The sequence below is a fragment of the Bacillus sp. 2205SS5-2 genome (assembly GCF_037024155.1).
Taxonomy (GTDB): Bacteria; Bacillota; Bacilli; order Bacillales; family Bacillaceae_K; genus Bacillus_CI.
Genome location: NZ_JAYKTS010000016.1, coordinates 29,006 through 86,676, shown reverse-complemented (window position 1 = coordinate 86,676; position 57,671 = coordinate 29,006). Strand labels below are relative to the sequence as shown.

At 40.3% G+C, this 57,671-nt stretch carries 60 protein-coding genes (1 of these 60 cut by a window edge); 16 read left to right on the top strand and 44 right to left on the bottom strand.

Annotation, left to right across the window (positions count from 1 at the left end):
- The 9 genes from U8D43_RS12200 to U8D43_RS12160 all read right to left on the bottom strand — a co-directional run.
- Window positions 1–41: the beginning of a hypothetical protein gene (locus tag U8D43_RS12200; RefSeq protein ID WP_335871457.1), read on the bottom strand. It extends 394 nt beyond the left edge of the window; the window shows 41 of its 435 coding nt (coding positions 1–41); the start codon lies at window positions 39–41; its stop codon lies off the left edge, out of view.
- Window positions 42–299: 258 nt separating this feature from the next.
- Complete coding sequence (locus tag U8D43_RS12195) at window positions 300–914, bottom strand: thymidine kinase (protein ID WP_335871456.1); 615 nt, start codon at window positions 912–914, stop codon at window positions 300–302.
- Window positions 915–1,141: 227 nt separating this feature from the next.
- Complete coding sequence (gene rpmE, locus U8D43_RS12190) at window positions 1,142–1,342, bottom strand: 50S ribosomal protein L31 (RefSeq protein WP_335871455.1); 201 nt, start codon at window positions 1,340–1,342, stop codon at window positions 1,142–1,144.
- 190 nt (window positions 1,343–1,532) lie between these two features.
- The gene (rho, locus tag U8D43_RS12185) at window positions 1,533–2,807 is read right to left on the bottom strand and encodes a transcription termination factor Rho (protein WP_335871454.1); all 1,275 of its coding nucleotides are present in this window, start codon (window positions 2,805–2,807) and stop codon (window positions 1,533–1,535) included.
- A gap of 620 nt (window positions 2,808–3,427) precedes the next feature.
- The gene (gene glpX, locus U8D43_RS12180; protein WP_335871453.1) at window positions 3,428–4,393 is read right to left on the bottom strand and encodes a class II fructose-bisphosphatase; all 966 of its coding nucleotides are present in this window, start codon (window positions 4,391–4,393) and stop codon (window positions 3,428–3,430) included.
- Between the two features lie 105 nt (window positions 4,394–4,498).
- Window positions 4,499–5,785, bottom strand: a complete 1,287-nt coding sequence (gene murA / locus U8D43_RS12175; protein WP_335871452.1) for a UDP-N-acetylglucosamine 1-carboxyvinyltransferase — start codon at window positions 5,783–5,785, stop codon at window positions 4,499–4,501.
- A gap of 194 nt (window positions 5,786–5,979) precedes the next feature.
- A complete protein-coding gene (gene fsa, locus U8D43_RS12170) occupies window positions 5,980–6,621 on the bottom strand; it encodes a fructose-6-phosphate aldolase (protein WP_335871451.1) in 642 nt (213 codons plus the stop codon).
- 529 nt (window positions 6,622–7,150) lie between these two features.
- Window positions 7,151–8,008: a class II fructose-bisphosphate aldolase gene (locus U8D43_RS12165; protein ID WP_335871450.1), complete on the bottom strand. Its 858-nt coding sequence runs from the start codon at window positions 8,006–8,008 to the stop codon at window positions 7,151–7,153.
- A 247-nt stretch (window positions 8,009–8,255) separates the two neighbouring features.
- On the bottom strand, window positions 8,256–8,630 hold the full coding sequence (locus tag U8D43_RS12160; RefSeq protein WP_335871449.1) for a response regulator: 375 nt from the start codon (window positions 8,628–8,630) through the stop codon (window positions 8,256–8,258).
- A gap of 312 nt (window positions 8,631–8,942) precedes the next feature.
- On the opposite strand from U8D43_RS12160, the gene U8D43_RS12155 reads away from it, so the two are divergent.
- On the top strand, window positions 8,943–9,464 hold the full coding sequence (locus U8D43_RS12155) for a DUF2529 domain-containing protein (RefSeq protein ID WP_335871448.1): 522 nt from the start codon (window positions 8,943–8,945) through the stop codon (window positions 9,462–9,464).
- 61 nt (window positions 9,465–9,525) lie between these two features.
- Here the strand turns inward: U8D43_RS12155 and pyrG are convergent, their stop codons facing one another.
- The 5 genes from pyrG to U8D43_RS12130 form a co-directional block, all read right to left on the bottom strand.
- Window positions 9,526–11,127 carry a CTP synthase gene (pyrG, locus tag U8D43_RS12150; protein ID WP_335871447.1) on the bottom strand — a complete coding sequence of 534 codons (1,602 nt, stop codon included), beginning with the start codon at window positions 11,125–11,127 and terminating at the stop codon, window positions 9,526–9,528.
- Window positions 11,128–11,381: 254 nt separating this feature from the next.
- Window positions 11,382–11,900, bottom strand: coding sequence for a DNA-directed RNA polymerase subunit delta (gene rpoE / locus U8D43_RS12145; protein WP_335871446.1), 519 nt, complete (start codon window positions 11,898–11,900; stop codon window positions 11,382–11,384).
- A 143-nt stretch (window positions 11,901–12,043) separates the two neighbouring features.
- Complete coding sequence (locus U8D43_RS12140) at window positions 12,044–12,241, bottom strand: hypothetical protein (protein WP_335871445.1); 198 nt, start codon at window positions 12,239–12,241, stop codon at window positions 12,044–12,046.
- Window positions 12,242–12,387: 146 nt separating this feature from the next.
- Window positions 12,388–15,651 carry a fused isobutyryl-CoA mutase/GTPase IcmF gene (icmF, locus tag U8D43_RS12135; protein WP_335871444.1) on the bottom strand — a complete coding sequence of 1,088 codons (3,264 nt, stop codon included), beginning with the start codon at window positions 15,649–15,651 and terminating at the stop codon, window positions 12,388–12,390.
- Window positions 15,648–16,286 carry a TetR/AcrR family transcriptional regulator gene (locus tag U8D43_RS12130; protein WP_335871479.1) on the bottom strand — a complete coding sequence of 213 codons (639 nt, stop codon included), beginning with the start codon at window positions 16,284–16,286 and terminating at the stop codon, window positions 15,648–15,650. Before U8D43_RS12130 ends, icmF begins: the two co-directional genes overlap by 4 nt.
- A 60-nt stretch (window positions 16,287–16,346) precedes the next feature.
- On the opposite strand from U8D43_RS12130, the gene U8D43_RS12125 reads away from it, so the two are divergent.
- Complete coding sequence (locus U8D43_RS12125) at window positions 16,347–16,493, top strand: hypothetical protein (protein WP_335871443.1); 147 nt, start codon at window positions 16,347–16,349, stop codon at window positions 16,491–16,493.
- Between the two features lie 264 nt (window positions 16,494–16,757).
- On the opposite strand, the gene U8D43_RS12120 is transcribed toward U8D43_RS12125, so the two are convergent.
- From U8D43_RS12120 to U8D43_RS12100, 5 genes are all read right to left on the bottom strand, one after another.
- Window positions 16,758–17,897, bottom strand: a complete 1,140-nt coding sequence (locus U8D43_RS12120) for an acyl-CoA dehydrogenase (RefSeq protein WP_335871442.1) — start codon at window positions 17,895–17,897, stop codon at window positions 16,758–16,760.
- A 373-nt stretch (window positions 17,898–18,270) separates the two neighbouring features.
- Window positions 18,271–19,407 (bottom strand): acyl-CoA dehydrogenase, encoded by a 1,137-nt coding sequence (locus tag U8D43_RS12115; RefSeq protein WP_335871441.1) that lies wholly within the window; start codon window positions 19,405–19,407, stop codon window positions 18,271–18,273.
- A 53-nt stretch (window positions 19,408–19,460) separates the two neighbouring features.
- Complete coding sequence (locus U8D43_RS12110) at window positions 19,461–20,315, bottom strand: 3-hydroxybutyryl-CoA dehydrogenase (protein WP_335871440.1); 855 nt, start codon at window positions 20,313–20,315, stop codon at window positions 19,461–19,463.
- Between the two features lie 34 nt (window positions 20,316–20,349).
- Complete coding sequence (locus tag U8D43_RS12105; protein WP_335871439.1) at window positions 20,350–21,537, bottom strand: acetyl-CoA C-acetyltransferase; 1,188 nt, start codon at window positions 21,535–21,537, stop codon at window positions 20,350–20,352.
- 471 nt (window positions 21,538–22,008) lie between these two features.
- Window positions 22,009–24,129, bottom strand: coding sequence for a (Fe-S)-binding protein (locus tag U8D43_RS12100; protein ID WP_335871438.1), 2,121 nt, complete (start codon window positions 24,127–24,129; stop codon window positions 22,009–22,011).
- A 497-nt stretch (window positions 24,130–24,626) separates the two neighbouring features.
- Here U8D43_RS12100 and U8D43_RS12095 point away from each other — a divergent pair, with 497 nt between their 5' ends.
- Both U8D43_RS12095 and uvsE read left to right on the top strand, forming a co-directional pair.
- Window positions 24,627–25,811, top strand: a complete 1,185-nt coding sequence (locus U8D43_RS12095) for a phospholipase D-like domain-containing protein (protein WP_335871437.1) — start codon at window positions 24,627–24,629, stop codon at window positions 25,809–25,811.
- A gap of 84 nt (window positions 25,812–25,895) precedes the next feature.
- Window positions 25,896–26,849: a UV DNA damage repair endonuclease UvsE gene (gene uvsE, locus U8D43_RS12090; protein WP_335871478.1), complete on the top strand. Its 954-nt coding sequence runs from the start codon at window positions 25,896–25,898 to the stop codon at window positions 26,847–26,849.
- A 536-nt stretch (window positions 26,850–27,385) separates the two neighbouring features.
- Here the strand turns inward: uvsE and U8D43_RS12085 are convergent.
- The 5 genes from U8D43_RS12085 to speE form a co-directional block, all read right to left on the bottom strand.
- Window positions 27,386–27,553, bottom strand: coding sequence for a XapX domain-containing protein (locus U8D43_RS12085; protein ID WP_335871436.1), 168 nt, complete (start codon window positions 27,551–27,553; stop codon window positions 27,386–27,388).
- 333 nt (window positions 27,554–27,886) lie between these two features.
- On the bottom strand, window positions 27,887–29,557 hold the full coding sequence (gene argS / locus U8D43_RS12080) for an arginine--tRNA ligase (RefSeq protein ID WP_335871435.1): 1,671 nt from the start codon (window positions 29,555–29,557) through the stop codon (window positions 27,887–27,889).
- Entirely contained in the window at window positions 29,554–29,997 is a 444-nt protein-coding gene (locus U8D43_RS12075; RefSeq protein ID WP_335871434.1) for a YwiB family protein, read from the bottom strand. Before U8D43_RS12075 ends, argS begins: the two co-directional genes overlap by 4 nt.
- Before the next feature lie 678 nt (window positions 29,998–30,675).
- Window positions 30,676–31,548: an agmatinase gene (gene speB / locus U8D43_RS12070; protein ID WP_335871477.1), complete on the bottom strand. Its 873-nt coding sequence runs from the start codon at window positions 31,546–31,548 to the stop codon at window positions 30,676–30,678.
- Between the two features lie 18 nt (window positions 31,549–31,566).
- Window positions 31,567–32,397 carry a spermidine synthase gene (speE, locus tag U8D43_RS12065; protein ID WP_335871433.1) on the bottom strand — a complete coding sequence of 277 codons (831 nt, stop codon included), beginning with the start codon at window positions 32,395–32,397 and terminating at the stop codon, window positions 31,567–31,569.
- A 222-nt stretch (window positions 32,398–32,619) separates the two neighbouring features.
- Between speE and U8D43_RS12060 the strand changes: the two genes are divergently transcribed.
- Entirely contained in the window at window positions 32,620–34,689 is a 2,070-nt protein-coding gene (locus U8D43_RS12060) for a transglycosylase domain-containing protein (protein WP_335871432.1), read from the top strand.
- A 433-nt stretch (window positions 34,690–35,122) separates the two neighbouring features.
- Here the strand turns inward: U8D43_RS12060 and U8D43_RS12055 are convergent, their stop codons facing one another.
- Both U8D43_RS12055 and U8D43_RS12050 read right to left on the bottom strand, forming a co-directional pair.
- Complete coding sequence (locus U8D43_RS12055; RefSeq protein WP_335871431.1) at window positions 35,123–35,632, bottom strand: YwhD family protein; 510 nt, start codon at window positions 35,630–35,632, stop codon at window positions 35,123–35,125.
- A gap of 33 nt (window positions 35,633–35,665) precedes the next feature.
- On the bottom strand, window positions 35,666–36,328 hold the full coding sequence (locus U8D43_RS12050; protein WP_335871430.1) for a site-2 protease family protein: 663 nt from the start codon (window positions 36,326–36,328) through the stop codon (window positions 35,666–35,668).
- Between the two features lie 125 nt (window positions 36,329–36,453).
- On the opposite strand from U8D43_RS12050, the gene thmT reads away from it, so the two are divergent.
- Window positions 36,454–36,639, top strand: coding sequence for a 2-hydroxymuconate tautomerase (gene thmT / locus U8D43_RS12045; RefSeq protein ID WP_335871429.1), 186 nt, complete (start codon window positions 36,454–36,456; stop codon window positions 36,637–36,639).
- A 138-nt stretch (window positions 36,640–36,777) separates the two neighbouring features.
- Here the strand turns inward: thmT and U8D43_RS12040 are convergent, their stop codons facing one another.
- The 3 genes from U8D43_RS12040 to U8D43_RS12030 form a co-directional block, all read right to left on the bottom strand.
- The gene (locus U8D43_RS12040; protein WP_335871428.1) at window positions 36,778–37,278 is read right to left on the bottom strand and encodes a YwgA family protein; all 501 of its coding nucleotides are present in this window, start codon (window positions 37,276–37,278) and stop codon (window positions 36,778–36,780) included.
- Between the two features lie 132 nt (window positions 37,279–37,410).
- The gene (locus tag U8D43_RS12035) at window positions 37,411–38,718 is read right to left on the bottom strand and encodes an HD domain-containing protein (protein ID WP_335871427.1); all 1,308 of its coding nucleotides are present in this window, start codon (window positions 38,716–38,718) and stop codon (window positions 37,411–37,413) included.
- A 193-nt stretch (window positions 38,719–38,911) separates the two neighbouring features.
- Complete coding sequence (locus U8D43_RS12030; RefSeq protein ID WP_335871426.1) at window positions 38,912–39,136, bottom strand: YuzB family protein; 225 nt, start codon at window positions 39,134–39,136, stop codon at window positions 38,912–38,914.
- A 320-nt stretch (window positions 39,137–39,456) separates the two neighbouring features.
- Here U8D43_RS12030 and U8D43_RS12025 point away from each other — a divergent pair, with 320 nt between their 5' ends.
- Window positions 39,457–40,206, top strand: a complete 750-nt coding sequence (locus U8D43_RS12025) for an RsfA family transcriptional regulator (RefSeq protein WP_442893600.1) — start codon at window positions 39,457–39,459, stop codon at window positions 40,204–40,206.
- Between the two features lie 418 nt (window positions 40,207–40,624).
- On the top strand, window positions 40,625–41,260 hold the full coding sequence (locus tag U8D43_RS12020; protein WP_335871424.1) for a Bax inhibitor-1/YccA family protein: 636 nt from the start codon (window positions 40,625–40,627) through the stop codon (window positions 41,258–41,260).
- 366 nt (window positions 41,261–41,626) lie between these two features.
- Here U8D43_RS12020 and lipL read toward each other — a convergent pair whose 3' ends face one another.
- On the bottom strand, window positions 41,627–42,475 hold the full coding sequence (gene lipL / locus U8D43_RS12015) for an octanoyl-[GcvH]:protein N-octanoyltransferase (protein ID WP_335871423.1): 849 nt from the start codon (window positions 42,473–42,475) through the stop codon (window positions 41,627–41,629).
- Between the two features lie 448 nt (window positions 42,476–42,923).
- Window positions 42,924–43,898, bottom strand: coding sequence for a phosphate acetyltransferase (pta, locus tag U8D43_RS12010; RefSeq protein ID WP_335871422.1), 975 nt, complete (start codon window positions 43,896–43,898; stop codon window positions 42,924–42,926).
- A 269-nt stretch (window positions 43,899–44,167) separates the two neighbouring features.
- On the opposite strand from pta, the gene hemQ reads away from it, so the two are divergent.
- The 3 genes from hemQ to gerQ all read left to right on the top strand — a co-directional run bounded on the left by hemQ (window position 44,168) and on the right by gerQ (window position 46,319).
- Window positions 44,168–44,914, top strand: a complete 747-nt coding sequence (gene hemQ, locus U8D43_RS12005; protein ID WP_335871421.1) for a hydrogen peroxide-dependent heme synthase — start codon at window positions 44,168–44,170, stop codon at window positions 44,912–44,914.
- Between the two features lie 545 nt (window positions 44,915–45,459).
- Window positions 45,460–45,882, top strand: coding sequence for a cell wall hydrolase (locus tag U8D43_RS12000; RefSeq protein ID WP_335871420.1), 423 nt, complete (start codon window positions 45,460–45,462; stop codon window positions 45,880–45,882).
- A 20-nt stretch (window positions 45,883–45,902) separates the two neighbouring features.
- Window positions 45,903–46,319, top strand: coding sequence for a spore coat protein GerQ (gerQ, locus tag U8D43_RS11995; RefSeq protein WP_335871419.1), 417 nt, complete (start codon window positions 45,903–45,905; stop codon window positions 46,317–46,319).
- A gap of 115 nt (window positions 46,320–46,434) precedes the next feature.
- Here the strand turns inward: gerQ and U8D43_RS11990 are convergent, their stop codons facing one another.
- The 6 genes from U8D43_RS11990 to U8D43_RS11960 all read right to left on the bottom strand — a co-directional run bounded on the left by U8D43_RS11990 (window position 46,435) and on the right by U8D43_RS11960 (window position 50,602).
- Window positions 46,435–46,941, bottom strand: a complete 507-nt coding sequence (locus U8D43_RS11990; RefSeq protein WP_335871418.1) for an SMI1/KNR4 family protein — start codon at window positions 46,939–46,941, stop codon at window positions 46,435–46,437.
- 290 nt (window positions 46,942–47,231) lie between these two features.
- The gene (locus tag U8D43_RS11985; RefSeq protein WP_335871417.1) at window positions 47,232–47,603 is read right to left on the bottom strand and encodes a DUF423 domain-containing protein; all 372 of its coding nucleotides are present in this window, start codon (window positions 47,601–47,603) and stop codon (window positions 47,232–47,234) included.
- A gap of 27 nt (window positions 47,604–47,630) precedes the next feature.
- Complete coding sequence (locus U8D43_RS11980; protein WP_335871416.1) at window positions 47,631–47,909, bottom strand: YwdI family protein; 279 nt, start codon at window positions 47,907–47,909, stop codon at window positions 47,631–47,633.
- 12 nt (window positions 47,910–47,921) lie between these two features.
- The gene (locus U8D43_RS11975; protein WP_335871415.1) at window positions 47,922–48,968 is read right to left on the bottom strand and encodes a potassium channel family protein; all 1,047 of its coding nucleotides are present in this window, start codon (window positions 48,966–48,968) and stop codon (window positions 47,922–47,924) included.
- A 204-nt stretch (window positions 48,969–49,172) separates the two neighbouring features.
- The gene (locus U8D43_RS11965; RefSeq protein ID WP_335871413.1) at window positions 49,173–49,841 is read right to left on the bottom strand and encodes a uracil-DNA glycosylase; all 669 of its coding nucleotides are present in this window, start codon (window positions 49,839–49,841) and stop codon (window positions 49,173–49,175) included.
- Between the two features lie 11 nt (window positions 49,842–49,852).
- Window positions 49,853–50,602 carry a DUF4230 domain-containing protein gene (locus U8D43_RS11960; RefSeq protein WP_335871412.1) on the bottom strand — a complete coding sequence of 250 codons (750 nt, stop codon included), beginning with the start codon at window positions 50,600–50,602 and terminating at the stop codon, window positions 49,853–49,855.
- Window positions 50,603–50,725: 123 nt separating this feature from the next.
- Between U8D43_RS11960 and U8D43_RS11955 the strand changes: the two genes are divergently transcribed.
- The 3 genes from U8D43_RS11955 to U8D43_RS11945 all read left to right on the top strand — a co-directional run bounded on the left by U8D43_RS11955 (window position 50,726) and on the right by U8D43_RS11945 (window position 53,133).
- On the top strand, window positions 50,726–52,162 hold the full coding sequence (locus tag U8D43_RS11955; protein WP_335871411.1) for a phospholipase D family protein: 1,437 nt from the start codon (window positions 50,726–50,728) through the stop codon (window positions 52,160–52,162).
- A gap of 76 nt (window positions 52,163–52,238) precedes the next feature.
- On the top strand, window positions 52,239–52,592 hold the full coding sequence (locus U8D43_RS11950; protein ID WP_335871410.1) for a YflT domain-containing protein: 354 nt from the start codon (window positions 52,239–52,241) through the stop codon (window positions 52,590–52,592).
- Window positions 52,593–52,785: 193 nt separating this feature from the next.
- Entirely contained in the window at window positions 52,786–53,133 is a 348-nt protein-coding gene (locus U8D43_RS11945; RefSeq protein WP_335871409.1) for a YojF family protein, read from the top strand.
- A gap of 183 nt (window positions 53,134–53,316) precedes the next feature.
- Here the strand turns inward: U8D43_RS11945 and U8D43_RS11940 are convergent, their stop codons facing one another.
- Genes U8D43_RS11940 through U8D43_RS11925 form a run of 4 tightly spaced genes read right to left on the bottom strand, consistent with a single transcriptional unit; the run spans window position 53,317 to window position 53,853 of the window.
- Window positions 53,317–53,499 (bottom strand): hypothetical protein, encoded by a 183-nt coding sequence (locus U8D43_RS11940; RefSeq protein ID WP_335871408.1) that lies wholly within the window; start codon window positions 53,497–53,499, stop codon window positions 53,317–53,319.
- Window positions 53,450–53,617, bottom strand: a complete 168-nt coding sequence (locus U8D43_RS11935) for a hypothetical protein (RefSeq protein WP_335871406.1) — start codon at window positions 53,615–53,617, stop codon at window positions 53,450–53,452. Before U8D43_RS11935 ends, U8D43_RS11940 begins: the two co-directional genes overlap by 50 nt.
- Window positions 53,568–53,735 carry a hypothetical protein gene (locus U8D43_RS11930; protein WP_335871407.1) on the bottom strand — a complete coding sequence of 56 codons (168 nt, stop codon included), beginning with the start codon at window positions 53,733–53,735 and terminating at the stop codon, window positions 53,568–53,570. The genes U8D43_RS11935 and U8D43_RS11930 overlap by 50 nt, the downstream gene beginning before the upstream one ends.
- On the bottom strand, window positions 53,686–53,853 hold the full coding sequence (locus U8D43_RS11925) for a hypothetical protein (RefSeq protein ID WP_335871406.1): 168 nt from the start codon (window positions 53,851–53,853) through the stop codon (window positions 53,686–53,688). Before U8D43_RS11925 ends, U8D43_RS11930 begins: the two co-directional genes overlap by 50 nt.
- 180 nt (window positions 53,854–54,033) lie before the next feature.
- Between U8D43_RS11925 and bshB2 the strand changes: the two genes are divergently transcribed.
- Entirely contained in the window at window positions 54,034–54,717 is a 684-nt protein-coding gene (bshB2, locus tag U8D43_RS11920) for a bacillithiol biosynthesis deacetylase BshB2 (protein WP_335871405.1), read from the top strand.
- Window positions 54,718–55,532: 815 nt separating this feature from the next.
- On the opposite strand, the gene U8D43_RS11915 is transcribed toward bshB2, so the two are convergent.
- Both U8D43_RS11915 and U8D43_RS11910 read right to left on the bottom strand, forming a co-directional pair.
- Window positions 55,533–56,159 (bottom strand): hypothetical protein, encoded by a 627-nt coding sequence (locus U8D43_RS11915; RefSeq protein ID WP_335871404.1) that lies wholly within the window; start codon window positions 56,157–56,159, stop codon window positions 55,533–55,535.
- Window positions 56,102–56,515, bottom strand: coding sequence for a hypothetical protein (locus tag U8D43_RS11910; RefSeq protein WP_335871403.1), 414 nt, complete (start codon window positions 56,513–56,515; stop codon window positions 56,102–56,104). The genes U8D43_RS11915 and U8D43_RS11910 overlap by 58 nt, the downstream gene beginning before the upstream one ends.
- A gap of 230 nt (window positions 56,516–56,745) precedes the next feature.
- Between U8D43_RS11910 and U8D43_RS11905 the strand changes: the two genes are divergently transcribed.
- Window positions 56,746–56,901, top strand: coding sequence for a hypothetical protein (locus U8D43_RS11905; RefSeq protein WP_335871402.1), 156 nt, complete (start codon window positions 56,746–56,748; stop codon window positions 56,899–56,901).
- A 269-nt stretch (window positions 56,902–57,170) separates the two neighbouring features.
- Here the strand turns inward: U8D43_RS11905 and U8D43_RS11900 are convergent.
- Window positions 57,171–57,671 (bottom strand): transposase (locus U8D43_RS11900; protein ID WP_335871401.1); only part of this gene is annotated, 501 nt, incomplete at its 5' end.

Genomic DNA, 57,671 nt, shown 5'->3' with positions numbered 1-57,671 from the left:
ACTAACAACATGGTAAAAATAGAAAGCGGTAGTTTCCACATAATCTTCAACCTCCTCTCCCTATGTTCTCCTAACCATAGGGAGATATGCGAAGTTAGATTAAGAATGAAGAGTGGGGTACATATAGATAAAAACGATCTTATTCAAACTAATTTGAATCATCTCTGCAAAAAAACTGTATACACTCTACTGCAACCAATACCTCCCCAAATGTGGCATATATCCCAAAAAACAAACAATTTTCAAAATAACTCTTCTTCAATGAATAAATCAAAAAAAATAACCCAGCTAGAGCTGGATTAAAGATTGTCTAATGATTGTTGGGCATGCACACTAACACCCACTGGCACTTCATGATGATGGCGGCATCTTGGCTCATAAGCTTCTGATGCACCGACCAAAATAATCGGGTCATCATAGCAAGCTGGATTGCCTTCTATTAAACGCTGCGTTCGGCTTGCAGGAGAGCCACAGACAGAACAAACAGCTTGTAATTTGGTCACTTGTTCAGCAACGGCCATTAGTTTCGGCATGGGACCGAATGGTTCTCCGCGGAAATCTTGATCAAGACCCGCTATTATCACACGATGACCGCTGTTCGCTAATTTTTCGACAACTTGTACAATCTCTTTATCAAAGAATTGAACTTCGTCAATGGCGACAACGTCTACCTCCGCTGTAACAAGTCCTTCGATATCCAAAGATTTCTCTACTGATTTGGCAATAACAGATGTACCATTATGTGAGACAACAGATTCTTCACTATAACGATTGTCTATTCTAGGTTTAAAAACCATAATTGATTGCTTCGCAAATTGAGTTCTCCTCACCCGGCGAATTAGTTCTTCTGACTTCCCAGAAAACATGCTACCGCAAATGACTTCTACCCAACCTGTTTGCTTCATGAGATACATGAAACGGCCTCCCCTTCCTCGTTCAAGTCTAGCTATCAGGGCGACGACTTCTACTGCGCATAGTAGAAGCATCTATGTAAGCAGGTTACCCTGTTCTATGGCGAACAATCCAACTAATGACAGAAAAAAAGAGGCACAGCCTAAATTAGACTGCCTCTTTTTCACTGAACCTATTGTAATAAAAAACAGGCAAGGACTTATGCTGCTTGCCTGTTTTCAGATACGTATTACTTGATTCCGTATTTTTTGTTGAAACGATCAACACGTCCATCCGCTGTAGCGAATTTTTGACGTCCTGTGTAGAATGGATGACATTCTGAACATACCTCAACGCGAAGCTCGTCTTTAACAGAACCAGTTTCGAATTCGTTACCGCATGCACAAGTTACATTGATCTTTTTGTAATTTGGATGAATTCCAGTTTTCATTCTTTTCATCTCCTCCCGCCCTGAATCATTCGAAACAGAGTTATATATTCCCATGCAGTCAGAGAAAACTGCATTACATTAAAAACACACTGACATCATTATAGCAAGTGAAGTTTTTAATTGCAACCGATGTTTACTAAAGTTTGCTGGAAATTTTTTTAGCTATTATTTCATTTTGATTAAACTACCGTTATGTTCGTTTTCCTGAAGAATGCATTTCTTCATGTAGCTTTGTAAAGAATTCTAGGTTTGTTTTTGAGTGACGCAGTTTACGTAGGAAACGTTCCACAAAATCTGGCGAGTCTGTCATCGATTTACGAATTGCCCATAGCTTATCAAGATGGTCCGGTTGAATTAACAGCTCTTCTTTTCGTGTACCTGAACGTCTAATATCGATAGCAGGGAAAATACGTCGCTCTGCAAGAGAACGGTCTAAATGAAGCTCCATATTTCCAGTACCTTTGAATTCTTCATAAATGACATCATCCATTCGAGAGCCCGTGTCCACTAATGCTGTCGCTAGGATGGTTAAGCTACCACCCTCTTCGATATTACGGGCAGCACCGAAAAATCGTTTTGGGCGATGAAATGCCGCTGGGTCAATCCCCCCTGATAGCGTACGACCGCTTGGAGGAATGACTAGATTATACGCTCGAGCTAAACGGGTAATGCTATCCATTAAGATGACAACGTCACGTTTATGCTCCACAAGACGCATTGCGCGTTCTAAGACCAATTCTGCTACTTTAATATGGTTCTCTGGCACAGCATCGAACGTAGAACTCACGACATCAGCATCTACCGAGCGTTCAATGTCGGTTACTTCTTCTGGACGTTCATCAATAAGTAAAACAATGAGTTCCGCTTCAGGATGATTGGTTGTAATGCTATTCGCAATCTCCTTAATTAGCATGGTTTTACCTGCCTTTGGAGGGGCAACGATAAGACCACGTTGACCAAATCCTACTGGGGCCATAATATCCATAATTCTTGTTGATAAATTGGTTGGGTTTGTTTCAAGGGTAATATGGCGATCAGGGTACAGTGCCGTTAAGCCTGGAAAATGAACGCGTTCTTTAGCTGATTCTGGATCATCACCATTGACCGCTTCTACATGTAATAATCCGAAATAGCGCTCATTCTCTTTCGGTGGACGCACTTTACCGGATACTTTGTCTCCATTTCGAAGATCGAAACGACGGATTTGAGAAGCAGAAATGTAGATATCTTCAGAGCTTGGGGAATAGTTAATTGGGCGAAGAAATCCAAAGCCTTCGGATTGAATGATTTCGAGAACGCCTTCCATGAAGAAATAGCCCTCTCGCTCAGCGCGAACTTTTAAAATAGCAAAAATTAATTCCTTTTTCGATAGCTTACTGTAGTAGGAGATACGAAATTCTTTCGCAAGCTCATACAATTCTTTTAATTTCATGTTTTCTAAACGTGAAATAGTTAATTCATTCATGTTGACACCACACCTTATTTTTTTAAAAGAATTCTCTCATCGGGTTGAGGACTTATTATCGTCACACTTGAGTTCATCGTGATCAACTCTTACGATTACAAAAAAGTGAAGCCCCTGAATAATGAAGTTTCAAATTAATGAATGGTTCGTTAGTAATGGCGAATAATAAAGGATGTTTTCGCAAAGTTTGTTGCTATTCGAAGCAATATTCATTCCGTTAAAAGACCGTATACGGCACATCTCTCCGTATGCTTTCGAAAGAAATAAATACCACAATGGAGTATTCCAGCGAAAATTAAATTAAATAGCAATTATATATTATAGGAACTATATATACGAAAAGAGCCTTATATAAAAGAAGAAAGACGAGAAGTAGTTTTTTCTATCATTTAATTGAAGGATGAAAGTAATTTCTATTTTAACCTTTATGCTAGGACTTAATCAATCCTAAAATAAATAAAGGCGCAAGCGTCAGAAAAAAGAGCGAAGCATGAAAGAGGTCCCGGTATTCAGTTTTCAAACCATTATTGCTAAATCGAGACGAAAAAAGGTAAAACCGCCGCTGACCTCATCAGAAAGTTGAATAAACAGCGACGATTAAAACATTCATTCGGAACTCACTAAGGTTTTATTACTAAATTTGGCTTTTTGTTTAAGCTGTGTCGACCATCGACGAAGCGAACCGTTCCTGACTTGGCACGCATAACAACAGAATGAGTCAGACTATGCGAACCTTTTAGTTGGACACCACGTAACAATTCACCGTCAGTTACTCCGGTTGCAGCAAAGATGGCGTCATCTCCTCGAACAAGATCTTCCATTCTTAACACACGATCCACATCAAGTCCCATGGAAATACAACGTTTTGCCTCTGCTTCATCTTGAGGCAGAAGCTTCCCTTGAATTTCTCCTCCAAGACATTTGAGAGCGACTGCAGCTAATACTCCTTCCGGGGCGCCACCAGAACCGAACAAAATATCAACACCCGTATGATCAAAAGCTGTATTAATGGCTCCTGCTACATCACCATCGTTAATTAGTTTAATTCTCGCTCCCGCTTCTCTTAATTGGCGGATAATCTCCTCATGTCTCGGACGATATAATACGGTAGCGACAACGTCTTCTATGTCTTTGTTTTTTGCTTTTGCGACAGCCTTTAAGTTATCAATTACTGAAGCATTTATATCTATAGCCCCAACCGCTTCAGGTCCCACTGCAATTTTATCCATGTACATATCAGGAGCATGCAATAGATTGCCATGATCGGCTACTGCTAGTACTGCCAGTGCATTCCAACCGCCAGAAGCGACGATATTAGTTCCTTCTAATGGATCAACAGCTACATCCACTCTTGGTCCATAGCCTGTCCCTAATTTTTCCCCAATAAACAGCATTGGAGCCTCGTCCATTTCTCCTTCACCGATTACGACAGTTCCCTTCATCGGTACTGTATCGAATACATCTCGCATTGCTGAAGTGGCTGCATCATCTGCTTCATCTTTTTTACCTCTTCCCATCCATCTAGCAGAAGCAAGCGCTGCTCCTTCTGTTACTCGTACTAATTCCATTGATAAACTTCTTTCCATAATAAAATTCCCCCTGTAATACAATGCCCTATATTTTTTATTAGTATAACACATTAAAGAGGATTATTGTAACACATTTGACGGAAATGGGTGAAGTTCACTATTTTATGAGTTTTCCATTTGTTCTTGTTCTTCGAATGAGAGCTTTTCTCTCCAAACAGTCGCACCTAAACCTTCGAGTTTATCGACTAAATCACTATAACCACGATCAATATGCTCTAGGCCAGTAACTTCTGTGACACCCTCCGCCATCAGACCAGCTACCACGAGAGACGCTCCTGCACGTAAATCACTTGCTTTTACTTTTGCCCCCTGAAGCTGAACAGGACCATTTACAATCGCTGATCGACCTTCTACTTTTATATTGGCGTTCATTCTTCTTAGTTCGTCAATATGTTTAAAACGAGCTGAGTAAATCGTATCTGTTACAATTGCTGACCCTTTAGCTCTCGTTAATAGTGAAGTAAAAGGCTGCTGTAAGTCAGTAGCAAAACCAGGATAAACCAGGGTTTTAACATCTACCGATTTGAGATTTTCCGCTTTTCCAATAAAAATTTGATCATCACCGGTATCTACAGGAACGCCCATTTCACGAAGTTTGGCTGTAACGGATTCCATATGATATGGAATGACATTATCGATTAAGATGCCTTCTCCGATCGCGGCTGCTAGAATCATAAAAGTTCCGGCTTCAATTCGATCTGGAATAATTGTGTGACGGCATCCACTTAGCTTTTCAACACCGTCAATGCGAATCACATCTGTTCCAGCGCCTTTAATTTTTGCTCCCATATTGGTCAGAAGTGTCGCAACATCAATGATTTCAGGTTCTTTAGCTGCATTCTCAATGATGGTTTGACCCTTTGCCCGAACGGCCGCTAACATGATATTGATCGTCGCTCCCACACTGACAACATCCAAATAAATTCTTGCTCCTCGAAGCTCTTTAGCACGAAGATAGATGGCACCTTGCTCGTTCGTAACCTCTGCTCCTAAAGCTTCAAAACCTTTGATATGTTGATCAATTGGACGAGGGCCTAAATGGCAACCTCCTGGAAGTCCGATGACAGCTTTATTAAATTTACCGAGCATCGCTCCCATTAAATAGTAGGAAGCTCGTAGTTTTTTTACTTTCCCACTAGGTAAGGGCATAGAGATCATATCGTCTGTATTCACGGTCATCGTTCCCTCTTCTAACGATACGCTCCCTCCTATTTCTTCAAGCAATGCTTTAAGCATCTGCACATCTGAAATATCAGGCAAACCTTCGATTGTTACTGGAGAGTCGGCTAAAATCGTGGCCGGAATTAGGGCTACTGCACTATTTTTAGCACCACTAATTTTCACGGCACCTTTAAGCGGGTAGCCTCCTGCAATTTTTAGCTTTTCCATAATTGACTCCCTTCCTTTTTCTATGGTGAATTATGTCTTTCTTATACATAGACGAATCCAACAAAATAGCCATCGAAACATATTACTAGGAATAAATTACCTGTAAATCTATCTGGTATTTCTACGTATTCCCTATTGTGTACATAAAGTAATTAATTCAAAATCAGATTACGAATGTCTTAAAATTAAGATTATTAACGATTATTCCAATCATTAAGAAATGCTTCAATTCCTTTATCTGTCAACGGGTGGCTAAAGAGCTGGTTCAATACCTTAAATGGAATAGTGGCGATGTGAGCACCTCTTAAAGCTGCCGCAGTAACATGCTGCGGGTGGCGAATCGATGCCGCAATAATTTCTGTATCCAAATCATGAATGGCAAAAATTTCAGCAATTTCAGAAACTAAATCTAATCCGTCTTGACCAATATCATCTAATCGGCCTAAAAAAGGTGAAACATAAGTTGCGCCGGCACGGGCAGCCAGTAAAGCTTGATTGGCACTAAACACTAAAGTGACATTCGTTTTTATTCCCTCTTTATTAAAGACTGACACAGCTTTTAAGCCATCCGGTGTCATCGGTACTTTAACTGTGATATTCGAAGAGATTTTGGCAAGCTCTCTACCTTCTTTGAGCATTCCTTCCGCATCTAAAGCAATGACTTCTGCCGAAACGGACCCAGGTACTAACGTTGTAATTTCCTTCAGGCGATCATGAAAAGATACATCTTTTTCTTTCGCTACAAGCGATGGATTTGTTGTAACCCCTGATAAAATCCCCCACTCAAACGCTTCTTTAATTTCGTTCATATTTGCTGTATCAATAAAAAATTTCATAGAAAAATCTCTCCCATTCCTTTTATTCACTACTATTTCACTTACATATACTTTACCATTTCATCACAAAACGACACAATTTTCAATCATTTAGAAATGCACGGAAACCGCCTTAATATAAGGCGGTTTCTTTTCTTGGTGTATATAGGTTTATATTTCAAATGTTTTTTGTTTTGGCTAGCTACGGAGCAGGTAACTGATCTGGGTCAAATAACGCTCCACTTCGAAGGTCTGGACCTTCTACGTGAACCAACATTTGCCCGTCGCTGCTGTGCGACCCGCCTCCGCTTTTCTTGTCCAGCTGCGGCGGGTAGCAGCTCTGGGTCAAATAACGCTCCACTTCGAAGGTCTGGACCTTCTACGTGAACCAACATTTGCCCGTCGCTGCTGTGCGACCCGCCTCCGCTTTTCTTGTCCAGCTGCAGTGGCTTGGGACTCGGGCATTTGCCAGACCACTACGTGAAGCAGGCTTCACTCCGTGTTCTGCCAGATGCCTGCCGTCCCAGACCAGCCACTTCCGCTTTTCTTGTTACGCTCTGCCTGATGATCCGAATTCTTTCATTTTTCCTGCTACTGTTGTTTTGATTGCTTCGCGTGCAGGTCCCATGTATTTACGTGGATCGTATTCTTCTGGGCTTGCAGCTAGTGCTTCGCGTACTGCTTTTGCAGAAGAGATTTGATTTTCAGTGTTTACGTTGATTTTTGCCGTTCCGAAAGAGATGGACTTTTGGATGTCTGCAGTTGGAATTCCAGTACCACCGTGTAGTACTAGTGGAACGCCTGTTGCTGCACCGATTTCTTCCATTTCTTTGAACCCTAGGTTTGGTTCACCTTTGTAAGGACCGTGTACAGATCCTAATGCTGGTGCAAGTGTATCAATACCTGTGCGATTGACAAGTTCTTGACACTCAGTTGGGTCAGCGTAGATAACACCTTCAGCGATAATGTCATCTTCTTGTCCACCAACAGTTCCTAGTTCAGCTTCTACAGAAACACCTTTTGAGTGAGCATATTCTACAACTTTAGAAGTTGTTTCGATATTCTCTTCAAATGGGTGATGAGAAGCATCGATCATGACAGAAGTGAAACCTGCATCGATTGCTTCTTTACATTTATCATAACTTGAACCGTGGTCAAGGTGAATTGCCACTGGTACTGTAATATTTAAATCTTCCATAAGACCTTCTACCATTTTTACTACCGTTTTAAAACCACTCATGTAACGAGCTGCACCTTCAGAAACTCCAAGAATTACCGGAGATTTTTCTTGCTCAGCTGCTTGTAAAATTGCTTGAGTAAATTCAAGATTGTTTAAGTTAAATTGTCCTACAGCGTAGCCTTCCTCTTTTGCTTTTTTTAGCATTTCGGTCATTGAAACTAAAGGCATAATATTTTCCTCCTTAGTATTATCAAGAATAAAACAGCGGAAAGGATTTGTTATGTAATTTCCCTACAGTTTGCTTCTTGAAAGGAATTCAATAGTATGATACCAAATTCACAAGTGTTTTACCAATGACTTTAACTAGATGACAAAAAATGTACAATTTTATATTTTAAGAAATTTTCTACTTTTCCCCGCTCCGCTTGAATGAAAGCGCTTATCTGACTCATTCACAATTTAGAAATATTTTGCCCTATTTAGACGGTGATGTCACATGCTGTTTTACTGCTTGGCGAATCTCATCAATATCAAACGGTTTGGCAAAATGAGTAATTGCACCCAAATCTTTCGCTTCTTGAATCATGTCCAATTCTCCGTAAGCCGTCATGATGATTACACGAATGTTCTCATATTTTTTCTTCATTCGTTTTAAAATTTCAATACCGTCCATCCCTGGTATTTTCATGTCTAATAAGACAAGATCAGGGAAATCTTTGTCTACAATATCAAGAGCTTGAACACCATTCGCAGCTTGAAAAGTTTGATATCCTTCTTTCTGAAGCACTTCATTCAGTAGAATACGGATTCCAAATTGATCATCCACGATGAGGATTTTTTCTTTCATCATCTCACCTCTATCTCTATTTTTACTACATCATACCCTTTTATTAAGCTTCCCAACAATATGATACATCCATCAACTTGCTTGACCCACTCCATAAGTGGTTTATGTTTCCTAACGTAGGATTTACCACTTTATTGATTCAATGCTAGAAAGAAGATAGTCATAGCTAACCTATTAGGTAGAACCCTGCAGAAATCACCTCAGGGTACACTTCTCTTTTCCTTCCGTAAAATCCTTCTTTTTTGCGCACATCCTTGTTAAAAATTATAATAGAGAATAAAGCAAAAATCGTTACGAATAAATAGGAGTGAAATCATGATTAAAATGTTTACCACCCAATTAAATGGTCTCTTCAATCGAATATCTTCAAAAGAAGAATTTGCGCTTGAAGACGGAGCTAGATTGCTTGCCCAAGGAGCCATAGGAGAAGGAAAGATTTATGTAAAAGCATTTGCCGAACTAGAGGCCGTCACATTGGAAGCCACAAAAGGAGCAGAACCTTTAACAGGTGCGTTTCCGGTAAAGGATCTTCATGAAATTACTTCGGCTGATAGAGTTTTGCTCTTCTCTAGACTATCTACTGACAAAGAAGCCGTAGAATTTGCGAAAAAGCTCAACGAAAAGAATATTGAGTTTGTAGCGGTTTCCGGCGTCGTAGATTCCGAGGAATCACTACAAGATCTCGCCACCATTTATATTGATACAAAATTAACGAAAGGGATGCTACCTGACGAAAATGGGAACCGGGTAGTTTTTCCTGGAAGCATGGCCGGTTTATTTGTTTATTTCGCCATTAAAATGGCACTTGATGAAATGCTACAAGAGTATCAAGATTAGCGCATATCCTCTTAGGGTGAAAGAAAAACCGATCTCATGCTGTAGAGATCGGTTTTTCTCATTATTTATTTTTACGCATACTTGCATTCACAAAGTCACGGAATAGTGGTTGTGGTCTTGTTGGGCGTGATGTGAATTCAGGATGAAATTGTGATGCAACAAACCATGGATGATCCGCTAATTCAATAATTTCAACAAGGCGGCCGTCTGGACTTGTACCAGAGAAAATAAAGCCGGCTTTTTCCATTTTTTCACGATAATAATTATTAAACTCAAAACGGTGACGATGGCGTTCATAAATAACCTCTTCGCCGTAAGCCTCTTGAGCTTTAGACCCACGTGTTAACTTACAAGGATATAACCCCAGGCGTAAAGTCCCACCTAAATCCTCAATATCTTTCTGCTCTGGCAGCAAGTCGATGACCGGATGTGGCGTTTCAGGATTTAACTCCGCCGAGTGAGCCCCGTCTAATCCAAGAACATTACGAGCGTATTCAACAGACGCTAGTTGCATTCCTAAGCAAATCCCAAGAAACGGAATTTTATGTTCACGAGCATATTGGGTCGCAATAATTTTCCCCTCCACTCCTCGATCACCAAAACCGCCTGGAATCAAGACTCCATCAACACCTGCAAGTTTCTCTTCTACATTATCAGCTGTCATTAATTCTGAATTGAGCCATTTCACTTGAACATCGGTGTCAAAGTTATAGCCTGCGTGCTTCAGTGCCTCTACTACAGAAATGTACGCATCTTGTAATTCTACGTATTTTCCTATGAGTGCAATCGTCGTTTTGCTTGAGAGGTTTCGAACCTTGTCAACTAACTCTTTCCATTCGGTCATGTCTGGTTCATTTGTTTGAAGCTGAAGATGATCACAAGCGATTTGGTCTAGGTGTTGGGCTTGGAGCGCAAGTGGCACAGCGTATAAGGTATCCGCATCACCCGCTTCAATTACCGCATTTGTATCGATATCACAAAAAAGAGCAATTTTATCTTTCATATCTTGAGAAATCGGCATTTCTGTACGGAGGACGATTACATTTGGTTGAATTCCAAGGCTACGAAGCTCTTTGACGCTATGTTGTGTCGGCTTTGTTTTCATTTCGCCAGCTGCCCTAATATAGGGGACTAATGTACAATGAACATACATGACGCCTTCACGACCAACATCACTCTTAATTTGTCGAATGGCTTCTAGGAATGGAAGTGATTCGATATCACCTACCGTTCCACCGATTTCTGTGATGACGACATCTGCATTTGTTTCTCGACCTGCGCGGTATACACGTTCTTTAATTTCGTTTGTGATGTGTGGAATTACTTGAACGGTTCCACCTAAATAATCACCGCGACGCTCTTTTTTAAGTACCGTTGAATAGATTTTACCAGTCGTAACAGAGCTATATTTTGTTAGGTTAATATCAACAAAACGCTCATAATGTCCTAAATCTAGATCCGTCTCCGCACCATCATCAGTTACGAATACTTCACCATGTTGGTAGGGACTCATTGTTCCTGGGTCAACGTTAATATACGGATCAAATTTTTGAATCGTTACTTTTAATCCGCGGTTTTTTAGCAATCGTCCTAAGGATGCCGCTGTGATTCCTTTACCAAGTGAAGAAACAACCCCACCTGTTACAAATATATATTTTGTCATGTTCTTTCCCCTTTCAAATATAAACCTACATTCTTTTGTAGAGTAAGTAACTATTATTATCCACTTCAATCGGTTGTTAATTCACTTTTATGACTTCCGGTAAATTAAACCGTCATCATGCAGGTGCTACTTGCTTTAAAACAAAAAAAGCGCCCCTTAATTCAATAAGGGAGCGCTGCTCGATTATATGCCGTCCTTTTTTAAGGAGCCCAAAAGTAATACTACAATCGGAAGCGAAAGATGTCAAGAATAGATTATTCTTCTTCCTCGTCTTCATCTTCGGAGAAATCTTCGTCGCCTTCGATAATAGCGTCGCCTTCAAATTCCTCTTCTTCTTCATCGTCGTCATCTTCAAAGTCATCATCGCTATCATCTTCAAGAAGATCTTCTTCTTCAAAATCATCTAATTCGTCGAAATCTAAATCTTCTTCTTCAACTTCATCGAAATCATCTTCTACGACAGCTTTCGCTTTTTTCTTACGCGTTTTAATGGTTGGAACAGTCTCCTCTTCGATTTGATCGACTGGATACCAAGCTCGAAGTCCCCATTTATTATCGCCAATGGCTAGAAAACGACCATCAAAGTTCAAATCGGTATAAAACTGAGCTAAAAGATCGCCCATATTTTTGGTCTTCAAACCTTTCAAGTCCGTATAAGCCTTTAATAATTCGTTAAACGGAATCGCTTGTTTTTTTTCTTTTAAGATTTCAAAAGCTAATTCAATAAAAGAAGTTTGTTTTAATTCTTCTTTTGATAAACTCTGAAGGTTCATCTCCGCACTTCCTTTCGCTATTTCATACTCTATTTATAGAGTAAAAAGGGCATAAAACACCAATTTAGTTAAAACATATAATTCATTATAAACAAATCCAGTGAGTTTATGCTAGATTAATCTACCGTTCTTTCATTTTTCTTTTATATTTGAACGTGGATTTTCTTTTTTAGCCCTTTTTCTACTTTTTTTTTCCCCTTTTTCCACTCACGTGAAGCAAAAGAGAAGAAAAATATAGATAATAATAAAAATGGAATGGCTCCTAAAGAATGATTATAAAGATATAAACTAATATAAATAAAGACCAAAGTTGCTATAATAAATACAATGATTCGCTTCACTACATCACTTCCTATGGCTTTTGTCCCACTTATTTACATACTATTATAGAAGAAATAATAGCTCTCAAATATTAAGTATATGTTAAATCGTCCATAAGAAGCAAAAAGCCTTCTCAACGGAAGACTTTTTGCATTTGTCCTAACCTCTACATGTTTCTACGGTATTGACCGCCGACTTCGTAAAGGGCTTGAGTGATTTGTCCTAGTGAGGCGACTTTTACGGTTTCCATTAGTTGTTCAAAAATATTCCCACCATCCACCGCTACTTGCTTTAGGGATTGCAAAGCCTCGTCTGCATCGTTTAGATTATTTTCTTGGAAGCTTTTTAACTGTTGAATTTGCGCTTCTTTCTCCGCTTTTGTTGCCCGAGCAATTTCCATTGTATTCATTTCTTCTACAGAAGGTGGATTCGGATTTAAATACGTATTCACTCCGATAATCGGTAATTCCCCTGAATGTTTTTGCATTTCATAATGCATTGACTCTTCTTGAATTTTTCCGCGTTGATATTGGGTTTCCATGGCACCGAGGACACCGCCACGGTCATTAATTTTTTCAAATTCAGTTAAGACTGCCGTTTCGACTAAGTCCGTTAGTTCATCTATGATAAATGCTCCTTGAAGTGGGTTTTCATTTTTTGATAAACCAAGTTCTTTTGAAATAATCATTTGAATAGCCATTGCTCTTCGTACGGACTCTTCCGTTGGCGTCGTAATCGCCTCGTCATACGCATTAGTATGGAGGGAATTACAGTTATCCTGTAGCGCCATCAGCGCTTGCAATGTCGTGCGAATGTCATTGAAGTCAATTTCCTGCGCGTGTAAAGAACGTCCTGAAGTTTGAATATGATACTTCAGCTTTTGACTCCGTTCATTGGCACCATATTTGTCTCGCATTACCGTTGCCCAAATGCGACGGGCCACTCGACCGATGACCGAATACTCAGGATCCAAGCCATTGGAGAAAAAGAAAGACAGATTTGGTGCAAAATCATCAATATTCATGCCCCGACTTAAGTAATATTCCACATACGTAAAACCGTTTGCTAGCGTGAAGGCTAATTGCGAAATTGGATTGGCACCCGCTTCAGCAATATGATAGCCCGATATCGAGACCGAATAATAGTTTCGGACTTGATGATCGATGAAATATTGTTGAATATCCCCCATCATCCGGAGCGCAAATTCAGTAGAGAAAATACAGGTGTTCTGCCCTTGATCTTCTTTTAGAATATCCGCTTGTACCGTTCCACGGACAACCTTCAACGTTTCTACTTTAATCGCTTCAGCTTCTTGTTCTGTTAAGCTTCGTCCTAGCTCTTCTTGCTTCTTATTCCATTGTTGCTCAACTGCCGTGTTCATGAACATGGCTAAGATTATCGGAGCGGGACCGTTGATGGTCATTGACACCGACGTTGACGGATGACATAAATCAAAGCCGTCATACAGCTTTTTCATATCGTCAAGGGTACAAATACTGACACCACTTTCGCCTACTTTTCCATAAATATCAGGACGATAAGCTGGATCTTCTCCATAGAGTGTCACGGAATCAAATGCGGTACTTAAGCGTTTGGCGTCATCATCTTTTGATAAGTAGTGGAAACGACGATTCGTTCTCTCGGGTGTTCCTTCTCCTGCGAACTGTCGTTTCGGATCTTCCCCTTTTCGTTTAAACGGAAATACTCCTGCTGTGTAAGGAAAAAAGCCTGGTGCATTTTCTCGATAAACCCAGCGAAGAATTTCGCCTTTATCCTTGTATTTCGGGAGAGCAACCTTCGGGATGGACAGACCAGATAGACTCTTCGTTTTAAGCTCGGTGATGATTTCTTTATCGCGAATCTTTGTCACAAATTCATCCTGCTGATATCGATGAAATGTTTCTTCCCAAGAGTCAAGAATCTTCTTCGATTGGAGGCTAAGTTTCCCCTCTATTTCTTCCTTTAATGCTTGAAGCGATATGACTAACTCACTTTTTTGGTCTTTATTTTTCAATAAAGCTTCGGTTCCTTCTAACTGAAACAATTGACGTGCATAGTCCACTTGTTCTTCACTACGTTGATGGTAGTGCTTGACGGTATCCGCAATTTCGCGCAAATAATAGCGACGATCTGGTGGGATAATCACGTTTTGTTTTTCAACTTCTGCATCGGTTGAAAAGCTACTAGACCAATCCTTCTGAAGCTTCTGGTTTATTTTTTGAACGAGAGCAGCAAATACTGCGTTCGTTCCCGGGTCATGGAATTGACTCGCAATCGTGCCGTACACTGGCATTGTTTCTAAATCTTCATGAAATAAGCCGTGACTACGTTGGTATTGCTTTTGCACTTGTTTCTTCGCATCTTCTGAGCCTTTTCGCTCAAATTTATTGATCACAATTAAATCCGCAAAATCAATCATATCTATTTTTTCGAGCTGAGAAGGTGCGCCAAATTCACTCGTCATGATGTACATTGAGACGTCTGAGATTTCACTAATTTCCGCATCTCCTTGACCAATTCCGCTCGTTTCGATGATAACCAGATCAAAGCCAGCTGCTTTCACCACATTGATTCCATCACGAATCGCAAGTGAAAGCTCAGATTTCGATCCTCTCGTCGCAAGTGAACGCATATAGACGCGATCACTAAAAATGGCATTCATGCGAATTCGATCCCCTAACAGTGCTCCACCCGTTTTTTGTTTCGTCGGATCAATCGATAACACCGCTACTTTTTTATCCGGTAGCTCATTTAAAAAGCGACGAATAAGCTCATCGGTTAAGGAGCTTTTACCTGCGCCACCCGTTCCGGTAATACCTAGTACGGGAATCTTTTTAGCAAGAGCTTGCACTTCCTCAAGTACTTTTTCCGTCGTAGCCGCCTGTCCTTTTTGGTCAACACCCAGTTCAGCTAAGGAAATCAGCTTACTGATAGCTGTGATTTCTCCTTCTTTCAGCTTATCAATCTCCACATGAACATCTTCTCCAATAGTGGAAAAGTCACATTCTTCCATCATCGAGTTAATCATGCCCTGAAGACCCATTATTCTTCCATCTTCCGGTGAAAAAATACGCGCAATACCGTACGAGTGAAGTTCGTCTATTTCACGCGGTAGAATAACTCCGCCACCACCTCCATATATGCGAATATGACTGGCGCCTCTCTCCTTTAATAGATCGTACATATATTTAAAATATTCGACATGTCCCCCTTGATAGGACGAAACAGAGATCCCTTGAACGTCTTCTTGAACCGCAGCGTTAACCACTTCCTCCACTGAGCGATTATGACCAAGATGAATGACTTCCGCTCCACTCGCTTGCAGAATGCGTCTCATAATATTAATCGAGGCATCGTGACCATCAAATAAACTAGATGCTGTTACAAAACGGACGGCGTGTTTCGGTTTATAGATTTCAACTGTATTCATCTTTCTCCCCCTGTCTTTGACTGAATCCCTGATAATAATAAGTTGGTTTGAATCTCGATATACTCATCTAATGTGAAGCGTTTATGCAATGCCCAGCGACGAAATGCCCACATTTGTCCTTGAACAAAAATATTTTGTGCCAGCATATGCACTTCTTTTTCATCAAAAGTAAACAACTCACGCTCAATACATTTCTGAACCAACTCTTCAAACATCCCCACCATTTCAAGTTCCTTTTTCAATACGTATGGAAGTGCATCTTTAGAAAGCGATTTCACTTCTTGGTACATTACTAACACTTCATCTTGTAATTCATCCATAACGCGAAAGTAATGAGCAATCCCGATTTTAAGATTCTCAATCGTCCCGGCATTCACATTCATTTCCTCTAGCTTTTTCTTCACACCTTCATAAATGTTGTCACACACTAAGTACAACACATCTTCCTTTTGACCAATATATTCATATAAAGTTCCAATACTGAAACCGGCTGCTTTTGCAATCTCCCTCGTCGTCGTCCGATGAAACCCTTTCTCCTTAAAAAGCGTCACCGCTCCCCGTATCATTTCATCTCGCCGTTTCTGCACGAGTCGTTGATCCTTAACCGAAGCATGAATCTCTCTTTTCGACCTCAACACCAACCACCCCCTTATCAATCCAAAAGCGAAAGTGGCTCGCTCTGAGGCGATAGGCAAATGGAAAACTCGGAGGTGATGCCTGCATCACTGGAGAGTTATCCATTTGACCCCGAGCCTCAAGCCACTGTAGCTAGACGCATCCAAAAGCGGAGGCGGGTCGCTCAGCAGCGACGGGCAAATGTTAGACCGTGGAGAAGGTCCTGACCTTCGTAACGGGCTGTTATTTGTCCCACAGCTGCTACCCGCCGTAGCTAGACGCATCCAAAAGCGAAAGTCGCTGCTCTGAGCCACATAGAAAAGCGTAGCCGGGCTTTAATGTCTCACACTAAAACCGCCACGCCCCCGCAACTACTTCCGAATTCCCGCCTCGTCATCCCCCGAATCGAAAGCGAGAACTTTCTTTATCCATCTATTCAGGTCCTATTGCTTGGTAAAACGATTATCGTAAACCCCTTTGCTTACCGTTACTTATTTCGTTACCATCCGTGAAATAACGAGGCGCTGAATTTCTTGTGTACCTTCATAGATTTGCGTGATTTTCGCGTCACGCATATACCGCTCAACCGGATAATCTTTCGTATATCCATAGCCGCCGTAGATTTGCACCGCTTCTGTTGTTACCTTCATCGCCGTGTCGCCTGCCATTAATTTACTCATCGCTGATTCTTTTCCGTATGGAAGACCTTTTGATTCTAACCACGCGGCTTGATAAGTTAATAATCTTGAAGCTTCAATGCCAGTTGCCATATCTGCTAACTTAAAAGAGATTCCTTGGTTTCTTGAAATTGGTTTACCAAACTGTTCCCGTTCTTTTGCGTAAGAAATAGAAGCATCTAGGGCTCCTTGAGCAATTCCGACGGCTTGAGCGGCGATCCCGTTCCGACCACCATCAAGGGTCATCATCGCGATTTTGAATCCTTCGCCTTCTTGACCAAGCAGATTTTCTTTTGGTACTTTACAATCCTCAAAGACAATTTCCGTTGTTGGTGAAGAACGAATACCTAATTTCTTCTCTTTCTTGCCTACAGAAAATCCTGCGAAGTCCTTTTCAACGATGAATGCACTCGTTCCACGTTGTCTTTCTGATGGATCAGTTAAAGCAAACACCACATAGGTATCGGCAATTCCTCCATTAGTAATGAAGATTTTACTGCCATTTAAAATGTATTGATCGCCATCTAATCGAGCTGTTGTTTTCATACCTCCTGCATCTGATCCAGAACCCGGCTCAGTTAAGCCATACGCTCCAATTTTTTCACCTTGAGCCATTGGTCGTAAGTATTTTTGTTTTTGCTCTTCTGATCCGAACTTATAAATAGGCCATCCTGCCAATGAAGTATGAGCTGACAAGGTTACCCCGGTTGATGCACATACTCTAGAAAGCTCTTCTACTGCGATACAATAGGCTAAATAATCACTACCGATTCCACCATATTCTTCTGGCCAAGGAATTCCGGTCAAGCCTAATTCAGCCATTTTATCGAAAATTTCCCGATCAAATCGTTCTTCTTCATCGCGTTCTGCGGCCGTTGGAGCAACCTCATTCATGGCAAAATTTCGCACCATTTTTCTGATCATTTCATGTTCTTCTGATAAGCGGAAATCCATTTTTACTCCTCCTGAATGTATGTCTATTCACATCTTTTTTTAAGGCTCTTTTCGTATACATTGTGGCTATTTCCTCTTATTTTTGATTAAATCTTCCTTTTCACTGTTGATTCCCCTCAAAAATAGACGAAATCATGCCCGAAACAAAGCTATTTCATTGATGACAAACTGATTCGAAAAGCCACAAACTTTGCGAAAACAGCCTTTTTTAAAACAAGTCAGTTTTCGCAGCAGTATATACCGTTTAAAAAATCAATTTCGGTGCATCTTTCCCTATTTAACAGAAACGAATTCACGGGAAGAATGTAGGGCTCGAGCGAATAGTGAATGAGATAGCAACAAGATAGATGAAAAGAACCTAAGGTAAAATCTCTTACTTTAGTAAATGCTTACTTAAAACAAGTCGTTGAATTTCACTTGTTCCTTCGTAAATTTCGGTTACTTTTGCGTCACGGAACAAACGCTCAACCGGATATTCTTCTGAATAGCCATATCCACCAAACACTTGAACGGCTTCGATCGTCGCATCCACCGCTGTTTTCGAAGCAAATAACTTAGCCATAGATGCTTCTTTCCCACATGGCAAATCATTGGCGCGAAGATTGGCTGCTCGGTAAACAAGAAGCTTAGATCCTTCAATGGCGGTGGCCATATCAGCTAATTTAAAGCCTACTCCTTGCTGCGCCGCTATAGGTTTACCAAACTGTTTGCGCTCATTTGCATAATTCACACTATGTTCTAACGCTGCTTCAGCAATCCCTAATGCTTGAGCTGCAATGCCAATTCGTCCAACATCTAGGTTTGCCATCGCAATTTTAAAGCCTTCACCTTCTTGACCAAGCAGGTTTTCAGCCGATATTTTCATATTTTCAAAGGTTATCTGAACAGTTCTCGATCCATGTAAACCCATTTTCTTCTCATCTTTGCCTATAAGAAGTCCTTCTGTATCCTTTTCAACGATAAAAGCTGACACTCCTTTGCTTCCTCGAGTAGGATCGGTTGTGGCAAAAACAATATATGTATCAGCTACTCCACCATTGGTAATAAACACTTTACTGCCGTTTAGAATATAGGAATCCCCTTGCTTAACCGCCTTTGTTTTTAAGCTTCCTGCATCTGACCCAGCTCCTGGTTCCGTTAGACAAAAGGCGCCAAGGTATTCTCCTGAAGCAAGTTTCGGGACATATTTTTGCTTTTGTTCTTCATTTCCGAAGTACAGAATAGGATTCGTTCCAACGGATGTGTGAACCGATAAAATCACCCCGACGGTTGCACTAACCTTTGATAACTCGTGAATCGCTAAAATGTAAGACGTAAAGTCCATTTCTGAGCCGCCGTACTTTTCAGGAATCGTAATCCCCATTAAGCCGAGATCCGCCATTTCTTTCAATAACTCTCTTGGAAATTCTCCTTGCTCCATGCTTTCTACATAAGAAGCAACTTCCGTTTGGGCAAAATCACGAACCATTTTTCTCATCATTTCCTGTTCTTCTGTCCAGCGTAATTCCATCTGTTCTCCCCCTCTGTTCGTTCACGTATCCTCCAGCGGTCGTCTCTAAATTCTTAAGACTCGTAGCTGTAAAAACCTCTGCCTGTTTTCTTGCCGAGCCAGCCTGCTTTTACATATTTACGTAGAAGTGGACATGGACGATATTTATCATCCCCAAAACCCTCGTGAAGCGTTTCCATAATATAGAGACAAGTATCTAAACCGATAAAATCAGCTAGCGTTAATGGTCCCATTGGGTGGTTCATTCCAAGCTTCATCACTTCATCAATCGCTTCTTCCGTCGCCACACCTTCGTATAAGGTGAAAATCGCTTCATTAATCATCGGCATTAGAATTCGATTGGAAACAAACCCTGGAAAGTCATTCACTTCTACAGGTACTTTCTTCAATGCTTTAGTCATGTCTTCAACAGACTGATAGACTTCATCCGCCGTCGCCAGACCCCGAATAATCTCAACAAGCTTCATCACTGGCACTGGATTCATAAAGTGCATACCAATCACTTTTTCTGGACGCTTCGTCGCTGCGGCGATTTCAGTAATCGGTAGCGAAGACGTATTCGTGGCTAAAATCGCATCCTCTTTCGCAATAGTGTCTAATTGGGCAAAGATTTGCGTTTTGATTTCCATATTTTCCACCGCTGCCTCGATGACAATGTCCACTTCACTTGCGTCCTCCAACGAAGTTGACGCATGCAATCTAGATAGCACCTCGGTTTTCTCAGCCTCTGATAAACGACCCTTCTCCACCGAACGGGAAAGGTTTTTCGAAATAACGCCAAGGCCCTTAGCTACAAATTCCTCTTTTAGGTCGTTTAATTTCACTTCAAACCCTGCTTGAGCACATACTTGCGCTATGCCAGAACCCATTTGTCCTGCTCCGATTACCATTACATTTTTTATATTCATACCTATCTCCCCCTTTGTGCTGACCTTGCATTTCTTACGCTTTTGGTACCTCGATCATAATCGCATCTCCTTGCCCCGTTCCTGAACAAATAGACGCAATTCCAATTCCACCACCCCTACGCTTTAATTCATAAGCTAAGGTTAAAATAATCCGTGCTCCACTTGCTCCAATTGGATGACCAAGTGCAACGGCTCCACCATTCACATTGACTTTTTCTTGATCTAAATTTGCAATCTTCCCACTTGTTAACGCAACCGCAGCAAAGGCTTCGTTAATTTCAAATAGATCAATTTCTCCTAGTGACTTCCCTGTTTTTTCTAGAAGCTTATTGATGACTAGGCCAGGTGTCTCCGGGAAATCTTGTGCTTCAACTGCTACCGTTGTATGCCCAATAATCGAAGCCAGTGGCGTTTTTCCTTCTTGTTGTGCTCGTTCTTCGCTCATTAAAACAAGAGCCGCCGCTCCGTCATTCACGCCAGGCGCATTTCCTGCCGTAATCGAACCATCCGCGTCAAAAACAGAATTTAATTTTGCCAGACGTGCAATTGAGGTATCTTTTCGAGGCGCCTCATCATGCTCCACAATAATTGGATCTCCCTTACGCTGAGGCACTTCAATTTTGACGATTTCTTCAGCGAATACTCCATTTTCCATTGCTTCGATCGCCCGTTGGTGACTTCTATACGCCCATTCATCTTGTTGCTCACGTGTAATATTATGTTTCGTCGCTGTCCGATTGCCATAGGTCCCCATATGAACGCCTTCAAAACAACACATTAACCCGTCATGTAGCATTAAGTCTTTCACTTGATTATCGCCCATCCGGAATCCCCAGCGTGCTTTCGGAAGAGCATATGGCGCATTGGACATGGATTCCATTCCTCCTGCGACAATGACTTCCTCGTCCCCAGCACGAATAATTTGATCTCCTATCGTGACACTTCTCATTCCCGAAGCGCACACTTTATTAATCGTTTCCGTTTGGACTTCCCATGGCAAGCCTGCATGACGAGCTGCTTGTCGAGATGGAATCTGCCCTTGTCCTCCTTGAAGAACGGACCCTAAAATCACTTCATCTACTTGCTGTCCTTCTACTCCCGAGCGCATAAGTGCTTCTTTCACAACAAACCCGCCCAATTCTGATGCGGTAAAAGAACTTAAATTCCCCCCAAGCTTGCCAAAAGGTGTTCTTGCCCCGTCAATAATGACTGTTTTCGCCATAATAAAATTCCTCCCCCTATTATTCGTAAACGCTTACATAAATTGAAACCTTAATGTTCAGAGATGTATGTCTCCTCTCTTTGAGCTCCTGACTGAACGCTCGCTCAATCGAATGAGTTAAAGAGAGGGACCTCTGTCCCAATCTACAAATTTAATTTCCATCCTCTTCTATTATAGAAAAGATTAGGAGAAATATAAATTCATTTGCTTAGATTTTTTAAAATATTTTGAATTATACAGCGAAAATGAAGAATATGTCGTTGCCCGCTAGAATCGGAGTTGCAGGTGTTCATTCAGGCAACAGCGAATATCAAAGGTTCACTTCGTATACCTTGTGTTGCTCTTGATACGCAAAGGATAAATCAAGCATGAATTTTGAAAATAGCTACTAGTGAATAGGTGAAAAGATTACGCTTCGAAGAGAAAAACGTAATCCAATCATCTTTGTGACAGCTTCTATTTAAAAATTATTTAGGATACGAGCTTCGTTTCACCAGGTGTTCCACAAACCGCTTTTTCTAACAACTCCGCTACATCATAGGTCGCTACGGTTTCTTCAACTTCCTTCGCCTTCGTTCCATCTGAAAGCATGGTTAAGCAATATGGACAACCGGAAGAAATCACCGATGGTTTCACCTCTAGTGCTTGTTCGGTCCGGGCAACATTCACGCGGTGACCTGTATCTTCTTCCATCCACATTAAGCCTCCACCCGCTCCACAGCACATGCCTTTTTCACGGTTTCGTTCCATTTCTAGCAGCGTAACCCCTTTAATGGATTGAAGAATCTCCCGTGGTGGTGAGTAGACTTCGTTGTATCTGCCCAAATAACAAGAATCGTGGAAGGTGATTTTTTCATTGACTTCGTATTGTGGCTTCAATCGGCCTTCTTTAACAAGATCCGCTAGAAGCTCGGTATGATGGTACACTTCCGCTTCGAATCCAAAATCCGGATACTCATTTTTAAAGATATTGTATGCGTGTGGGTCAATCGTCACAATTTTCTTGACTTCATTTTTCTCGAACTCTGCAATATTTCCGGTCGCAAGCTCTTGGAATAAAAATTCATTTCCAAGACGTCTCGGTGTGTCTCCAGAGTTTTTCTCTTTATTTCCTAAAATCGCAAATTTCACGCCTGCTTCATTCATTAATTTAGCAAACGCCAGCGCGATTTTTTGACTGCGGTTATCAAAGGCACCCATGGAGCCGACCCAGAATAAGTATTCAAAGTCTTCTCCTGCTTTTTTCAATTCTTTCACCGTCGGAATCGCAACATCTTCACGTGCTTCACGCCAGTTCTCTTTTTCTTTACGGTTTAGTCCCCATGGATTTCCTTGGCGCTCAATGTTTTGCATCGCACGCTGCGCATCGGCATCCATTTTCCCTTCTGTTAACACAAGATAACGACGAAGGTCGATGATTTTATCGACATGCTCATTCATAACTGGGCATTGATCTTCACAGTTACGACACGTCGTACAGGCCCAAATTTCTTCTTCCGTGATGACATCGCCAATTAAGCTTGGGCTATAAGCAAGTCCCGCCGCCGCTTCTTCTGCTGCTTGAGTCGCACTTGCTAGTGCAATTTGGTTTCCTTTTGTGTTAGAAAACGCAAAAGTCGGTACCCAAGGTTGTTTTGACGTAACTGCCGCCCCGTGATTGGTTAAATGATCACGCAGCTTCACAATCAAGTCCATCGGCGAAAGCATCTTCCCTGTTCCGGTCGCTGGACACATATTCGTACAACGTCCACATTCCACACAGGCATAGAAATCAATCATTTGATGTTGTGTAAATTCTTCGATCTTTCCAACACCAAACGTCTCTTGAGATTCATCTTCAAAGTCGATTTTGCTTAATTTTCCTGGATTATCTAAACGATTGAAGTAAACATTCGCTGGTCCAGCAATTAAATGAGCATGCTTAGACTGTGGAACATATACTAAAAAGGCTAATAAGAATAATAAATGAATCCACCATGAGATATAGAAAATTACAATAGAAGCTGTCTCACCGATCCACCCTGAAGCTGCCGCAACTGCCGATGCAATCGGTTCTGTCCACGAAAGCTCTTCTCCGTGCCAAATTAGGCCCATTCCATTTCCAACAAGAACCGATAGCATTAATCCACCGATGAAAATTAAGACAAGCCCACTCTTAAACCCACGCTTTAAACGAACTAGTTTTTCAACATAGCGACGATAAAAGGCCCAAATAACCGCCACTAAAATGGTTAAGGTAACGATTTCTTGGAAAAACGTGAAGCCTGAATATAACGGTCCAAGTGGCAAATGGGAGCCAGGCGCCAATCCCTTCCAAATAAAATCGATTGCTCCAAATTGAACAAGAATAAATCCATAGAAAAACATTACATGAATCGTTCCACTTTTCTTATCCTTCAATAACTTCTTCTGACCAAACACATTGACCATAATTTTATTGAAGCGTTCTTTAAAATTTTGGTCAAACTCTACTTTTTTACCTAATTTAATGAACTGAATTCTCGTTCTGACCACATATACAAATAAACTAAGAGCGTAAGCGGTTACAAGAATGAACGCAATCCAGTTTGCAATTAATAATCCTGTGCCCATGTATTCTTCCTCCCCCTTTGTTGTCTACACTTTTGAAAACCATTTTAATTTTCAGAATGTTCCTTAGTTCCATTATATAATGAATGAGCATTCAGTCAATGGTTTTTGTCGTTTCTTTTCCACATTTCTTCCCCTTAAATGTGCGTATTCTCATACAATTCACCATTTTTCTTCATATCCCTGCTAAATCGAATATTATTTTTTTTCATAATTCAAGCAATTATCGTTTGAATTTAAATTTTTCATTTTAATAAAGCCTTGCTAATCAGAGGTATTAATTACCGCTCCAACTGATTTAGTCAATTATCCACAGGAAGCTTAAACAGGACCATAAGTTGGGAAATAAGATGCACTGATGACCTAAATTGTTGCACTTACCACCTTTTTTGTTGCATTCCACCCTTTTCTCTCTGTTTGCGTCCAACTTGAACGGGAAGTTTTTAAGTATAGGGGTTCAGGGACATACTAACAATACTGATGGTGAAAGAGGGAATTTTATGTGGTGGCTAATCATAATAACCGCCCTGCTCATTTGGGTCGTGGCAGATTTATCTTTAGGAAAGTATTTTTTTAAAAAAAAACTGACTACGCGTGAGTATCCGGAGCGGCAGAGTCAGATCGAGTTTTATTCCAGCGGTCCGCAACTTTTCCAGCAAATGTTTGTTGATTTTCAGCAGGCACAAAAGAGTATACATGTCTTGTTTTATGCTGTGGAAGATGATTCATTTGGACTCGAATTTCTTGCGTCTTTAGAGGACAAGGCACGCCAAGGATTAACCATTCGATTGGTTATGGATCGACTTGGTAGCCTAAAAATAAAAAAATCGCTCGTCCAGCGCCTAGAAAAGAATGGTGTTCATGTCCAATTTTCTCTTAAGCCACGACTACCGTTTTTACTCTTTTCCATTCAACAACGTAATCACCGGAAAGTGACAGTGATTGACGGAAAAATTGGATATTTGGGGGGCTACAACGTTGGATTACAATATGTTGACCAGGGTAAAAAACATCTTTCACCGTGGCGAGACTATCATCTTCGCATCAAAGGCGAGGGGGTTCAAGATCTTCAGCGTGAGTTTTTATTTGAGTGGAATGATTCCACCTTATTTGAAGATTCGTCGCTTTTCCCGCCGCTACCTAAAGAAAAAATGGCGCATCAATTCTATCCAAGCGAAGGGGTAAAGCTTGAGGATTTATTTTATGACCTTATCGAAAAAGCAGAGCAGACGCTCATTATCTGCACGCCCTATTTCATCCCAACTCCCAAGCTGGAGCAAGCCCTTATCAGAGCCTTAGAACGCAGGGTTGAGCTTCGGATTCTCGTTCCACAAGAGGCAGATCATGTCTTAGTGAAAGAAGCCTCTTTTAAGCATTTTCGAAAAATCATTCCACTCGGGGCAAAAGTTTTTCAATATAAGGATGGCTTCTTTCACGGGAAGGTCTTTGTTGTTGATAAGAAAATTGCTGATGTCGGGACAGCAAACTTTGATAAACGTAGCTTGTTTTTGAATTTTGAGTTGAATAACATAATATCGGACCTAGGGCTTATCGAACAGATTGTCCGCACCATCGAAACCGACGTTGAAAAGTCTCATCACTTAACAGCGCAGGAATTAAAGCAAGTAGGTATTCAGGTGCGCATAAAAGAATTTTTTGCTAGCATCTTCTCTTATTTTTTATAGAAATAGTCTATTCAAGCAAGCTTGATTCTGAACAATGACGAATTCTTGTTTGACATCTACATGAAAAAGGGGAAATACATTCACATGAAAATACGATTCGGTTTTGTTGCCAACGCACTAGAACTTTGGGATGCTAGCCCTTCAAAGACAGTCACCTTCAAACGATATCAGCAGCTTGGCGAAAAGGAAGGCCAGGAGAAATTATTAGAAGTGACCTCTCTTAATCTTCAACATACGAAACGAATTCTCTACTATTTAGCGGCACATGAGATCCCGCTTTACCGCTTTTCTAGTTCGCTTGTCCCACTGGCCACACATCCTGAAGTAGCGTGGGATTTTATTACCCCTTTTCGAGAAGAGTGGGCAGAGCTTGGTCGACTTGTCCGCCAATTTTCCATTCGCCCGAGTTTTCATCCTAATCAGTTCACTTTATTCACCAGTTCGCGTCAACAGGTCACCGACAACGCTGTTGGTGGTATGCAGTTTCACTATGACATGCTAAAAGCCATGAGCATTGAAGAACAGGCAGTGGTTAATATTCACATCGGCGGCAGTTACGGAGATAAGAATGGTACTCTCGTTCGCTTTTATGATAATCTTCAATTGTTACCAAAAGAAGTGAAAGATGTGATGACGCTTGAAAACGATGATAAAACCTATAATGTCGAGGAAACATTGACGGTGTGTCAAGAAGAAAACATTCCGATGGTGCTCGATATTCACCATCACGTAGCGAACCCAACCGCCGGCCCAATCGAAGATTACATAGCCGATATCTTTGCTACTTGGCAGCACCGCAAGTTAATTCCCAAGGTTCATATCTCCTCTCCGAAATCAGATAACGCCTTTCGTGCACACGCTGATTATGTAGACGCCCGGTTTATTGAAGGATTTTTTGCGGCACTAAGAAAGTTCGATACCGACGTTGATTTTATGATTGAAGCGAAAAGCAAGGATTTGGCGATGCGGCAGTTAATTGAGGATCTTTCATCTATTCGAGGGGTCAAGCGGATTGGCGGCGGGACCCTCATGATGTAAGGCTTCTTTCGTTACGCTTGTGGCGATTGAGCCTAAAATAGTGGGATTCCCCAGCTTGTCAAAGACTACACCGGCAAGACATGAAAAAAATGTTCAAAGTTCAGCTAGTTCTGATTAATTGACCATTGAAATAACTACTTTTGAAGAATCAGGCCCGTATATTCCTAATGTATGTCTACTTTAAACGCTTTTTTGTGAATTTTTTTGCTCCTCGCACGAAGATAGTACAGGCAGTAGGGCTTCTTCGAGGTAATTCTTATTTTTTGTAGGAATCACCATTTTCCTGTTTGGATAAGAGCACAAAAGCATACAGGCAAGGGTCATATTCCTATTCGTATCAGTTAATTATCTGTGATATAGCTTTGATTCGGGCATCATTTCGTCTGTTTATGATAGAAATCAACAATGAAATGGAGGATTTAGTCAAAAATCAGATGAAATAGCCACAATGTATACGAAAAGAACCTTGCGAAAAAAAGACAAACATAAAGAGTACCTTGATTCAAAGGTACTCTTTTGTCATGCCGTTATAATGGCTAATTCATCAAGGTTAAAATGTACTCATAGGCTTTAAATCCAAGATAAATCCCGACAATCCCCATTATTCCTGCGAGTGCAGGTGGGGCAGGAATCGGTAATTTTAGTAAAGCAAATACAAATCCGACGATAAAGCCGGTTAAAATGGCAAGTAAGACAACTTTCATATTGTTCCCTCCATCAGTTTTATAGGTTTAGCCTTTCCCTATTCCCTTACTATTATGAAAGAAAACAAAATGAGTCCCCTCCGCCGTTCTTCTTAACTGACTGTTTTCGCAAAGATTGTGGCTTTTGTTATACTTTGTTGCTATTGGCACAAAGAAAAAACAGGAAGTAAGTTTTTTTCGAGTAATTTCTTATTTTTTATCTAGAAGTGGAAAAGTTTTCATTAGGAAAAGAGCACGAAGTCATACAACTCAAGGGATATATTCCCATTCGAAAAGTCACAATTTAAACTAAAATAAACCCGAGAGAATCTTCAATCTCTCGGGTTGAGACATTTACATTTTTTCTGGAGCAGATACGCCAATCAATGCTAATGAATTTTGCAGCGTAATTTGAACTGTGCGAACTAACGCTAAACGAGCTTGTGTAAGCTCAGGGTTGCTATCATCTAAAACCTTGGCTGCATTATAGAAGCTATGGAAAGTTGAAGCCAATTCATTCACGTACGTCGCAATTCGATGCGGGGTACGGTTCAACGCTGAATCTGCCACAACAATTGGGAAATCACCTATTTTTTTCAGTAGATCAATTTCTTTTTCCTCTTTGATGAGAGAGAAATCGGCGCTTCCATCAATCGTCTTCCCTTGTTCACTTGCTTGACGCAGGATTGAAGAAATTCGTGCGTGTGCATATTGTGCATAATATACGGGATTTTCGTTTGATTGTGACACGGCTAAATCAAGATCAAAATCCATATGCGTATCGCCACTTCTCATCGCAAAGAAATAACGAACCGCATCGAGGCCAACTTCATCAACTAGTTCACGCATCGTAACTGCTTTACCCGTCCGTTTACTCATTTTCATCTTTTCACCATTTTTATAAAGGTGCACAAGTTGAATCACTTCTACTTCTAGCTTTTCCGGATTGAATCCAAGTGCCTCCACCGCTGCTTTCATGCGAGGAATGTAGCCATGATGGTCTGCACCCCATATGTTGATTAACACATCATGATCACGATCAAATTTATCTTGATGATACGAAATATCTGGTGTTAAGTAAGTGTAGGTGCCATCATTTTTAATCAGAACACGGTTTTTATCATCGCCAAATGACATTGAGTTGAACCAGGTTGCCCCTTCTTCCTCATAGACATGCCCATTTTCTTTTAACGTTTTTAAGGCATTGTCGATTTTCCCATTTTCGTAAAGGGATGTTTCTGAATACCAAACATCGAACGGAACTCGGAAGCTTTCTAAATCTTGTTTCAGCTTAGCCATTTCGAATTTTAACCCGTAAGCCCGGAAGAAATCAAAACGTTCTTTTTCATCGACTTGTACATATTTTTCTCCAAATTCACTTGCGAGCTCTTTTCCGATTCCAATTATATCGGCTCCTTGATAGCCGTCTTCTGGCATATCCTTTTCTAGTCCTAAAGCTTGGAAATAGCGAGCTTCTACAGAAAGTGCTAGATTATTTATTTGATTTCCGGCGTCGTTAATATAATATTCCCGAGTCACCTTATACCCCGCCTTGGCTAGAACATTTGATAAGGAATCACCCACCGCAGCCCCGCGTGCGTGACCGAGGTGTAAATCTCCTGTAGGATTAGCGGAAACAAACTCGACGTTCACTTTCTCGCCTTTTCCAGCTTGGGATTCTCCGTACTTTTCTTTTTGTTCTAAAATCGTTGGAATCAGCTCCGTTAAATAGCTGTTATTCATATGAAAATTAATAAATCCTGGGCCGGCGATATCAATCTTTTCAATTGACGCTTTTGTTTTATCAAAGTTGGCAACAATCTCATCCGCAATCATTCTTGGGGCCTTTTTGGCAACACGCGCGAGCTGCATCGCCATATTTGTAGAATAATCTCCGTGGGTCTTTTCCTTCGGTGTTTCTAGAATGACACTCGGAATTTGTTCTTCTGCGGCAAGTCCTGCTTTTAAGACCGCTTCTTTGATTTCAAGCTTTAACTTCTCTTGGACTACTTCGACGATATTCATGCTTCAACATCCTCCTTATATGTAAGTTTCATTTTATATGTGCCAACCACGGTTCCTTGCATGGATAAATCATATGTTAACAGAATTTCTCCATTTGAATCACTCTGTTGTTTATGGCGTAGATTTCTTGTTTTTGTTTCCAATAGAAAGGTTCCATGCGGACTTTCATATGATCCATTCATCGCTGATTCTCGCTGAAATGCTAAGCGCATCTTGACCGCTCCACCTCGCAAAATCAAGCCGGTGTCTTCTTTTATTTTAACAATCGTTCTGACTGTACCTTCTTCTAATACTTCCTCATATTTTAAAAAGGAGGCGCCTCCTTTTTGATAGTATCGGCCAAAAGTAGTGAAGGAGATGGACTCTTTTTCACCTTCTTGAGTGATATCTGTCGTCAGGTGAATTTTGACAGGGGTGTAATCCTGATCACGTTCTGTCAATGGATTCACTTCCTTTTCAGTATTTGTCTTTATAACTAATTAAGTATAAGAAGGTTTAAGCAAAAAAGCAATGATTCACCCAGAAGAATTGCTTTTAGACTTTCTATCTAGGCTCTTTGGATTAAAAAGGGAATATTAAGGTGCCTCTAAATTATTTATCTTGCCGCAAATAAATCAGTTTAAAAACTTTATTGGAATATAAATGGCTGTTTTCATGGGAGATGGTGACGGTTTGGTTCGTCAACATGGAGGTCCTCATTTACATGGTCGCTAAAGTCTAATAATAGTGGTCTCCCCTATTTCGCTGTTGATTTCCATCAGAATTAGATGAAAAGATGCCTAGAAACAAAGCTAAATCATCCATTGGTACTAATAGCGACAACCATTGCAAAAACAGCCTCTATCCTAAAACCGTATTCAATATAAAAGGCTGTTTTCGCAAAGATTGTGGCTTTCGAATAGGAATAGATTCCCTGATTTGTATGACTTCGTACTTTTTTCCTAATGAAAAATTATCTATTTCTAGATAAAAAATAAGAAATCCGTCTAAAAAATCTTACTGCCTGTTTTTTCTTTATGCCGATAGCAACAAAGTCTACGAAAAGAGCCATATCAAAAAAAACCCTTAGAAGTGTACCTCGCCACTTCTAAGGGGAATGGGATATTCGCTTCAACGGTCTATTTCATCCAACCTAAGAGCATTTCACGAATCAGCTTACTCGCTGTATTCGCTGTTTGTTCCGAGTTATCATAAATTGGGGCAACTTCCACTAAATCACAGCCGACAACCTTAACATTTGAACGAGCAATAGAATGAATCGATGCTAGTAGCTCTTTGGTTGTAATCCCACCGCAATCGACTGTTCCCGTTCCTGGTGCGTGTGCCGGATCGAGTACATCGATATCAATCGTCACATACACCGGACGTCCTGCTAAGGTTGGGAGGATTTCTTTTAACGGCTGATGCACATCAAATTTGGAGATATGCATGCCGTTTTCTTTTGCCCATTGAAATTCTTCCTTCATTCCCGAACGAATGCCGAAAGAGTACACATTTTTCGGCCCGATATGCTCGGCGATTTTCCGAATGGGCGTGGAGTGCGAAAGCGATTCACCTTCATACTCTTCACGCAAATCAGTGTGGGCATCCATATGGATAATCGCAAGATCTGGATATTTCTTAGCCATTGCTTTCATCACAGGCCAAGACACTAAATGTTCCCCGCCCATGCCGAATGGGATTTTCCCGTCGCTTAGAAGGTGATCCACATAATCTTCAATCATTTCGATGCTTCGCTGTGGATTGCCAAATGGAAGCGGGATATCCCCTGCGTCGAAATACTTCACTTCTTCTAGTTCGCGATCTAAGTACACACTGTATTCTTCTAGTCCAATCGATACCTCGCGAATACGAGTCGGACCGAAGCGAGAACCCGGTCGATAGCTAACCGTCCAGTCCATTGGCATACCGTAAAGTACGACCGCACTTTCGTCATAGGATGGATGACTTTTAATAAATACATTACCTGAATAAGCTTCATCAAAACGCATCAATGAGCACCCTCTTTTCTATTCTGTTAAATCTTTTACAAATTTCGGAAGTACAAAAGCAGCTTTATGAAGCTCTTTTGTGTAATATTTAGTATCGATTTCATGGAATCGATCTTCTTGAACTTCTAGAGGATTATGTTTTTTCGATCCTACTGTAAATGTCCATAAGCCACTTGGATACGTTGGGATGTTTGCGATATAAAGATTTGTAATTGGAAAAATTTCTTTTACATCACGTTGGACAGTACGGATTAGATCTGCTTTAAACCAAGGATTGTCCGTTTGCGCAACAAAGATCCCGTCTTCTTTTAGGGCCTTGGAGATACCTGCGTAAAATCCTTTGGAAAATAAGTTTACCGCTGGTCCCACCGGTTCAGTCGAGTCCACCATAATAACGTCGTAGATATTTTCACTTTGGGCGATATGCATGAAGCCATCGTCAACTTTCACTTCTACGCGCTCGTTCTCTAATTCACCTGCGATTTCTGGCAAGTATTGTTTGGAGTACTCGATTACTTTCCCGTCGATTTCGACAAGAACTGCTTTTTTCACGCTCGGATGCTTCAGCACTTCACGAATAACGCCTCCGTCTCCACCGCCAACAACAAGAACTGTTTCTGGGTTGGGATGTGTAAATAGCGGTACATGCGCGACCATTTCATGATAAACGAACTCGTCTTTTTGTGAGGTCATGACCATCCCATCAAGGAATAACATATTTCCCCATTCTGCTGTTTCTGCCATTTCTAATTTCTGAAAGTCGGTTTGTTCTGTATGTAATGTGCGATTAATTTTCATCGTAATTCCGAAGTTTTCTGTCTGTTTTTCTGTAAACCAAAATCCACCCATTTTTCATCTTCCTTTCTTAATTCCATCTCATCTATTCTTGTGTTTGCAAAGGCATCATTTTTATCCTTCCCCAACTACTTAAATACAAACATCAGAAAAAGTATAATCGAATCTAGCAAAATTACAAGGAAAATTTTCTGCTGGATTTGGTTTAAAACCTCTCTAATAGCTTCATACTAATAGTAAGATGCTACTCTACTATTCATAGAAAGAGTGAAATGAATGGAGCTAATGACGAACGAAAGGTTTCAACGAACACTTAAGTATGTAAGAGCCGCCCTTTTGATTGGCATGATTTTGGCGATTTTCCTACTTTCTTTATTTCTTGGTGTCTTATTATACGCCAAAATAAAAGGCCCACCACCTTTAGCTGTTCCTCAATCGACTCTCTATTATTCTGCTGATGAGGTGATTATTGGAGAGAGTAATAGTGGTGAGAAGCGCTATTGGGTCACACTCGATGACATCTCGCCTGCTCTGATTCAATCTACCCTCGCCGTAGAGGACAAAAGCTTTTATGATCATAATGGCTTTGATTTCAAACGAATTGCCGGCGCAGTATTAGCTGATGTTAAAGCGATGGCTAAAGTCCAAGGAGCTAGCACGATTACGCAACAGTACGCTCGAAATTTATATTTAAGCCATGATAAAACATGGCAACGAAAATTTAACGAAGCATTTTTTACAATCCGGATGGAAATGAATTATAGTAAAGCCGATATACTTGAAGGCTATTTAAACACGATTTATTACGGTCACGGTGCCTATGGAATCGAAGCTGCGAGTCAGTTCTATTTCGGTAAAAGCGCCAAAGAGCTTTCATTGGCTCAGTCAGCAATGCTTGCCGGAATTCCGAAAGCACCCGGTCATTACTCGCCAATCATAAACGAAGCAAAAGCAAAAGATAGACAAGCGATTGTATTATCCGAATTAGAGCGAGATGAAAAGATTACGCTGGCTGAGAAACAAGAAGCAAAACAGGAGGCGCTTGAGTACATCGGAAGGCATGAGCATTCTGTAAATGAAATTGCGGGTAGTTTTCAAGAAAGAGTCAAAAACATCCTCAAAAACCAGCTCAATATTGATGAAGCGGCACTTGAGTTGGGCGGATTAAGTATTTATACAACCTTAAATACGAAGCATCAAGAAGTTGCTGAAAAAGCGGTCAAGGATCATATGCCTGATACGGGACTTCAGGTCGGCTTCACATCGATTAATCCGAAAAATGGCTATGTGACCGCCATGGTAGGTGGTTTGGATTTTGAAGAAAGTCCGTTTAACCGAGCCGTCCAAGCCCAGCGCCAACCTGGTTCAACGATTAAGCCATTACTGTATTATGCAGCCTTAGAAACAGGGTTTACGCCCTCGACGACGATGAGAAGTGAATTAACCACCTTCAAATTCGACGATGGGCAAAGTGAATACACTCCTCATAATTATGACAATCGGTACGCTGATGGTTCAATCACCTTACCACAAGCCATTGGACTAAGTGATAATGTATTTGCAGTTAAAACCCATATGTTTATCGGAGAAGAGGCACTCGTTGATACGGCAAAAAAATTCGGACTAACCTCAGAAATCAAACCGAAACCTTCTGCAGCTCTCGGAACGTACGAAGCGTCGGTAATTGAGATGGTTAACGCCTATGCGTTATTAGCCAACGGTGGAAAAGAAATTCATCCCGTGTTCATTACAAAAGTAGTCTCTGCAGACGGAAAAATAATTTACGAGCACAAGCAGAAAAAAGAACAACTGCTGAACCCAGATTTAGCCTTTGTCCTCACCCATATGATGGAAGGTACCTTTGACCCTAAGTTAAATGAAGATTATGCTCGTGTAACCGGTAGTACGGTGCTAGATGAGATCACGCGTACCTACTCCGGTAAATCCGGAACAACTAATTGGGATAACTGGATGATCGGGTCCTCCCCTCAATTAACAGCAGGCGTCTGGACGGGGTATGATGACGGTAGCAGACTCACTAAAACCGAAGATAAGTATCCCGCTAAATATGTGTGGGCACAATTTATGGAAGAAGCGTTAAAAGAGGAACCTGTGAAAGAATTCAAACCAACGGGCAATGTGGTCGGCGTAATGATCGACCCTCATAACGGAAAACTCGCGACCGAGGATTGCCCGGTCGCCCGCGAAACATATTATGTAATAGGTACTGAGCCAGAAGAGTATTGTTATGACCATATTGAATCACCAACTGAACCTAAAGAGAAGAAAGACAAGAAAAAAGAAGGAAAATCCTTATTTGACCGATTTGTCGATTTCTTCTCGTAGAATTTCGACAGATGAAATCCTTTCCTACTGAAAACTTCTTCACTTCTAGATAAAAAGTAAGAAATCAGTTTTTTTGTTGCACTACCACTATAAAACAGTAAGAAACCTCGGGCGTGTGCACTGCCCGAGGTTTTTTCCGTTGAAGCATGGCCCGTCCCTCTTTTTCATACGATAGGAGGGGCTTTTGTTACGTCTAGTGGATTTTTTGTTGCACTAGCTCTCTTTTATGTTGCACAAATCAGTTTTTTTGTTGCACTGCACATAAAAAAGAAAAAACCTCAGGCTTGTGCGGAACCCGAGGTTTTTTCATGTCCTAGCTTTACATCTGTGCTGATGTGTTTTTAGTTTACTTTGTTTCCCTTCGTTGAGCAAGATGTGAACGAAGCTTTCAAAAAAATGTCATAGTTTGTTCACGTTATTGTAAAAATATAGGTTATTTTTCTAACCCTTTTTTTAATTCATCATTTGAAGCGTTCCACATATCCTCATTGTGACTTCTTAAGAATTCAGCTAATACTACTTTTGAACTTTCATCCATCTCGTCGACCATGATTTTACGCTTCAATGATTTGTCCATTTTATTCACATGATCTGGTAGAAATTTATAACCACGTCTTTTTTCACGGTTCACAACCATCTCGCAAGCCGTCACTCCTGCATAATACGGTCCCTCTTGCTTTCGATCAATCGTGACCCAGACTAACCAATACGCTTTTCCTCCTGCAGAATCATCGCGGTTGGTTGTGAACTTAATCCCCTTTTCAGCCACACTGCGGGCATGCATCGCCCCTACATCGATGACAGCTTCTTTTTCTTCTACATCAATAATCACGGGCGAAATATTGTCCAAGGTTAACGACCCTACCCCATACCCGCCATGTCCATCGGTCGGATCGTTTTTAATAATATTAAAGCCCACTTTTTTCTTTTTATTCTCTTCCATTTGTACATCCTCCTTTTCTTTAACTTTAATTCACTAAAAAAAACTACTATAAAACAAAATAAAAGCGTTATTGACAGTGGAGATTCCTATTTCTAAAAATGGCCAAATCGTATATTGGTCTAATGGTGTAATGACCATGATCAAGAAAATCACGATTCCATATTGTTCGTATTTAACTAGAGTTGGCCGAACTCTAGGCGAAACAAGATCTTCAATAATGCGGTAGCCATCTAGTGGAGGGAATGGCAATAAATTAAACACGAATAATAATATATTCAAGTAGCCCATTGTGTTAAAAAGATCAACTAAGAACGACATAATCTCTGAGCTTCCTCCAAAATTCACTAGGAGAAACAAGATTCCATATGAGATAAACGCAATAATAAAGTTGCTAAGCGGGCCAGCTGCGGTCACCAAAATACTATGTAAACGTGGTCGTCTCAAATTAAAACGATTGACCGGAACCGGACGTGCCCACCCAAATCCAGCGATTAAAATTAAAATCGTCCCAAATGGATCTAAATGTTGAATCGGATTGAGTGTTACCCTCCCCTTTTTTGCGGCGGTATCATCCCCAAATTTCAATGCTGTATAAGCATGAGCAAACTCATGAACCGTAAACGCTACAATCAGCGCGATAACGATAAATGGTAGCTCCTCTAACGAAAAACGTAATATGCTTTCTAAAAAGTCCAAGTCCTTCTACTCCTTCTAAGAAAATAATTATGTACGGTTGCTTGAATTCATTTGCTGAAAAAAATAGACTAGTAAAGAACAACTAATTTGATTGTACCAAATTTTGTACGCTGGAGGAATGAATCATGCCTTACGTTACGGTAAAAATGCTTGAAGGGCGCTCTGATGAACAAAAAAAAGCACTCGTTGAGAAGGTGACAAATGCTGTTAGCGAAACAACAGGTGCTCCTGAGGAAAAGATCGTCGTGTTTATTGAGGAAATGTCGAAGCAACATTATGCCGTTGGTGGCAAACGCTTAAGCGATGAGTAAGAGGATAAAACTAAAGGTGGCTTGAACGTCTTTTGTTATTTGATGGACCTCTAGCTGCTGGTGCTTGTTTTAGCCCCAAAATTCATTTTAGAAAAGGCTGACTTCCAACGAAAGTCAGCCTTTTCCTATCAAATCCAATTATTGAATTGTTTTCAACCCTTCAATATACGCATAGGCTTCATCAATTTCTTCCATCGTATATTTTTGCTTGCTCTTTAAAGTAAAAACTTTTTCCGCCACTTCCTCTTTGACAAGCTCGTCAAAATACAAAACAGTCGATACAAGCTCTAAAAAGCGAGAAGGCTCATCATTCATCTTCGATAGGCAAAGATCTAAATTCGGCATGTCCTGCTCATACAGAGTTAGAAAGTCCTTCCCCTCTTCTGTTACCGTGTATCGATATTGAAAGTAACCGCCCTTTTTCTCTTTCACTTCTTGAATAAAACCCATATCACAAAGCTCTTCTACTCTCTGTGTTAATTCCTCTGAATACGGTCCGAAAAAATGAAACTGAAACTTTTCTTGAAACGGAAAAGTCAGTTTTTTCGAAATATATATCATTTTTTGTAGCTTTTTGCGCCCGACTACTTCTCCAGAAGCCAGCAAAGCCCCAACGATTTTAGCATGATCTTTTAGCACATTGTTCATCTCCTACTTCTATACTTCTCAAGGATTAAGGCTGTTTTGGCAACAGGATATACTCCAGTTTACTAATAGGTATCGCAGCATCGTCTCGTAATTTTTCCAGACCGAAATCACACCGAAAAGAGACTAATTAAAAGATAAATCTAATATCTCCCGAATTTGTTTTTTGAGTTCGGGATGAGTTGAATCATCTGTTAGGAAATCTCCAGGAAAATAGAGTTTATGGTCGGTTCGCCTCTTCCCTGAAATTCCGCTCACAATGTGAGACTGTCTGGACAATTCTTTTAGCTCATTAGCTGGTGTTAATAGGTGAATTGGCAGACGTTCTTCCTCTTCGCCTGGACGATAAAAATCATATGGAAGATCCGACGATGAATCCATGACTAAGTAATAGTCAGGATCAATTCCAGCTTGTTGAAACAGCTTTTCTAGCTCTTTTGTTTTCTTGTACTCTTTAGCTGGATCGTATTCTACATATTTAAACAAGTTTCGATTCATAAATCGACAGGAAAGGTCTCGCAAAATAGCATCCTCTTCCTCCTGCCACATTTGGAAATAATAAAGAATAATGGCTTCATCTAAACGAATATAATCTTCAACCTCCACTTTTTCTTGAAACAACGAATAGAAATGAGTAGGATTTTGTTGAAACGTGTAACCATTTTCATATAGCCACTTCGCTCGATGTAGGATCTTCGTCAACACGACTTCAGCACTTCGCGTTACAGGGTGAAAATACACTTGCCAATACATTTGATAACGACTCATAATATAGTCCTCAACGGCATGCATTCCGCTTTGTTTAATCACGACTTGATCTTCACGAGGACGCATCACACGTAGTATGCGTTCCATATCAAAATGCCCATAGCTTACACCTGTAAAATAGGCATCTCGTTGCAAATAATCCATGCGATCAGCATCAATTTGACTAGAAATTAAACTGACGACTATTTTATTTTCTGAGGTTTTTTCGATAACTTCAGCGACTTTCTTGGGGAACTGCTCGTCCACACGTCGAAGACAAGAATTTACTTCCGTATCGCCCAAAATGATTCGTTGCGTGAAATGTTCATGATCTAGTTCAAACACTTTTTCAAAGGAATGAGAAAAGGGTCCATGGCCTAAATCATGAAGAAGAGCAGCACAAAGGGACAATAAACGATGATCTTCATTCCATTCGCGACGTCCTACAAACACGTCATCAATGATTCTACGAACAATTTCGTACACCCCTAACGAGTGATTAAAGCGACTATGCTCTGCTCCGTGAAAGGTAAGATAGGTCGTACCAAGCTGCTTAATCCGACGCAGTCTTTGAAACTCCCTCGTGCCAATTAGATCCCAGATCACGCGGTCACGAACATGGATATACCGATGAACAGGGTCTTTAAATACTTTTTCTTCATCTAATTTTTGCTTTGCGTACTCCATCGCTACCCCTCTTCCTATTTATCTTGCTTCTATTATAGCGATTTTATCTTTAACAATCATCTCGACCATGGCAATTCTATTTTCATTCTTTTCGACAAGTTGCAGAGAAATACCCTGACAAAAAATCACCTTCTCCTAAGAATTAATAAGAGAAGGCGACCGTATGATTTTTGTGTTCGTATAGAGAAAAAATTTATTTTTTTAACTTTTTTTTCACTTTTTCCATTAATTCTTCTTCTGTCAAAGCCGCAAGTGGGCGATTATTTACAAAAGCAAAAGTCTTTTTACGACCAGGGCCGCAATATGATTGGCATCCGACTTCTACAGATGCACAAGAATCAATCCCTTTTAACTTTGGTACTAATGTCTTTAAATTAACGGCTTGGCAGTCATCGCAAACTCGGAATTCGTTTGTCATATGACAACAACCCTTTCTATATAAAATGAAACTTCTAATTAACGGAATGTTTTCGTCTCTTTGAAATAACTAGTTCAATTAGTCGGATTTACAATCAAAAAAATCCGTATAAATTTCAATGAAATCTATCTCTTCACTTAGCAAATTGTACAGTTTATCGAAACTCATTGCAAGTTCCATCTTATGGCGTTTTTTTATTATGCCTAATAGGCTTAAATACAACCAAACTACTAGAATAAAAAAAATTTGACATATTGGTATGAAAAACTCTTCATCTGGTCAACCTAATAGTAGTAAACATGAAAGGAATGGGAGATGAGATGATGAAAACTAGACAAGATGCTTGGTCTGAAGAAGATGATTTATTACTAGCTGAAACGGTTCTACGACATGTACGAGAAGGAAGCACACAATTAAATGCCTTTGAAGAGGTTGGAGATAAACTAAATCGCACCTCCGCAGCCTGTGGATTTCGCTGGAATGCTGTCGTTCGCCATCAATACGAAAAAGCTCTTCAACTAGCAAAAAAGCAACGCAAACAACGTCAACGCATCCTAGGAAAAGATCAAGGTGGCAAGAAAAAATTACTCTATCAACCACCAACTCCATCATTTGAAGAACTAGAAGCCATTGAAATGGAAGCAAGTTCAGAAATGTCACCTGACTACCTAAACTTCACCACAGAACAAGAAGCTTCTCAAGAAGTAGAAGAACAAGTAAAAGTAACAAAAACAACAAAGCCCGCACCCGAAATCAAAGGAGATATGTCATTAGAAAAAGTCATTCTCTTTCTACAAAACCTCGGCTCTTCCAATTATCAATCTGATATATTGAAAAGCGAGAATCAAAGATTAAAACACGAAATTGCCGAACTCAGACGCCAAAATAACGAACTACAAAAGAAAGTAACCAGCCTAGAAAAAAACACCGTCACCATGCAAGAAGACTACGAAACCCTTATGCAAATCATGAACCGAGCTCGTAAACTCGTATTATTCGAAGAAGAAGAACGTCTAACCCCAACCTTCAAAATGGACAGAAACGGAAACCTCGAAAAAATGGCAGAGTAAAACAAAAAGCGGAAGTGGCTGCCCAGGGACGACAGGCAAATGTCCAAAAATCACAAACAACTTTATTCATAATCAAGCAGGCTAAGGCTCCCTCCATTGGCCTTTTCTATAAAAAAAGAAGCTGACCTCATTTTGGTCAGCTTCTTTTGTTTTGAAGAAACTGTTTTCGCAATGATTGTTGTTTTCCAACCAGTCAATAAATGGTGATATGGCATTGCTTGGGGAATCGTTTCTTCCATTTTTAATGGAATCAACAGTAAAATGGAGGATCTCATCTGAAATTAGATTAAATAGCCACAATGTATACGAAAAGAACCATACAAAAAGAGTCTTTGAAGAATATTTTTTCATCCTCATGAATCTTTTTTTCAAAGTATTCGTATGAATAACAAATAAACTTTTAGAGGAGAAATGATTGATGTATCAAGAAACCCTTCCCGCATCCCTATCCGCTGTTTTAAGAGCCTTCTCTGTTTCGTTGGCATTTGCCCTATTAGGGATGATAGCCGGAATATTCGTACCACCTGTTTTGTTTCTGCCGCTTATATTTGTTGAGTTAGGCATGTTAATTTTTGCGTTTTTCTTAAGAAGAAAAAAAGCCATCTCGTATACGTTCTTATATTCATTTACTTTTATATCAGGAATCACGACTTATCCCGTTATCGCTTATTACTTGCAAAGCATGGGCGCTGACCTCGTTTTACTTGGAATTGGAACTACCTTTGTTGTGTTCACAGGACTTGCGATTTTTGCCTCGACAACGAAGCGTGATCTTTCTTATTTAGGCGGGATTTTATTCGCAGCTCTATTAGCTTTAGTTGCGATAAGTGTTTTCAATATTTTCATCCCTATAAACGATACAGCTATGCTTGCGTTTTCATTTATTGGTGTTTTAGTTTTTAGTGGCTATGTTTTATACGACTTTAACCGGATGAAACAGCATGGAGTGTCTATGGAAGAAGTACCATTAATGGCGTTAAATTTATACTTGGATTTTGTTAACTTACTACTAAATATTCTCCGCATCTTTAATATTTTATCTACGAAAGATTGATTCTAGTTTCCCGAAATAGTCGCTGATGAAAGTGACAAAGACTCTGTTATGTGAACGAACATTTCATATACATTGTTGCAAGGAAATCTATAATTTTTCGTGAAACTTTGATTTTTTTAGAGATTACAAATTTGCCTGAACGGGAAAGCAATAAATTTTGCGAAAACAGCTGTTTTGAAGAAAAAAACGAAGTAACAAGCGACTTATTTATTCGCAATTGGTGGATTCCTTGGACTAATTATTGAACTAAGAAAGCGGCATTCACACTAGACAGCGGGGACAACTGCTTGAAAAAACGTCTAGAGTTAATTCTCTAGACGTTTTTCTTTACTCTTTTTTGGGAAAACTATTTCGACAATTGTCAGATTATTTTTCCGTTAACACTTTTTCATTCCGATCAATGACCCGGTTATAATATTGTTCATACAAAGCGACTTCTTCCCCTTGCAGGCTAGTAGAGATCAAGTTAGAGCTGTGATTTTTCAACGACTGTAAGAAGCGTAGCATGACGTCTTGCACACTTAAATCGGTTACTAACAACTCCGATAACGAAGCCATAACTTCCGGACGAATAGTAGGATAATCAAATTTAGTGGACGCCTGTTTTAACCCCTCTTCATAAAAGCGACCAATCAAGTGAGCACGTTCGCTTCCACTTCCAGTTACACATAAATAAATCTGCACCGCTACTCCGTTTCGAATTCGACGCTGTGAGATTCCGGCGAACTTCTTTCCACCGATGCTCAAATCATAGCTTCCTGGGCAATACGAACCAACGATTTCTTTTGCTTCAATCTCCACTGGAAAGTCGTTAAACATTTCTAAAATCAACTGAAGCATCGCCTCGTACCCTCTATTAATATCAATTCCCTTTTCTGTATCTGGAAATATCAATGAGAGATTAAGAACCCCTTCGTCTAGCACAACGGCCAAACCGCCTGAATTTCTGACAATATACTGGTAACCAGCTTCCTGTAAGACCGATAGTCCATCCGCTAAATAAGGAATTCTCGTATCAGTAATCCCTAGAACCACTGTATTATGATGAACCCATGCCCTTGCAGTTGGACTTGAGTTCCCAGTCCCAACGGATGTGCTAAGCGTATCGTCCATGGCAAACGATTGAAGGGCACCAAACATGGGACCTAAACTGCTCTGGTCAATGATTCGCCATTGAGGTTGCTGCAAAAGTGTAGCTTGATTTTTAATCGACATTGTTGCTGACTCCTTGTAATCCCGGCATTTTTGTTTCATCATTATAGCATATTTCTGAATGACTCTTTATTGGTTCACTGTGACTATTGACTTTCTCTTTCAAAAAATCCTCCATTTTGTCCCCCAAGAAATACAGGAATCGTATCTGTTTCACTCTATCTATACTGCTAATACAGTCATCATTAAGAAATAAGTAATTGTCATAGAGCTAGTCCCGAAACCCTATTAGAGTGTATTCTTTTTTCCATTTCAGAAGGAGCTTTTCGCATACATTGTTGTATTTTCTTTACTTGTTGAGGGATCCTTTAAGTTGCTGTTAAGTTCCATCAAAAACAAACGAAAAAATCCACGAAACAAAGTGATAACATAATTTATCAACTGACAAACCTTACGAAAACAGCGTTTCTAAAAGAAAAGAAGCTCATCTAGATGAGCTTCTTTTTCTGAATTATTGCAATGCTTGAGCGGCGGTAATCATCGCTAGTTTGTAAACGTCCTCTTGGTTACAGCCACGAGACAAATCATTGACTGGCGCGTTCAAACCTTGAAGGATTGGTCCTACTGCTTCAAAATTCCCTAAACGTTGAGCAATTTTGTATCCAATATTCCCTGCTTCGAGACTAGGGAAGATAAATACGTTGGCATCTCCTTGGATTGGAGAGTCCGGTGCTTTTTTCTGTGCAACCGACGGAACGAACGCAGCGTCAAATTGAAACTCTCCGTCTAAGATCAGCTGTGGTTCACGTTCTTTCGCAATGTGAACGGCATCCATTACTTTTTCCGTTTCCGGTGACTTAGCTGAGCCTTTTGTTGAGAAACTTAACATGGCGACACGCGGATCCATATTGAACATTTCGGCTGTTTTCGCACTCTCAAGAGCAATTTCTGCCAAGTCTTGTGCATCCGGCGAAATGTTAATGGCACAATCTGCAAATACGTACTTTTCATCGTTACGAACCATAATGAACACACCCGATGTTTTTCGAACGCCTTCTTTGGTTTTAATAATTTGAAGCGCCGGACGTACCGTTTCCGCTGTTGAGTGTGCGGCCCCACTTACAAGACCGTCTGCTAAGTTAGTGTAGACTAACATTGTTCCAAAATAATTTTCATCTTGGAGAATTTTACGGGCATCTTCTTCAGTTGCTTTTCCTTTTCGACGTTCAACAAAGGCAGCCACAAGCTCATCCATGCGAGCATAGCTAGCTGGGTCGTAAATTTCACAACCTTCAAGCTTAAGATTTAAATTTTCCGCTTTTGTCTCGACATCCTCTTTGTTTCCGATAATAATAGGCGTTAAAAGTCCATCTGCCGCTAACCGTCCCGCAGCCGTTAAAATACGCTCATCTAGTCCTTCTGGGAAAACAATTTTAAAGTTCTTTCCCTTGATATTTTCTTTAATTGAAGTAAACAAATCACTCATTGCAGCGTCCTCCTTAAGTTTCATTACTTTTAGAATACTCTTCTAGGCTATGATTTCAAGAAAAAGAGAGTTTGTTAGCGTTTTCACAATAAAAGTTTTTGTTTTCTGATTATTAACTCTTGCCTTATGTATCTCTTCATTAGTGTTTCCGCTTCTTTATTCTCTATGCAATGGGGGTTTTCCCTCTTTGGATTGTTTGTACACATGGAATATGGATAAAATATGATATAGTAAGAACTGAGTCGATTTTTTATTAGGAGTGATTAATAATGAGTGAACCAGCACAAACACTAGATGGTTGGTATTCCCTACATGATTTCCGTTCAATGGATTGGACGACTTGGAAAATGCTTTCAAGTGATGAGCGTGAATCTGCAATGTATGAATTCCTACAATTTTTAACTAAACTCAACGGCACGAAGGAAGGTAGCCATGCCCTCTATACCATAGTTGGGCAAAAAGCCGATTTCATGCTCATGATTCTTCGTCCTACAATGGAAGAATTAAATGAGCTAGAAACAGAATTTAATAAACTGACGATATCTGAGTATACGGTCCCAGCTTTCTCTTATGTTTCTGTTGTGGAATTGAGCAACTACTTACCATCTGATGAGGATCCATATGAGAATGCGCATGTTCGTTCTCGCCTTTATCCAGAATTACCGAAAGCAAAGCATATTTGCTTCTATCCAATGGACAAGCGTCGCCAGGGAGATGATAACTGGTATATGCTTCCAATGGAAGATCGTCGGAGCATGATGAGAAGTCACGGGATGATTGGTCGTCAATACGCTGGAAAAGTTAAACAAGTAATTACGGGTTCTGTCGGATTCGACGATTACGAATGGGGAGTCACCCTGTTTGCCGATGATGTACTTCAATTCAAAAAATTAGTTTACGAAATGCGTTTTGATGAAGTCAGCGCTCGCTTCGGAGAATTCGGAGCATTCTTCGTCGGAAACCTATTAGAAGAAAACCAAATTCACTCATACCTACATGTGAACTCCAAAGCGTAATCGCGCGGGTTGCGGCGTATGAAATTGTACCCTTCGTATGAAATATAGGAAACACGGAGAGCTTGCGATTCGATGTTGACTTATTGGAAGGAGAAGGGGGAAAGTTCACTAGCCGCTGCGCGATGAAGCTAGACGGACCAAAGCGTAATCGCGCGGGCTGCGGCGTATGAACTTGTACCCTTCGTATGAAATATAGGAAACACGGAGAGCTTGCGATTCGATGTTGACTTATTGGAAGGAGAAGGGGGAAAGTTCACTAGCCGCTGCATGGTTTTCACTGTCATTAAAATGAGATTTCTCACTAAACCTCACTTTGAAATAATTGTAAAAAAGCTTCCGCTTGCCGGAGGCTTTTTTTGTTTTCTTCTCATATTACCCATTTCTTCATCATATGAATGAACTAGTGATGGAAGGCTAAAAATGTTGATCACCGCCCGTTAGATTCCCGCTACTGTGGATGCTTATAGCTTGATTTGTTCAAACACAAACATTGAAGCTTGCCTTCAATTAGTCATCTTGAATCTGCTAGTAAGTGAGGTGAAAGTATGGGCGTTATACCTTATAACGAAGCTGACGTGAAAATACTGGCCCGTTTAATGCGCGCAGAAGCTGAAGGAGATGGACAGCTCGGCATGCTCATGGTAGGGAATGTAGGTGTTAACCGTGTTCGAGGAGACTGTCTAGATTTTAAAAACATTAAGAGCATCCGAAATATGGTGTATCAAAGTCCTGGAGGGTTTGAAGCTACACAAAAAGGCTATTTTTATCAAGCTCCTAGGCAAAAGGAGATCGATTTAGCTAGAAAGGCCCTCAAGGGTGGGCGATATCATCCTGCAAGTAATTCCTTATGGTTTTTCCGTCCAGAGGGAAACTGTCCTGATCAATGGTATAACCAATGGAATACCGGGCGCTACAAATCTCACTGTTTCTTTAAACCGACACAAGAAGACTGTAAAACAGTTTATTAATTGTAAAGGGGGAAAATATCTTGAATCAAGGTCAATATTACGGCTATAATCCACAAGCTTATTATCCAGGCTACAATCAGCCGCAGTACGGGGGAAATCAAGGAGGGATGCAAGTACCACCACCGACCAATGCACCCTCCCCTTCGCAAAATTTGCCTGGTCAATTACCTGTAGAAGAATCCTATATTGAAAATATTTTACGTTTAAACAAAGGAAAAGTCGCTACTATTTATATGACGTTTGAAAACAATAAAGAGTGGAACGCAAAAGTTTTCAAGGGCATCATTGAAACGGCTGGTCGAGACCACATCATCATTAGTGACCCCCAAACGGGAAAACGTTACTTATTACCGATGATTTATCTAGATTATATTACGTTTGATGAAGAAATTGACTACTTCCCTGGTACAGCACCCGTAGCTTATTCCCCTCGGTGATGGAAAGAAATAGCTGGGAAATCGGTTTCCAGTTTTGCCTTCCTTTAAAAATTGGTTACGAATAATCCCATTTTAAAAAGCGATTCTCCGATAAAGAGAATCGCTTTTCATGTTGTTACTTCCTGAAAAATCTAGAAAAAAATCCTTGTTTAGGTTCAACCATGATTTCCTCTTCCCAGTTTGTTAAACCATCAAAAAAAGTCTCGAAATTAGGAGCCAATTCAACAATCTGTTCATCATCAATATCGATAAATATGATAGGAGGCTCTTCTCTTCTCCGTCTGTAATCCATGGCAATCCATGTGTGTCCATCTCCCGATATTAACACAAGGTCGTTCGGTAAACCCCATTCCTTGATTAAATACCCACTCTCTAATATGCCTCCCTTCTCACCAATCCCTAAAATATGGTCGACATTCACATGATCTTCGGCCCAAGAAGTAGGAACACTCGATGGATGAGCGTCAAATTTGATGTAACCCCCATTTTGTTCTTTCAAAATATTAATGAATGATTTCGGAAGCTGAAGGTTTAATGATTCTTCTGCGTTCTTTATCATAGCATCTGTTAATGGTTCCAAGCGAAAATAATCGTTGTCCTCTTGCCAAATATTATTCTTCATTGCATTACTCCTTGAAAATATCATTTCCGCTTAATTTCGTGCATCCAATGACCTTTTTTAACCGTACTTTCAATCTATTAACCTATTCGATTTCAAATACTAGTGGACATTTGACTAGTTATCCAGCACTTCTCTTTGCTTTTGCACGACTTTCCGGAGTTTATGTACGTCTTCCCCACCGATATGCACCGCTTTTTCCTTTTATGCACATTTCAGCGATTATGCACCGCTACTCTTTGCTTTTGCACGACTTTCCCTGTTAAACCCATTTCAACAATGGCGAGTCCTACCTAAAATAGTTTCACTGCTGCGATCATTAACAACACCCATGCAGCTAGGAAAGCGACGCCGCCAAGAGGAGTTATCGCCCCTAAGACACTGATTTTAGTGAGGCTTAGAACGAATAAGCTACCGGAAAATAGAAGGATGCCGGCGAACATTAGCCAGCCGGACCATGATAAAAGTCCGCTTGCTGGGAATTGACCCAAGAGCACAGCTATTACAAGCAAGCCGATACTATGAAACATTTGATATTGTACAGCCGTTTGCCAAGTGTCAATGTATTTTGGTTCTAGTTTTCCTTCTAATGCATGAGCACCGAATGCACCAAATGCTACGGATAAAAAGGCATTAATTGCCCCGATTATAATAAATAGTTTCATTTTTTTACCTCTTCATTCCTTAAATTTTTAAAAATCAAAAAGAGAATCCCCATTCGCTCCATCGTCCGTTTTGAGTTTTGTGGTTTCTGTGACAACAACCGATTCGGATGAAGGCTGGGGTGTTGGCGAATTTCCTACCGTTTTTTGAAAGGCGACCGGACTCAATTCCGATTCAGATTCCTCTTCTAAGAGTACTTCGCATAGTGCTTTAATAACATGGAGGTGTTCACGAACTTGTGCCCCTCTTTTGGCTTTTTCTATTTCTTTTTCCATTCTTAATAGAATAGATTGGTGGCTAATATTCAAGCTAGCCCTCCTTTAGGATGGATTTACGATTCTTTCAAATCGGCTCAGATCGTCTTCAGATCCGAATACGACGACTTTATCGTTTGGTATTAATTTTACATCCGAAGCTGGATTGGTCATTAATTCTGATCCCCGCATAATTGCGACAATCGTAATTCCGTAAGTGTTCCGGACGGCTGATTCTGCCAAGGTTTTATTGATCAATTCACAGCCCTCGAGAATTAATAGTTCTTCTATGGCATACTCTTTCGTCCCAGAATGTAGCATCATATCTACATATTGTACACTTAACGGCTTTAACATAGACATCACCATTTGATTGCCGCCTAGGGAAGATGGGTTAATGACTTTGTCTGCTCCCGCTCGCGAAAGTTTATCCATTGACGAGCTTTTTTCTGCTCTTGCAACGATTTGAATATCTGGATTAAGTCCTTTAGCGGTTAAAGTCACGAACACATTATCGGCGTCGCTCGGAAAGGTCGAAATCAATCCAGCTGCTTTTTTAATTCCAGCATGTATAAGCAGATCATCATCAGTAGCATCCCCGACCAGATAAATCTCATGTGAATCCATGATGGCATCTAACCGGTCAGCGTCTTGATCGATATAGACGGCTTGGATTTCTTTTTTACGCATATGGGCTAAAACTTGCTCGCCCACTCTGCCGACTCCACACACGATAATATGGTTTTCAAGCTGTTTAATCTTGGTTTTCATTCTTTTTAGCCTCACAGTTTGGGAAAATTCCCCTTCAAGCAATAAAGTAGCAATTGATCCCATTGCATATGTCACAACACCAATCGCGATGGGAATAATCACTAACGCAAAGATTTTCCCCTGGAATGTTTGCGGGATCTGATCGCCATATCCGACCGTCAACACCGTCACCATCGTTAACCAAAGCGAATCGAAAAAGGATAGCTGTTCAAAATACATAAACCCGACGGAACCGATTAAGATAATTCCATTCATGATCAGAAAGCTATTTCCTAAGTGACGATATCGCTTCCGACGAATCATCGTTTTTTTCTCTTTATCAATGAGTCTTTTCTTTAACATTGGAAGGCTCCTCACAATCGGCCTTTATTTTTGCAGAAACTTCAAGCATGGTTGTCCGGATACTTTTCGAACATATTGTGAGGGAAGAACCTTCGTTTTAAAGCCATATGCCTTGCACCCTCTCGGACTTTTTTGATCCCATGTGACAAAAAAATACTGACATTGAAAACAATTCACTTTATTCGATTCTTTCATCCTCATCACCTACTTCGTCAAATCCCACTGTATTTCGGTTTTTCCTTGTTTCTTTAAGAGGCGATTGGTTTTAGAAAATGGTTGACTGCCAAAAAAACCTCGATACGCGGATAACGGACTAGGATGGGGTGCTTCGATTACAAAATGCCTGCTTTCATCAATCAGACGTTTTTTCATTTGGGAAGGTTTCCCCCACAGAATAAAGATAATCGGGTCTTCCCGGTTACTTAATAATGATATGATCTTGTCCGTCAGGGTTTCCCAACCTTTCATTTTATGAGAGTGAGCTTGACCCTTCCGCACCGTTAGCACGGTATTCATCATTAAAATCCCTTGCTCTGCCCAGGGCACTAGATAACCATCTTTAGGAGCCTGAGCCCCGACGTCTGTTTCTAGCTCTTTAAACAGATTGCGAAGAGACGGGGGATGAACCACTCCAGGTTTCACCGAAAAGCTCAATCCATGGGCTTGGTTCGGTCCGTGATAAGGATCTTGTCCGAGAATCACGACTTGAACATCTTGAAAAGAAGTCAGCTGAAAAGCTCGAAAAATATCCTTCTGTTCAGGATAAATTGTATAGTTTTCGTATTCTTCTTTTAAGAAACTTTGTAGGTCTTGATAATATTCTTGCTGAAACTCTTGTTGAAGTAAGGGTCCCCAGTCATTTTTCACTTCCACACTATCCCCCCCTATTCTACTTCAAATGAAGTTTTTACGGTATAGTCCAGTCTCTGAAAAAATTGCGTTAAGGATTTTTCTGCATTTTTCTCGGCAGCCACGAGCACACCTTGTGCAATCGCCTCTTCTTCAATAATTTTCTTCGCTTCTGAGGCAAGCTCAAACCCTTCCTCCCAATCGACTTCATTCCGGAAGACACCTTCGACTGAGTAGGTTTGGATCTTCTCTGTATCGATGCTGACATCTTGAAGCAACTCAGCATGTGGCAGTGTGATTTCGATGACTTTCTTTGCTTCGTCTATTTTAACATCCTGGTCTTGAATTTGTGTCAAATCGACTCCGGCAAGTACGGAGCCTGGCACAACAAGAAGAACCTTGCGCTTTGTTCCTGGAAAGTCAGCCGAGATTTCTTGTCCGAATAATTCATTATTTTCCTCTTCGATAACCGCTTTTACAAACGCCTGTGCCGTTGCTAGTGAATGTAACTCTTGAATTTCTTCTATGAAACTACCTGTTTCCGTTACTGTGTTGCTTCCTGAAAACCAGTAAATAATTCCTGCTCCTAACCCACCTAAAATAAGAATCATGCTGGTAAAAAACAGGAGCACTCTTTTCTTCCAAATTATCCAGAGAACGCCGCTCGTTTTTCTCATCAACGGAGGATTCATACTACTGGTAGCACTTTGTTCTCCCGCAGTTGCCTTTAATTCGTGTAATAATACTTCAATTTCTTTTATCTTTTCTGCTTGTCGATTATTCATAGCTCTCTCCCTCATCCGAAACATAACTCTATTACATTATAAGGAAAAGTGTCGAGAGATGGAATATAAGTATGCATTAAAGGGTATTTAATAGCTTACTACTGATATATGGAGGAGCAAATTATGAAAATAGCAAAAAATAGATGGGTTTGGTTTGTGTTCGTAACCAGTATTACTGTGCTTCTCGGCATTGTCGTTTACGTCCATACGACAAAAGCTCTTCCTGATGGCCTTTCCTATAAAGGCGATATTCATTATGTGGAGGATGTCGATTTTTTGTACGATTTAAGCTATGTGGATTCTACTGAACAACCTCAGCATGAGCTTCGTATTTTCAAAAGAATTAATGAGATGATTTTAGAAGCAGAAGAATTCGTAGTTATTGACTTATTTTTATTTAATAGTTATTACGATACAAAGAGTGACTTTCCACCAATTAGTGGCGAGTTAACCAACTCAATATTAACGGCAATGGAAAAGAAACCTGATCTCAAAGTGTTTTTTATTACCGATCCAATTAACCATGCTTACGGCTCTCACCACTCTGAAGAGCTTGAATTGTTAGAGGATTACGGTGTTGAAGTTATTTATACGGATTTAGTGAAATTACGAGATTCCAACCCCATTTATTCAAGTATATGGAGAACAGCATTTCAGTGGTTTCAATTTTACGAAAAAGGCGATGGCTGGTTGCCGAACCCGATGTCCAAGGATGCACCCGACATCACCTTTGGCTCGTATCTAGAAATGCTCAACATTAAAGCCAATCATCGCAAAATAGTAGCAACAGATCAATCAGCAATGATTTCATCAGCAAACCCTCATGATGAGAGCGGATATCATTCTAACATTGCGTTTGAGGTAGAAGGATCGATTATTTCTGATGTGATAGAAAGTGAACAAGCCGTGGCTACTTTTTCTGAAGGTATTGATCTTCCCGCAGTAGAAAAATCCAAAGAAACAGATGGTCCGATTGCGATCCGATTAGTTACCGAAGGAAAAATCCAGAAACAGCTTATTGAAGAACTCGATGCTGCTGAAACGGGAGATGAAGTATTTATTGGCATCTTCTACTTAGCCGACCGCGACGTGCTTGAAGCGATTATGAGGGCCGCAGACAAAGAAATCCCTGTTCATATCGTCATGGATTCAAATCAAAATGCCTTTGGTCAGGAAAAAACAGGCTTACCAAATATTCCTGTCTCAAAAGAGCTTCATGATTACAGTGACCTCATTGATATTCGCTGGTATAACACCGACATTGAGCAATACCACACGAAAATGACCTATATCAAAAAAGATGCAGAATCTGTTATTATCGGCGGGTCAGCAAATTATACCGGACGAAATTTAAATGATTTTAACTTAGAAAGTGATTTATGGATACAAGCTCCTAATGATTCGGAAGTTATTAAGGAGGTTCAAGATTATTTCGACCGTATCCTCTCCAATGAAGATGCCAAATATACCCTTACGTATGAAGAGAAGAAGCAAAGCCTACCAGTTTTTAAATATATGGTCTATCGCTTGCAAAAGTTTTTCTATTTTACTACCTACTAGATTTCAGCTGAAATGTTTACTCCCATGTGAAGCGGGTAAATAGTTAGTGTAAACAAAATTTCAAGGAGGAATTACTTTGTATAGAGTAGAAATCGTTGAAAATGGATTACAAGCACAAGAATTGATTTCTGGTTTTGAGATGGAAGGATATACGAAAGAGAATATTTACTTATTTGCACATGATACAAAACGATCAGAGCACTTAACTGAAGCAACAAATACAGAAGACATCGGAATCAAAGAACAAGGAATTTTTGAAACAATGGGCAATTACTTCCGTTCTCGTGGAGATGAATTACGCTCTAAAATGCGCTCAGTCGGTCTTTCCCAAGCCGAAGCAGAAAAATTTGAAGAAGAACTTGATAAGGGCAAACTTGTCATCGTAGCCTCGAAAGAAACAAGCGATATTGCCGGAACTAGAAATTACTAAGTCTGTAAAATTCAGAAGCAAACGCTAACATCTTGGGAGTTGCATCCCCCCCTTCGTTATTTGAAGGGGGTTTTTCATGTGCAAGCACAAAACTCGTTCCCTGTGTCCCCAAGTCAACTTTTCGCTTTTCAGAATCACTTTTAGTAAAATAGAAAAGAAGGATACGATTCTTCGTTAAGAAGGAGGAAAGATTATGAAGCCAATTATTGCTACTGAAGTGCAAGAGGCGATCAACACTTTTGCCACTCAGGACGTTTATATTCATATGGAAACCACTAATGGTGCATACGCGAGTCATTTTGATGAGGATTTTTTCTCGGCTGGTGCCTATATTCGAAATGCCAAGTGTACGTATGAACATGGTAAAGTCGCTGGAGAGGGTCCATTTCGTGTCGGCCTTAAGCTGGAAATAGGCTGGATTTACGCAGAAGGCTTAACACATTTCGAAATCGATGAGCAAAACCGACTGTTGATGGCTGGACACGGTCATGATGGAAAACTTGCGGTTGCCCTACAGATTAGCGCGACACCTTTCACCTAAAAAAGGCCCAAAGCGCCCGTATACCGGCTTGCGCTGGACACCAAAATCACATCAAATTTCATACTTTCTTACCTTTTTAATAGGCTATTCTCGTATACATTGTGGCTATTTCATCATATTTTTAATTAATCTTCCATTTCACTGTTGATTTCCATCAAAAATAAACGGATCTAGCTGCAGTGGCTAGCAGCTATGGGACAAATAACACCCAACTCCAAAGGTCAGGACCTTCTCCGTTGGATAACATTTGCCCGCCGCTGCTGGGCGAGCCACTTCCGCTTTTCCTGATCTAGCTACAGTGGCTTGCGGCTCGGGGTCAAATGAATAACCCTCCAGTGATGCAGGCATCACCTCCGAGTTCTTCATTTGCCTGACGCCGCAGGGCAGCCACTTTCGCTTTTCGTGATCCAGCTGCAGTGGCTTGCGGCTCGGGGTCAAATGGATAACCCTCCAGTGATGCAGGCATCACCTCCGAGTTCTTCATTTGCCTGACGCCGCAGGGCAGCCACTTCCGCTTTTCGTGATCCAGCTGCAGTGGCTTGCGGCTCGGGGTCAAATGAATAACCCTCCAGTGATGCAGGCATCACCTCCGAGTTCTTCATTTGCCTGACGCCGCAGGGCAGCCACTTTCGCTTTTCGTGATCCAGCTGCAGTGGCTTGCGGCTCGGGGTCAAATGGATAACCCTCCAGTGATGCAGGCATCACCTCCGAGTTCTTCATTTGCCTGACGCCGCAGGGCAGCCACTTCCGCTTTTCGTATATGATGCCCGAAACAAAGCTATTTCATAGATGAGAAACTGATTCGAAAAGCTACAAGCTTTGTGAAAATAGCCTTTTAATAAGTGATAGGTGAGAAACTGCACCATGAATAGCTAGGTTAAAACCTTAGGAGGAAAAATCATGGAAAAAGAAAAAAGCGTCCTCGTCATCTTTCCACATCCGGACGATGAAGCCTTCGGTGTGTCTGGGACGATTGCGTCACATGTAAAAGACGGAACACCTGTTACATATGCTTGCCTAACACTTGGAGAAATGGGAAGAAATTTAGGAAACCCGCCCTTTGCTACGCGTGAATCTTTGCCTTTGATTCGCCAAAAAGAACTCATAGCTGCTGCAAAGGCGATGGGAATACAAGATCTTCGTATGATGGGCTTGCGCGATAAAACGCTTGAATTTGAAGATGATACGAAAATGATGAAAATTGTCTCCCGGTTAATCGCTGAGATTCGACCTTCACTCATTATTAGCTTTTATCCCGACTACTCTGTTCACCCTGATCACGAAGCAACCGCCCGAGCAGTGGTTCGTGCCGTTAGAAACATTCCAGAAGGTCAGCGCCCAAAGCTGCACTGTGTGGCTTTTGCGAAAAATACCGAAGAGAACATCGGGAAACCAGATTTTGTTTACGACATCACCGCAGTCAAAGACGTGAAGCTTGCTGCAATGAAGGCGCATATTTCCCAAACTGCTTGGATGCTAAAAGAAATGGAAGAAAAATTAAAAAAGAATGATCCAGAAGCCCTTGCTTGGGTAACCAAGGAACGGTTTTGGAGTTATCAGTGGGACAATGATACCGTCAGTTAATTCTGATTTGGCAAAGATTGTTGTGGTTCACAGGGGCATTCAGCACAGGAACTGAATGGATTTAGGAGTTTTATGTCGTCCGTCTATCATCAGTCATTACCTATCACTAATTCTTTTCGTACCCATAGCCAAAACGTCTTTGAAAAGATTCTTTAATACAGTCCTATTCTTTTTCTTAGCTCCTTAAAAACACGAAGCAACCACCTGCTTCGTGTTTTTCTTATGGCTCTATTCGCATCGTTTGGTGCTATTGCATCCCAAAATACATGGCTTCAACATTTTTTCTTCAGTATTGGAATCTTTAGTGGGACAAAAAGCTGACCGAAACCCTTCTTTTTTCATCTTTACTAGACGAAGGCAAAAACATTCTTTATGATTCAAATTAAAATCCACTATTGGCGTACACCGCTTCAAGAATTAACTCACTTACTGCCTTATGATGATAAAATTGTTTAAAAGCGACAGTCTTGCTATTAAGCAATCGGGTCATTTAATGGAATAGCTTATTATTACAGAGTAGACGTATACTATGCAGTAAAGTTCTTCAATATTAAAGGGCTTTGTGAATAAATGTACTTAAGCCCTACAGTATGAAGCCATGCCAGCGGGGAGTCAGGATACTCATGAAGCTATCGAAGCAGCCAGAAATACTTTACGAGAAGTAAGAGTGATGACCTCGAGCATGATTGATCAGCCCGAGGAGTATTTCACAAAATGTGATCATAAATGATAGTTAACTAATGGACTAAGGAAGCAACATCCACTCAGATTAAAGGTTGTTTAGGGTGTGCTTGCTTGTTCTCTTGTAGAAAAATCTAAATCAGTGTAGGAGGTCCAAACTTTTTAACTTCACAGACAATATGACCTTTTGATTCAATAAACAACCAAAGTTGATTGATAGACTCTGATTCATACGATGGATTTACAATATAGAACGAACATCTTTCTTGTAATTGGGTAATAAAAAAATCAATCTCTTTCCTATCTACTTTTGAATATGAATGTCCTACTATAACGAAATGGTTTACTTGAAAATATTTAGTAAACTCAGTGTACGTTTTAAAGAGATTCTGAATCCATCCTAAATTCTCATGATAGTTTTCCTGTGTAGGTGGTATGATATCAGGTTGTTTTGGAATTCTCGTGTTTTCTTCATAAGGAACTGTTGTAATATAGCCATTTCCATAGGAGTCAAAAACTTGATTTCTACCTAAAACACTACCCCATGCGGATTGTTCATCTTCAAAGTGAATAAAATTTTTAGGAATTTCGAAATTAATTGAACCATGAGGCTTAAAGAAAGGTACTTCCTTTACAGGATTGTCAGTCCCAACCATGAAGTAACCTTTACTTGGAGAAGCTAATCTAAAGGATTTTTCTAAGACTAGATCGTAATTAAATGACACAAACCCAACAATATCTTTTCGGTTTTTTTCATCCACTGACTCCAGGACCATTTTACAAGGTTAGCATTATCGATTCTTGATTGTAATTTAGAATAAGCTAATGCCAAGAATCTTCTAAGATCTGATTCTCTTTTTGAAAAGTCCTTATCACTTAAATCAAACTCACCGTAATTTAGGAACTCATTCATAGAATCAAAATCACTTTGCCTTTCAGACAGTGGTAGCAATACATCTTTTATTGTACTTAGTTTACCTAGATAAGGTTCTAAATCTATTTCAGGGTTTCCAAATGATTTTAAAGGTGAAGAGGTATCTATATCCAAGTCTAAGTGATTCATTAGGTCTATGGTTAGTCCGTTACCAGCTAATATGCATACTCTTCTTTTTCGCATGATAAAACCTCCACTTTTATTCACTCAAGGTATATTTTACTATTTGTAGATGTTTTTATCACTAACAAGCGTTTGTCTAAAACTTGACTTTAAAAAGGCTCTTTTCGTAAGTATTGTTGCTTTTAATTATCATAAGGAAGAAATTACTTTTTATGGTATTATATAAACAAAGACATGTTCAGCTAAAGGGCAGCATTCTGAAGTTGTTATATAGGGAGGGGTCTTGTGGTATGTCTTTTTTATTCACTGTAATTTTTGGGATTATAGGAATTATATTATCAGGATTTTTAGAGGTTCCATCATTTATTGGACAAGGTTTTATTTTTGGAATTCTAATTGATTTGTATATAAAAGTAAACGAAACGTATAAAGAAATAGGAACTTGAAAATCGGATAACCGTTCTTAAAGTATCGAGGGCTCTCCAAGAATAAAGGAGAGCCCCTATCATTATGTCTTTCTTGGACCAGATTTAAAAATAGGATTTAATATATATTTATAGATAAATGTTCACTAGTGTTGCATAAATAATGTTTGAATTTTCAGTTTTATCATTTTTTCTGTTTAGAGCCAAAAAAGGAAATACCCAACTAAAGGTGGCTCCGTTCATTTGTTAATTATTTACAATTAGACTCAAGTGACGACAACAATTTGGTTTTAAGGAATCGCTTTTCCTTCAATCTTCCTAATCCAAATATGTGCTGATTTCCAGAATGCAGCCTTTAGATAACGGCTAATCTGTAAGGTTTTTCGCTTACTTCCAGTTTCAATTTGTACGAGTACATGTAGGCAAAAAACAATCAATGCGATAAATACTTGATTTTGAATAGCCCATTCACTTTGACCATAGAATTTTTTGATGCTGAGATGTTGCTTGATCCATTTGAAAAATAGTTCAATCGCCCATCTTGATTTATACATCTCTGAAATTTCTTCAGCACTCAAATCAAAACGATTCGTGATTAAGTGAAGGATATTTCCTTTTGTATCTAACACTTTTATTAGGCGAAAGTAATTTTCAGCACGGTTTTGAGTGGTACCTATCAACACCATTTGATCGGACAAAACAGCGGAATCCTCGAGATCGGCTCCTAAGGCGACAAAACAGGCTAGTTTACCACAACTATCCATGGTGAGTTTTGGCACGACTTTTAATGA

Bases quoted from the DNA above. Each gene is read 5' to 3' on its own strand.
- U8D43_RS12195 (WP_335871456.1), bottom strand. From the start codon at position 914: ATGTATCTCATGAAGCAAACAGGTTGGGTAGAAGTCATTTGCGGTAGC.
- rpmE (WP_335871455.1), bottom strand. From the start codon at position 1,342: ATGAAAACTGGAATTCATCCAAATTACAAAAAGATCAATGTAACTTGT.
- rho (WP_335871454.1), bottom strand. From the start codon at position 2,807: ATGAATGAATTAACTATTTCACGTTTAGAAAACATGAAATTAAAAGAA.
- glpX (WP_335871453.1), bottom strand. From the start codon at position 4,393: ATGGAAAGAAGTTTATCAATGGAATTAGTACGAGTAACAGAAGGAGCA.
- murA (WP_335871452.1), bottom strand. From the start codon at position 5,785: ATGGAAAAGCTAAAAATTGCAGGAGGCTACCCGCTTAAAGGTGCCGTG.
- fsa (WP_335871451.1), bottom strand. From the start codon at position 6,621: ATGAAATTTTTTATTGATACAGCAAATATGAACGAAATTAAAGAAGCG.
- U8D43_RS12165 (WP_335871450.1), bottom strand. From the start codon at position 8,008: ATGCCTTTAGTTTCAATGACCGAAATGCTAAAAAAAGCAAAAGAGGAA.
- U8D43_RS12160 (WP_335871449.1), bottom strand. From the start codon at position 8,630: ATGATGAAAGAAAAAATCCTCATCGTGGATGATCAATTTGGAATCCGT.
- U8D43_RS12155 (WP_335871448.1), top strand. From the start codon at position 8,943: ATGATTAAAATGTTTACCACCCAATTAAATGGTCTCTTCAATCGAATA.
- pyrG (WP_335871447.1), bottom strand. From the start codon at position 11,127: ATGACAAAATATATATTTGTAACAGGTGGGGTTGTTTCTTCACTTGGT.
- rpoE (WP_335871446.1), bottom strand. From the start codon at position 11,900: ATGAACCTTCAGAGTTTATCAAAAGAAGAATTAAAACAAACTTCTTTT.
- icmF (WP_335871444.1), bottom strand. From the start codon at position 15,651: ATGAATACAGTTGAAATCTATAAACCGAAACACGCCGTCCGTTTTGTA.
- U8D43_RS12125 (WP_335871443.1), top strand. From the start codon at position 16,347: ATGGAAAACTCGGAGGTGATGCCTGCATCACTGGAGAGTTATCCATTT.
- U8D43_RS12120 (WP_335871442.1), bottom strand. From the start codon at position 17,897: ATGGATTTCCGCTTATCAGAAGAACATGAAATGATCAGAAAAATGGTG.
- U8D43_RS12115 (WP_335871441.1), bottom strand. From the start codon at position 19,407: ATGGAATTACGCTGGACAGAAGAACAGGAAATGATGAGAAAAATGGTT.
- U8D43_RS12110 (WP_335871440.1), bottom strand. From the start codon at position 20,315: ATGAATATAAAAAATGTAATGGTAATCGGAGCAGGACAAATGGGTTCT.
- U8D43_RS12105 (WP_335871439.1), bottom strand. From the start codon at position 21,537: ATGGCGAAAACAGTCATTATTGACGGGGCAAGAACACCTTTTGGCAAG.
- U8D43_RS12100 (WP_335871438.1), bottom strand. From the start codon at position 24,129: ATGGGCACAGGATTATTAATTGCAAACTGGATTGCGTTCATTCTTGTA.
- U8D43_RS12095 (WP_335871437.1), top strand. From the start codon at position 24,627: ATGTGGTGGCTAATCATAATAACCGCCCTGCTCATTTGGGTCGTGGCA.
- uvsE (WP_335871478.1), top strand. From the start codon at position 25,896: ATGAAAATACGATTCGGTTTTGTTGCCAACGCACTAGAACTTTGGGAT.
- U8D43_RS12085 (WP_335871436.1), bottom strand. From the start codon at position 27,553: ATGAAAGTTGTCTTACTTGCCATTTTAACCGGCTTTATCGTCGGATTT.
- argS (WP_335871435.1), bottom strand. From the start codon at position 29,557: ATGAATATCGTCGAAGTAGTCCAAGAGAAGTTAAAGCTTGAAATCAAA.
- speB (WP_335871477.1), bottom strand. From the start codon at position 31,548: ATGCGTTTTGATGAAGCTTATTCAGGTAATGTATTTATTAAAAGTCAT.
- speE (WP_335871433.1), bottom strand. From the start codon at position 32,397: ATGGGTGGATTTTGGTTTACAGAAAAACAGACAGAAAACTTCGGAATT.
- U8D43_RS12060 (WP_335871432.1), top strand. From the start codon at position 32,620: ATGGAGCTAATGACGAACGAAAGGTTTCAACGAACACTTAAGTATGTA.
- U8D43_RS12055 (WP_335871431.1), bottom strand. From the start codon at position 35,632: ATGGAAGAGAATAAAAAGAAAAAAGTGGGCTTTAATATTATTAAAAAC.
- thmT (WP_335871429.1), top strand. From the start codon at position 36,454: ATGCCTTACGTTACGGTAAAAATGCTTGAAGGGCGCTCTGATGAACAA.
- U8D43_RS12035 (WP_335871427.1), bottom strand. From the start codon at position 38,718: ATGGAGTACGCAAAGCAAAAATTAGATGAAGAAAAAGTATTTAAAGAC.
- U8D43_RS12030 (WP_335871426.1), bottom strand. From the start codon at position 39,136: ATGACAAACGAATTCCGAGTTTGCGATGACTGCCAAGCCGTTAATTTA.
- U8D43_RS12025 (WP_442893600.1), top strand. From the start codon at position 39,457: ATGATGAAAACTAGACAAGATGCTTGGTCTGAAGAAGATGATTTATTA.
- U8D43_RS12020 (WP_335871424.1), top strand. From the start codon at position 40,625: ATGTATCAAGAAACCCTTCCCGCATCCCTATCCGCTGTTTTAAGAGCC.
- lipL (WP_335871423.1), bottom strand. From the start codon at position 42,475: ATGTCGATTAAAAATCAAGCTACACTTTTGCAGCAACCTCAATGGCGA.
- pta (WP_335871422.1), bottom strand. From the start codon at position 43,898: ATGAGTGATTTGTTTACTTCAATTAAAGAAAATATCAAGGGAAAGAAC.
- hemQ (WP_335871421.1), top strand. From the start codon at position 44,168: ATGAGTGAACCAGCACAAACACTAGATGGTTGGTATTCCCTACATGAT.
- U8D43_RS12000 (WP_335871420.1), top strand. From the start codon at position 45,460: ATGGGCGTTATACCTTATAACGAAGCTGACGTGAAAATACTGGCCCGT.
- U8D43_RS11990 (WP_335871418.1), bottom strand. From the start codon at position 46,941: ATGAAGAATAATATTTGGCAAGAGGACAACGATTATTTTCGCTTGGAA.
- U8D43_RS11985 (WP_335871417.1), bottom strand. From the start codon at position 47,603: ATGAAACTATTTATTATAATCGGGGCAATTAATGCCTTTTTATCCGTA.
- U8D43_RS11975 (WP_335871415.1), bottom strand. From the start codon at position 48,968: ATGTTAAAGAAAAGACTCATTGATAAAGAGAAAAAAACGATGATTCGT.
- U8D43_RS11960 (WP_335871412.1), bottom strand. From the start codon at position 50,602: ATGAATAATCGACAAGCAGAAAAGATAAAAGAAATTGAAGTATTATTA.
- U8D43_RS11955 (WP_335871411.1), top strand. From the start codon at position 50,726: ATGAAAATAGCAAAAAATAGATGGGTTTGGTTTGTGTTCGTAACCAGT.
- U8D43_RS11945 (WP_335871409.1), top strand. From the start codon at position 52,786: ATGAAGCCAATTATTGCTACTGAAGTGCAAGAGGCGATCAACACTTTT.
- U8D43_RS11940 (WP_335871408.1), bottom strand. From the start codon at position 53,499: ATGAAGAACTCGGAGGTGATGCCTGCATCACTGGAGGGTTATTCATTT.
- U8D43_RS11935 (WP_335871406.1), bottom strand. From the start codon at position 53,617: ATGAAGAACTCGGAGGTGATGCCTGCATCACTGGAGGGTTATCCATTT.
- U8D43_RS11930 (WP_335871407.1), bottom strand. From the start codon at position 53,735: ATGAAGAACTCGGAGGTGATGCCTGCATCACTGGAGGGTTATTCATTT.
- U8D43_RS11925 (WP_335871406.1), bottom strand. From the start codon at position 53,853: ATGAAGAACTCGGAGGTGATGCCTGCATCACTGGAGGGTTATCCATTT.
- bshB2 (WP_335871405.1), top strand. From the start codon at position 54,034: ATGGAAAAAGAAAAAAGCGTCCTCGTCATCTTTCCACATCCGGACGAT.
- U8D43_RS11910 (WP_335871403.1), bottom strand. From the start codon at position 56,515: ATGCGAAAAAGAAGAGTATGCATATTAGCTGGTAACGGACTAACCATA.
- U8D43_RS11905 (WP_335871402.1), top strand. From the start codon at position 56,746: ATGTCTTTTTTATTCACTGTAATTTTTGGGATTATAGGAATTATATTA.